Origin of the sequence: Massilia violaceinigra (assembly GCF_002752675.1) — a bacterium.
Taxonomy (GTDB): domain Bacteria; phylum Pseudomonadota; class Gammaproteobacteria; order Burkholderiales; family Burkholderiaceae_D; genus Telluria_A; species Telluria_A violaceinigra.
On the sequence record NZ_CP024608.1, the window covers coordinates 7,290,077 to 7,347,747 of the forward strand.

The window sequence follows — 57,671 nt, forward strand, 5'->3', positions numbered from 1 at the left end:
GCCGCGCGAAAAGGTCATCAGCACGCACACGGCGAACAGGATGGCCGAGACGAAAAAGATGCGCCGGATATGGCTCGGAATTTCTTCGCGGATCGAAAACAGGGTCAGTGCGTACAGCATGTTCAGCACCAGGCTGAGCTCGTTAGCGTGCATGTTCAGCTTGCCGAGGAAGGTGCGCGCCAGGGGCGAGGCCAGCTGGCGCAGCGACATGCCGCTGGTCACCAGCAGCCAGGACATGAGGGCGCACAGCACCCAGCCCGAGGCCAGCATCAGGTACATGAATTTTTCCGGATGCTTACTGTGGCGCACCGACAAGCCGACCATCAGGGAGAGCATGACCAGAAATTGCGGCTTGATGAAGACGTCGCGGATGTAGCTGGTGGCCGTGTTGAACTGAATCAGGCGCTCGGCCTGGAAACGCGGCGGAATCAGGTCGACATTGTTCATGCCGACCAGGCAGGCGACCAGGATCGGCAGGATGTACCAGCCGAGCAGGCGTCCGGGTGCGATCGGGTCTTTCCAGCGGCGCAGGCCGGCATGGACGACGTACGAGACGATGGTGGCGATCAGGATCAGGTTCAGCGGGTTCAGGCCGCGGATGCCGAACATTTCGCGCGGGAAGAAACTGAGCGGCGAAAGCGGCATGATGACCACGGCAAACGCCACCCCGACCCGGAAGTCGAGCATGACCCACAGGCCGACGCTGGCCAGGATCACGGCGATCGGCACCAGCGCGCCCAGGGTCGGCACGGCGGCGCCGAACAGGGCGGCGAGCATCATCAGCGCGATCACGCCGGCGATCGCGGTCAGCTTGCCGCTGCCGCCCGGCTTGTAGCGGCGCGACTGGGGAACCGGGTGATCGATCATGCCGTCCCCGTGTTAAACAATCCGCACCACATCACGCAGGCGCGCCGATCAGCTTGGCGCGCACCGGTGGTGCAAGGTGCTTCATCAGGTCGTTCACAAACGCATCCTGGGCGGCGAAGGCAGCCTTGTCGTCGGGCTCGATCGACGAGACGCGGAACAGGTAGCCGTCCGGAATGAAGTCCGACAGGGCATACTTGAGCTGCACCACCTGGCGGTCGAGGTAGCTGCGCACCACGCTGCTGCCCATGGTGAACCAGTAGGTGACCGGCTCGATGCGCGGGCCATTGCTGGCCACCATGCGCGTGACCGGTACCGGCAAGCCGTCGAACACCAGGTTTTCATTATGCAGGTCGCGGATCTGGAAACCCTGGGCCGAGTAGCACACTTCCTGGCGGTGGGCGCGCATCGACTGGGTCTGGTTGGATCCGTAGGCGATGGTCAGCATCACGCGCTGGCCGCGGCTGTTGATGTAGGTGCGCGACAGGGTCTGGCTGTAGATGGTCGCCACTTTTTCCTGCTGCACGGACGACGGCACCATGGCCACCGCATCGGGATCGATCTTCCAGTCGCCGAATGCCCCCGGCACGCTGGTTTCCAGGCTGATCGCCGGCATGCTTTCAGAGAGCATTTTCTGCGGCTTGATGGCCACCGTGGCCAGCAGGGCGCCGCCCATCAGCAGCGCGGCCAGCGCGGCCATGCGCAGCGTTCCGTAGTCGGCCGTCAGGGCCGGCGGGCCGCCCGCGCCGGCGAACAGCGGCAGCGCTTCCTTGTCGGAGGCGCCGAAGCGCAGCAGCGAATCGGTGGCGATAATGAGGAGCAGCGCCGAGACGAACAGCACCATGCCGGCGAAACCGTGCAGGAAGCCCTGCCCGGCCGCGTCGCCCAGGTGGTAAGTGATCAGGGTGAGCACCATGACCCGGATCACGTTGGAAAGGAAGGAGATCGGCACGATCAGGATGGCCAGGGTGATGTTGCGGAACAGCGAATTGTGGCGCACGATGTTCAGGTACAGCAGGCCCAGCGCTTCCAGCGTGAACAGGGTATGCAGGCCGGCGCAGGCATCGGCCACGAGCAGCTTGTACTGGCCGATCTGGAGAATGACGCCGCTGCGCGAGATCGGATAGCCGACCCAGTACAGCACGTTGCCGACGACCCAGGAGACGGCGGTTTTCATCGGCATGGTCAGCATGTCGACCAGGGAACCCGGCAGCGGCAGCATGAACAGCATGAAGAAGAACGGGAACCACTGGGCGCGCAGCGCGCGCGTGCCGCGCATGAGCAGGATCAGGGCCATCAGGGTGCCGAGGAAGGAGCCGATCTCGAAGATGGCGATGCCTTGCGAACGGCCGATGAAGTACACGAACACGGACAGCACCAGCAGCGGCCAGCCCAGCCAGCTGCCGCGCTGGCCTTCGCTGGCGGCCAGCATCTGGCCCCAGTTGCGGTACAGCAGCCACAGCGAAATGCCGAGGATGATGGGGCCGTGGGCCTGCTCTTCGGTCGACCACAGGCCGGTGAGGATATCGTAGAAGCTCGGCACATACATCAGCAGCAGGCCGAGTGCGATCGGCGCCCAGGACGGCAGCGGCCCGTTGCCGGACAGTCCGGCCGGCAGGGTCGATTTGGCCTGCGCGCTCATTTGAAGTCCACCAGGACCGAGCCGACCACCACGGCGCCGTTCTGGGCGACCTGTTCGGCCAGGGCGTTGACATCGCCCATATGGGTTTTATTCTTGCGCGCGACGATCAGCACGCCGCCGGTGCGGGCGGCCAGCACCAGGGCGTCGAGCCCGGTCTGGCTGGCGGCCACGTCGTACAGGGTGACGTCGTATTTCGATTCGAGCTGGGCGTTCAGGCCGGCGAAATTGCTGCGGCTGAGCAGTTCCTGGGGATTCGGCGGCAAGGTGCCGGCGCCCAGCACCGACAGGTCGACGAAGGAGCCGACATGGGCCACCACGTCGAGGTCGGCGCGGCCGGCCAGCACGTCGGACAAGCCCTGGCGGCCGGGAATATTGAAGATGGCGTGCTGGGCAGGTTTGCGCAAGTTGGCGTCGACCAGCAGGGTGTGTTCGCCCAGCTGGGAAAACACCACCGCCAGGTTGGCCGCGAACAGGCTGGCGCCATCGCCGCGGTCGATGCCGACCACGGTGAGCGACTTGCGCCCGCGCGCGAACCAGCGCAGCATCAGCTGGCTGCGCACGGCGCGCAGGGTTTCAACCTGCGGGCTGAACGGGTCGTAGGCCGCCACCAGGTGCGGCGAATAGCTGCCCTCGCCCGGCTGCAGGTAGGGATAGTCGAACTGGCGCGCCAGCACTTGCTGGATGTCGGCTTCGTTGATCAGGCCCAGGCGCTGGGCGGCCTCGCCGAAGCGGATCCCCAGTTCCTTCTGCATGCGCAGCACGCGCTCGGCGTTCTCGGGGGTGATCTTGCCCGACTCCAGCAGCAAGCCGCCGATGCTCGAATCGGCGCGTTTCAGTTTCTCGGAGGCGGCGAGGGAAAGCTCGGTCTGCGTCATGGTGTTTCCTATTGTTGGTTCAGGCGCGGGCTGCTAGCCCAGGCGCAGGCGGCGCGGCAGCAGCGAATTGATCGCGCTGTAGCGGCGGCGCTTCGGCGCGGTCCAGTCGATCACGCCGAGCACCGGCATCTGCAGCACTTCGGCCATATCGGTTTCGGAACGCACGCGGCGGTCGATCATTTCGGTCAGCAGGGCGAAGCCCAGGCCCAGCATGACGCCGAGGAAGGCCGACAGCATGGTGTTGAGCATCACGCGCGGACCGTTGGCGCCCAGCGGCGCGGTGGCCGGATTGAGCACGGCGATGTCGGACTGCTCGGAGGCGCCCTCGATGCGGGTCTGCGAGAAACGCTGCGAGGTGGCGTCGAATGCGCGCTGGGCGCTCTCGACATCCTTGACCAGCACGCCCAGCTCGTCGCGGCTGCGGTTCAGTTCCAGTACCTTGGCCTTCTGGGCCGCCAGCGCCGCGCGCACCGATGCTTCGCGCTGCTGCAGGATGGCGGCGTTGCTGCCGACATTGTTGGAAGCGGCGCGCAGCTGGGTCGACAGGTTGGCGTTGATCTTGTCGACTTCGGCCTTGACGCTCAGGTACTGGGGATGGTTCTGGCCCAGGCGCTGGCCCACTTCGGCCAGGCGCGATTCGGCGCCGGCCAGCTGCACCTTGAGGTTCTGCACCAGCGGATTGGCGGCCACGTCGGGCGAATCGGCGCCGCGCGCACCCTGCGCCATGCCCTGGCGCGAATTGGCTTCCATGGCCTGGCCCTGGGCCGAGACCAGCTGGGCCGACAGGTCGTTGAGGCGGTTCGATTCGACGTCGAGACGGTTGTCGACGCTGACGATGCCATTGTCCTGCTGGTACTTGGACAGGCGGCTCTGGGCCGCTTCCACGTTACCGCGCAGCATTTTGGTCTGCTCGTTGAAGTAGGCCGCGGCCTTTTTCATCGGCTCGACCTTCAGTTCGATGCTCAGCTTCTGGTATTCCTCGGCGAACGCATTCGCCACGGCCGCCACGAATTGCGGATCGGCGCCCTTGAAATTGATTTCCACCACGCTGCTTTCGCGCGAGGGCACCACGTCGAGCTTGTGCAGCAAGAGGCCGGCGAGCCAGTCGCGCACGGTCCCGTTGCCGCCGGTGGCTTTCTTGAACTGATCGACCACGGTCGGGTTTTCGGCCATCTTGAGCTGGTCGACCACCCGTCCGGCAACGTTCTTGCTGCTGATGATATCGATCTGGGTTGCCATATAACCCGGCAACAATTGGCTCGGCATCGCCATCCCGGTCAGCGGATCCACACCCTTGTAGTTGAGCAGCACGGACGCCGTGGCCTGGTAAGTCTTGGGCATCGACAGGCTGACCATCAGGGTCAGGGTGACGGTGACCAGCAAGGTCGCGAGGATGATGTACTTGCGCGCATACAAAATCAGCAGGAACTGGGATAAATTCATTTAGTAACTCTCGATATGGTGCGGCGGCCGAGGCCGCGGGCCGAGGCCGCAGGCCAGGGCCCCGGCCAAAAAATTAGAACCAGCTTTCCTTGACGAAGACGACGTCGTCAACTTGCAGCAGGTCGTCCTGCTTGGCGTCGATCAGGCGAATCTTGCCGTCCGCATCGCGGCGCTTGATGACCAGGCCGCGCTCGGTGCCGCGCATGGACAGGCCACCGCCGGCCGACAGGGCCTGCACCACGGTCATCGAACGCTCGAGGCGGAACGCGCCCGGACGCTGGACTTCGCCGTAGATATAGAATTTCGGGGCGCGCTCGACGTACACGACGTCGTTGCCGGACAAAGCGTAATCCTTGGCCAGCTGGCCGGCGCGGATCATTTCGATGACATCGATTTCCTCGCGCGTGGTCTTGCCGTCGCGGGTGCGGATCAGGCTGAGGCGGTCGCCGCCTTCGCCATTGATGCCGCCGGCCATGGCCAGCAAGTCCATCAGGCTGCGCTTGCCTTCGATCGGGTAGCGGCCCGGGCGGTTAACCTGGCCCAGCACCGATACCTGCTGGCTCTGCACCGCGGTGACGATCACGTTCACTTGCGGTTTCTTGACGTAATTGCCCGCTTCCAGCAGGGAAGCGATTTTCTTTTCCGCCGCCGCCGCCGACAGGCCCGCCACCGGCACCTGGCCGATCAGTGGGAAACTGATATTGCCGCCTTCGCTGACCCGGGTTTCCAGGGTCAGGTCGGGACTGCCGTAGACGGAGACCTTGAGCACGTCGCCCGGTCCGAGCGGCAGATCGGCGGCCATGGCAGCGCCCATCGTCATGGTCATCAGGAAAGCCATCAGGCCGTGTACCAGTTGTTTCATTATTTTCACCTCTAATCAGTTCAGTTTCAGTTTGTCGGGACGGTGGCCGGGGCCGCTTATTTCAGACCTGCCACGCCGCGCGCCGTGGCGGCGTCGTCGGCGGCCGGCGTGGCTGCCGGCTGGGCCGGCGCGGCGTCGGCCGGCGCCGGGGTGGCTGGCGCGGCGGCCGTCGCCGGAGCGGCGGGCGCGGCGGCCAGGGTCGGTGCTTTCAGGTAATCGATCTTGGCGGCCGTGCGCAGACGCTTGAGTTCGGCATCGGCGGCGTCCTTGGTGCGCTTGTTGAACAGGAATTTCTCGATCTGGGGCGAAGCCACTTCGAGCGAGGCCGGGTTGTCGCGCACGTCGACGATCGATACCAGCATGCTGCGCTCGCCTTCCTTGACGATGAACAGCTGGTTCTTCGGCATGCTCTTGAGCTTGGCGGACATTTCCGGCGCCAGGTCGGAGGTGGTGCGCGATGCCTGGGCGCGCATGTACTTGATCTTGTTGGCGTCGAACCAGACGGCCACGTCGTCGAGCGACTTGGCGTTCTCGGCCACGTTCTTGACTTCGTCGCTCAGGTCTTTCGACTGGATCACCAGCTGCTTCATGTCGAACTGCTTGCGGGCGGCGAAGAAGTCGGGATTCTTGGTGTAGTAATCGCTGATTTCGGCGGCGGTCGGACGGGCCAGGCCGCCGACTTTCTTCTGCATGTAGTATTGCGCGATGATCAGGGCCTTGGCCCGTTCGATCGCCTGCACCACCTTCGGATCGCGGTCGGTCTTGTCCTTGGCCGCTTCATTTTGCAGCAGCTGGCGGTCGATCAGGGCTTCGACCAGCTTCTTGCTGGCCTCGGCCTGCTGGGCCGGCGGCACATTGGCCAGCATCAGCTCTTCGCTCAGCTGCAGCTCGGTGATTTCTTCTCCATTGACGCTGACCAGCGCCTGGCCCACCTTGGGCTTGCTGTCTTTGTTGCCGCAGCCGGCAAGTCCGGCGAGCGCGACCATAAGGGCGGCGCACAGCAAACGTTTGTGGGATGGCGGCGACATGGCCAGGGTGGAGTTGTTCAATTTATTCCTCAATTTTGTTTATAAAGCTTGATTAATACACAACGAGATTGCCGGGATTATTACACACATCGGCAAATCGATGCGTTTAAATGGTGCTGCTATTCCGCCCTGCATGATGGCCGGCGGGCAGCGCAAGGGCGCCCGCGCCGTCCTTCATTTTAGCGCGTTGTTGATGACGACGAAACAACTTTTGCTGCACTGCGGTAGCGGATTAAGTCCGGCTTAATACGCCTTGTTGTATTAGTGCGCATTCTCGCGGCTGAACACGACCTTGACCGTCTTGACGATGATCCACAGGTCGAGCCAGAGCGACCAGCTGCGCAGATAATCGAGATCGTACTGGATGCGCGCTTCCATCTTGTCCAGCGTTTCGGTCTCGCCGCGCATGCCGTTGACCTGGGCCCAGCCGGTGATGCCGGGCTTGACCTTGTGGCGCAGCATGTAGCCCTTGATCAGCTTGCGGTACTGCTCGTTGTGCGCCACCGCGTGCGGACGCGGGCCGACGATGCTCATGCGTCCCTGCAGCACGTTGAAGAACTGGGGCAGCTCGTCGAGCGAACTCTTGCGCAAAAACGCGCCGACCCGGGTGATGCGCTGGTCGCCCTTGCGCGCCTGCACGACGGTGTCGCCATTTTCGGTCACCGTCATCGAGCGGAACTTGTAGACGATGATTTCCTCGCCGTACAGGCCGTAGCGGCGCTGGCGGAAGATCACCGGTCCGGGCGAGGTGAACTTCACGGCGGCGGCGATGACGAGCATGATCGGCAGCAGCATCAGCTGGATGATCAGGCCGAGCACGATGTCGCTGGTGCGCTTGACCATGCTGTTCAAGCCCATGAACGGGGTTTCGCAGATGGCGATCACGGGCATGCCGCCGACGTTGTCGAAGCGCGCCTGCATCAGATCGAACACATAGATATCGGGCAGGAAATAGACCGAGGCCGTGGTGTCCTGCAGTTCGTCGAGCAGCTTGCGGATGCGCGGCTGGGCCGAGATCGGCTGGCTGATGAAGATCATCTTGATGTTATGTTCGCGCACGTAGGCGGCGATATCGGCCATCTTGCCCAGCATCGGATGGCGCAGATTGGCCGGATGGCGGTCTTCGGTGCGGTCGTCGAAAAAGCCGTGCATCTGCATGAACAGGTTCTTGTGGCGCTCGCAGATGCCGGCGAACTTGATGCCGACGTCATTGGCGCCGATCACCACCACCGAGCGCATTTCGGTATTGTTGCCGGGGCCGACGGAGACGCGGCGCACCGCCAGGTGGCTCACCAGCATCACGATCGGGGTGGCGATGAACCAGGCCAGCACCACTTTGTTGTCGTAATAATACGACAGTCCGCTGGCCGAACCGAGGAACAGCAGCACGCACACGGTCAGGATCCAGCCGAACACGGTGTCGCGCATATAGGCGAGCATGCGCCCGCTGCGCCAGGTCCGGTACGGATCGACGTGCTGGTAGACGGCGGACGAGACGAAGAACGCGAGAATCATCAATACCAGCGAATACCCCGTGAACGGTTCATGGAAGAACATCGACGAGACGTACAGGGTCCCCATGATGATCAGGGGATCGAGCACGCGCTGGAAGAACGAAATTAAGGGGATGTCATTGACCGTCATGGGCACCTTTAAAACTGCGCATTGGCGTTCACTGAAACCGTGTTCGCCTTGAAGCTTCCATTACCGAGGAATTGCGCGCCGCTGCGCTCCTGGTGGATGAAAGAGGTAGAAAATTGCAAGGACTGCGCGGGAACCCAGGTGGCGCCGAAGGTGGCCGTGCGCAATGTGTCGCTCAGGTCGCCCGGCGAATTGGGCAGCAGGCGGCCTTCGTAGGAGCGCTGTTCCACGCTCAGCGAGCTGTCGAAGCGCACCTTGGCCATGGCATCCCAGCTGGCGCCGAGGCTCGCGCCGCGGTTCAGGCTGAAGGTATAGTAATAGTTATCGATGGCGGCAAACTCGCGCCACAGCGCGCCGTTGAGGCGCAACTTCTGGCGCGGACTGTAGTCCGCCGTGACGCGCCCGTTGAAGCCGCCGACATCGTGCGGGCCCGCCTGCGCATTCTTGCGCTTGGCGTAGCCGGCCAATCCTTGCACGGTGAGGATGGGCGTGGCGCGCCAGACCACGCGCGCCTTCAATTCATCCTGCTCGTAATCGTCGTCGCGCACCAGGCCGGCGATAATGCGCTTGTTCAGGTACTTGCCGGTCAGGCGGCGCGCCACCAGGCCGGCGCTGCTGCCGCTGCGCGGCAGGTAGTCGAAGCCGGCTTCGACCGCGTCCTGGGTGCGGTCGTTGTAGCGCTGCACCAGCAGCTCATACGTATATTTGTCGCGCGAAGCGGCGCCGCGTACGCGCCAGCTCGGATGCATGCGCCAGGCGCCATCGACGAACTGGCGGCGCTGCACGCGCAGGTTGCGCTCGCGGCTCTGGAAATCGGTGTACGGCGCCAGGCTCTGGGCGTACGTGGCGCCGAGGCTGCCTTCCAGATGGTTGCCGAGCTGCCAGTTCCAGGTACCCTGGAAATCCTTGCCGTCGTAGTCGAGCTGGCGGAAGTGCGAGTACGCCACTTTCGACAGCTTGCCCTGCAGCTGGATGCGCTGGCGGCTGTAGGTTTTGTCGACAATGACCCCGGCTACGCTCTGGCGCGCCGAATCGCTGCGCTGGTTGTCGTAACCAGGCGACTCGTCCTCCAGGCGAAACAGGTTGTCATCGTAGAAATAGCCGAGGCTGCCGTAAACGTGGAACGCATCGGACGGCCCGGCCCAGGCCGGAACGGCGGCAGCGACGCCCAGGGCAAGGGCCAGCGCGGCGGCGCCCGGCGCGGCGGCGCCCGGCGTGGGCAGGTCGGATAAGGTGGCAAGGAGGAAGGCATTTGTTAGTCTTTGTTCAAGTCATTTCGAATTGGCGAGATATTACCAGTATGTCCAATTTCCTGTTCGCACAATCCACAGCCCCAGGAGACCGTTGGTGACGGCGTGCGCGAGGATGGATGACCACAGGCTGCGATGTTTCATGTACAACAGGGAATAGGCGGCGCCGGCGACGATACCGGCCAGCCACAGGTTATGCTCAAATCCAAACAGGACGACGCCGATCACAAAACTTTTGAGGCTTATTTGTGCTGGATCAAGCGACTCGAAATGGTCGGAATCGATCCAGCGCATCAGGAAAGAGCGCCAGAACAGTTCTTCCATGACGGGCACGACCAGGGCGGCGCCGGCGATGCGCACGGCCACCATCAGCCAATCGATCTGGCCGCCGGTGGTGGGATTGAAGCCCTCGGGCGCGCCGATCACCATCCAGTCGGCGTTCAGGCTGACCCACAGCACCAGCACCACCACGCCGGTCACGACGGCCACGGCGCTGGCCAGGGCGCCCAGGCGCCAGGCATGCAGTTCGGTGTAATCGCGCCAGAACCAGGCCAGGGTAGCGAGGACGGCGCCGATCTTGAGGGCGTACATCCAGCGCAGCGCCTGGGCGTCGAAGCCCAGGCGGGTCAGGACATCGACCGCGATGATGAAGAAGATATAGACCAGGAACGGCAGGATGCGGGCCCAGGCCGAGCGACTGAACATCGGAACGTTGGCAGCGGCAGGCGCCGTCAGGTCGGGTTGTTCATTGCGTTCGGACATGGTTCTTCATCTGCCAGGCATCTGCCTGCTCCTGTTTAGTCTATGGTGATCATCCCTTTGAACGGGCTTCGATCAGTTCCCACTTTTCCAGCGCATCGCTCAGAAGCTGATCGATTTCGGCAAAGCGCGTGTTGAGGCGCTTGGCATCGGCCGGGTTGGTCCTGTAAAAGTCCGGTGCATTGAGTTGCTGCGTGATGGCCGATTGCTCGTCCTCCAGGCTGGCTATCAATAATGGCAGCTCTTCGAGCTCCCGCTGTTCCTTGTTACTCAATTTTACCTTTTTGGCAACAGGAACACCAGCAGATGTTGTAGGAGTTTTAACAACGGCCTTCGGCGCGGCGGCGCTGCTCTGGGCCTGGATCTGGCCTTTCACGCGTTCCCAATCGGTATAGCCACCGACGAATTCGCGCCAGCTGCCCTCGCCTTCGGCCACGATCACCTGGGTCACGACATTGTCGAGAAAGGTACGGTCGTGGCTGACCAGGAACACGGTACCGGTGTAGTCTTCCAACAACTCTTCGAGCAGTTCGAGGGTATCGATGTCCAGATCGTTGGTCGGCTCATCGAGCACCAGGCAGTTGGCCGGCTTGGCGAACAGGCGCGCCAGCAGCAGGCGGTTGCGCTCGCCGCCGGAGAGCGACTTGACCGGCGAACGGGCCCGTTCCGGCGCGAACAGGAAGTCGTTCAGATAGGTCATGACGTGCTTGCGCGCGCCATTGATCTCGACCCAGTCGCTGCCCGGGGCGATGGTTTCCATCAGATTGGCTTCTTCGTTGAGCTGGGCGCGCATCTGGTCGAAGTACGCGACCTGCAGCTTGGTGCCCAGACGCACGGTGCCGCTGTCGGCTTGCTCTTCGCCAAGGATCATTTTCAGCAAGGTGGTCTTGCCGGCACCGTTGGCGCCGATCAGGCCGACCTTGTCGCCGCGCAGGATGGTGCCGCTGAAGTTGCTGACGATGACCTTGTCGCCATACGCCTTGTTGACGTTTTCCAGGTCCGCCACGATCTTGCCCGAGCGCTCGCCCGACGACACTTCGAGCTTGACCTGGCCCTGCTGGTCGCGGCGCGCGGCGCGCAACAGGCGCAGCGCTTCCAGGCGGCGCACGCGGCCTTCGTCGCGCACGCGGCGCGCCTTGACGCCCTTGCGGATCCAGACTTCTTCCTGGGCCAGGAATTTATCGAACTTGGCCGCTTCGACTTCTTCGATTTCCAGCTGTTCGGCCTTGCGCGTCTGGTAGGCGCTGAAATTGCCCGGATAGGACAGCAGCTTGCCGCGGTCGAGTTCGATGATGCGGGTGGCGACGTTATCGAGGAAGCTACGATCGTGGGTGATGAACAGGACCGAGCCCTTGAAGTCGCGCAACAGGCTTTCCAGCCACAGGATCGAGCGGAAGTCGAGGTGGTTGGTCGGCTCGTCGAGCAGCAGCACGTCCGGCGCGGACACCAGCGCCACGGCCAGCGCGACGCGCTTTTGCATACCGCCCGACAGCGTGCCCATCAGCGCATCGCCGGACAGGCTGAGGCGGTCGAGGGTGGTGTCGACCTTGTTTTGCATGCTCCAGCCATCGGTGGCGTCGAGCTGGACTTGCAGGTCGTGCATGCGTTCCATCAGGGCATCGTCGTCGCCCTGGCCGAACTGGCCGGTCAGTTCTTCGTATTCGGCCAGCATGGCGGCCTGGCCACCCATGCCGGCGGCAACCGCGTCGAACACCGACATGCCCGGGTCGAAGGTCGGTTCCTGCTCGACATAGGCGATTTTGATGCCTTGTTGCATGACCAGCAAACCATCATCGAGCTTGAATTTGCCCGAAATGGTTTTCAGCAGCGAGGACTTGCCGGTACCGTTGCGCCCGATCAGACCGACGCGCTCCGTGGTTTCAAGGGAAAATTCCGCGTGATCGAGCAACGCGACGTGGCCGAACGCAAGTTGCGCCGACGAGAGAGAAATGACAGCCATAGAGGGTAAGTGCGCAGGCAGGAAAACCGGCCAGATGAATGAATGAAGCACGCATTGTACCGACTTGGGACAGAGGACACCCAATTTGCCGCCATTTAGGGCGCAATCCTCGGCTATAATTGCGTCGATTCACGACACCGGGCCGCCTCAGGCGGGGGCCGATCGCCGAATCATAGCGTCCTCTCCGTAGCACAATGGATAGTGCACATGCCTCCTAAGCGTGGGATACAAGTTCGATTCTTGTCGGAGGGACCAGAAAAAGCCTAAGAATCAATGACTTATGCTTCGCTTTTGACACGGTTGCGACAAAAAAACGATGCCACCCTTAGAGGTGGCTTTTTTGTGTTCGCTAAATCGTGTTCTGTCCGCCTGTCGTAGAGTTTCGGCAGGAGGATTCACCCATGTTTACGCCACGCGAAGACACGGAGACGTCGGCCCAGATCACAGAGGCGCCGGCATGCAGAACGCATTCGGCAAGGAGGCGGCGCTTAAACTGCTGCGCGCATGCCCGTTGTCAGACGAGCTCGCCATCGAGGCGCTGGCCGGGCGGTACGAGCGCCGAACCAGGCCAGACGCCGGGAACTTTGACGCGTCAGCCGAGTCAAATCGAAACACATCAAACAGGGCGCACGTCCCGCTATCATGATCTGCCTACCCGCCGACTTCGCGGCGGCCATAGGAGGCATCATGGATTGCACTACTGCAAAAGATATGCCAAACGTCGAAAATCGCCGGGAGCCGCGGGCGCCCGAGCAAGGGGAAAACATCAGTTCAATGGACATTGTAGGGCTGGGCGCGGCGCTTGGCGCTGGGTTTGGCGCCCATGTTGTTCGCCAGGCTGGGCCGGTGGCTGGCGGCGCGGCCATTGGGGTTTTTGGCGCCGCCGTAGGGGGTGTGGCCGCCTCTGGCGTGACAGGCTGGAAAATTGGCAGCCTGATCGGCGATATTCCGTCCGTAAGCAAGTACCTTGATCATGCGACAGGCATGATACTTAACGCGCCCAGCGAGCTCGGGCACCTTTACGTGGCGCCGAAATACCCTGATGAGTTCTGGAAATTTCATCCAGGGCCAGGATCAACGCCAAGCGACGTGTGGTGGTATGTGCCAGAGCTCGGTGACCGGATTGCAGGAACCGGTGATACGGTGTTCCGAGACCCTTATGCAGCCATCGGGAATGCGGGCATTGACTATGGTGGGCAAGATGAAGGTGGCGGCCGCAAGATCGCATTGCTCGCTATTGCAAAGGCATAATCACATGAAGACCGACAATCGCTTTTGGCGCGATGTGGCCGCCATTGTCGCAGTGGGGCTCGTTGTATGTGGCATTTTTTGGCTACTGCTGAATGCATACTACACCGACGAAATGCCGGCCGTGGTTAGGAACTGGATGCCTGTTATTGTATTTGTGATTAGCGTCGGGTATCTGATCGAGGACCGCATGAGCTACCCTGCTGAACAGCCGGGGCAAGATTCCGCCGCCCCTGCTGAGGACCAGCAGCCCAACAATTAAGTCGGGTCGGGCAAAGCGCTGGCTGCGCACCATGGCGCGTGTTGCTCAGCCAGCCGATTCGTCGTCATCGTCCCCCGGCTCGTAAATATCCGCCCAAGCTTTCCGCTTCCTCTCCCGCTCATCCACGACGCATGGTTCGCGGTCTAGAAGCCGCATTGCGCGCCAGCCTCCAACTTTGCGACGCGATGCCAGCGAGGGCGAGAAGGTGCTGGCCCTTGTACGCGACCTGCAACGATGGGGACAGCCCGCCGATATTGCCGAGTAGCTTCATCGCTCATCTGCTGACGCCGCTCATACCGCCCGGCCAGCGCCGCCTGAGCCAAGTCCACTTGCACATTGCGGCGACGCAAGATGTCCAGCGCAACGTCTTCACCGAATGCGATGTTCATATGCAATGCCTCGCCGATTTCCTCGGCTGTCTTGGGTCGTAGATGTTCGCCCAGAGATTCTCCGATTGAACAACCTTAATAGCAAAGCTGATACCGAACTGGCGCCAGATTGCCCGCCTGAATCTGCCCGTATATTTGTTGGCATGTCCCCTACCCCGTCACAACCAACTCTCTATTCATGCGGGTTGTGGCCCACTATTCCATTCTTGTCGGAGGGACCAGTCGGTTCGGGGCCATGACCATGGCCCGGACAGCGGGCGCGGCGGCCTGCCTGTGCGCCGCATGCCGACGGCATCTGCAAGCCGCTCGCGGCAAGCGACACGATGGCGGCTTTCCCTGCAGTCCTGCTCTGATATACCAGGCCGGCATCGTCTTCACGACGCCTGGTGCTCCCGGCGTGCTGCCGGGTCGAGCAAGCATGAGCCGGTATCGTCGTCGCATCGGATGCGTCGCAGGAAAGGGCGGATCGGCGATCATGGCTGAATTGCCATTGATCGTCTGCAATTACAACATTGTAAAAAGCAAGTTGTGCCCGAAGAGGCGGTTTGGCCCAGCCACCTTGCTTTTCAGCTTAGCTGTACGATGCCTTCATTCTCATCCGCAGCGATCTCTTATCCCGGCGTGCGCAAGGGTACAAAACGCTTCCACAGCTTGCGCAACTTGCCGTCTCCCTGGCGGCTGTGCGAGGCCAGGTAGCCGCGCAGGAAGCCGGTGCCGTCCTTCAACTCCTCGTCGCCTTCGCTTAACTGCCTGAGCAGGCCGTCGGCCACGCTGGCGTCGTTCATCAAGCCGAGTTCATCCTGCAAGCTGGCCAGCGCCTTGACGTAGGGCCGTACGGTTTTGCGCGGATACAGGGAAGCGAAAAATTCGGCGGCATAGCGCGTTTTCTTGGCGGCGATGCGCACCCGGTGGCGCGTCTCGGGATCGGCGCCTTTCAGTTTGCGGCCACGCTTGAGAAGACGCTGCTGGTCTTTTTCGAGAATGTCCCTGGCGAAGTCGCCAATGCGCATCTTGAGCTTCACCTTGTCGGCAGGCAGCTGCATCGCACGCCAGCCACGCTCGTCAAACCAGCGCTCGAGATTGCCGATCAGGTTCTGGTAGCGCTCCGATGCGATGGCCGCCCCGGCCGCCGCATGCAGGGCCATGGCTTTGTCGGCGGCGGCATGCTGCACCCGCACCAGCGGCGCGTCCGCATCGAGCGTATTGGTAATGCGCGGCAAGGTCGACCCGGCCAGCACATCCCAGTCGCGCGCCGGTCCCAGCTGGGAGACCAGCCAGTCGAGCTCCTGGCGCAGCGCCACGGGCAGGCTGAGCACCTCATCGAACATGCCGAGGGCCGAGCGCAGACGGCGCAGGCCGACCCGCATCTGGTGAAGGCTCTCGACATCGTGGTACTTGATCACGCCGGTTTCATTGGCCTCGATCTGGTCGAGGCAATTGCGCACGATGGCCTGGAAGGCTTTCTCGACGCTCATGCGGGCCGACAGCTCGAGCGCACGCGCCCGGATGGCCTTGGGCGTGGTGGGAAATTTGACTGCGGTATCCATATTGCACATTCCTCCTTGGAGACATTGTGCGCGGAAACGCCGACGCATGCCGTTTCGTTACCGCTGCACCACTCACATTCCAGCCGGTTGCTTGCGCGTGGACACGATATTGTGCAGCGCCGCGGCCGGCTTGACGGACGCCGCCGGTTTGGCGCTGGCGGCACGCGGGACGCGCTCGATCAGCAGATGGCGCGACGCGCCGACCGTGGACACGCCCAGTTGCTCGAACGCTTCCATCGCCGCCAGCAGGATGGTTTGCTGGATATCCATATAGCGTCCGTAGGAAGGATCGAGCACATGGAACACGACATCGAACTCGAGCGCTTCCTGGGTCACGCTTTTCAGGTGCACGCGGTCGTAGCGCACGCCCTCCTGCGCTTCGATGATGGCGCGCAGGGCCGCCGGCACCTGGGCCGCCTGGGCCGTGGTGGTGGCCGGATTGGCGCGCAGCGAAAACTGCACGCGCCGGGTCGACATGCGCTTGAAGTTGCGCAGCGTGTTCTTCAACAGTTCGGCGTTGGCGATGACGATCTGCTCGCCGCTGTCGGAGCGGATGCGGGTCGTCTTCAGGCCCACGTGTTCGACATTGCCCGAAAAGCCGGCGACGCTGATCGAGTCGCCCACCTCGAACGGCTTGTCGACGGCAATCGAGAGCGAGGCGAACAGGTCGCCGAGCACATTTTGCACCGCCAGCGCGACGGCTATGCCGCCAATGCCCAGGCTGGCCACCAGGGTCGATACATCGATGCCCACGTTCGACAGCACGGCCAGCAAAAACACCACCCACAGCACGGTTTTCAGCACCCAGACCATGAGCGTGTTGGCCACAGTGGCGGGCGCGTCCGGCGCGCTGGCGCGACTGCGGAAGTAGCGCTGCGCGCCAACGCTGAGCGCGCGGTCCAGATACAGCGCCAGCTGGGCCCCAAGGGCGATGAACCACAGATGGCGCACCCGGTCGTCCCACGGCGCACCGAGATCGAGCACCGTCAGCCCGAACAGCAGCGCGGTGACGATCAGCGCCAGCTTGCTGGTGCGCGCCAGGGTGGCCTTGAGCAGTTCGGCGGCGGGCCGGTCGGCCCGTCCCTGTTCGCTCAGTCTGGCGAGGTGGCGACGGAACAGCACGACGGCGCCGTGCATGATGACATAGCTGCCGATCGCCACGGCCAAGGCGAGCAGCCAGTTGGCCGGGGCGATCCCGGCCAGCGGGGAAGTGATGGCATGGATATCCAAATGTGGTCTCCTTCAAGTGCGGTGTACGGCTGGCGGCGGGCCGCCCGAAAGCCGCAGCCTACAAGCTCAGCCTGAAAGTTGTCGCACATTTCGGCTGAGAAACGTCCGCTCCAGCGCCTTGCGCGCCCCGCGCCGCTCAAGCGTGATAGCCCTCCCCCGCCCCGATCTTGCCCCTGAAAAGCCAGAACACCAGCGCCGTGTACGCCAGTATCATCGGCAGCAGGATGGCCGCGCCCACCAGATAGAAAAGCTGCGACGCCGGATGGGACGCGGCCTGCCATACCGTGAGCACGGGCGGCACCACGTAAGGCATGTTCGACAGCACCAGTCCCGCCATCGCCAGCAAGAACACGCCGACCGCCGCCGCGAACGCCAGCACGCTGCGCCCGTGGCGGATGCCGCGCCAGCACAGCCACGCGCAAAACGCGGTGGCCACCGGCACCAGGGAAAGGAACACGATGTTCGGCACGCTGAACCAGCGCTGCGCGATGCGGGGAATCTGCAGCGGCGTCCAGACGCTGACCAGCACGATGAACCCCAGCAGCCCGGCCAGCAAGGCGGGCACCATCCCGCGCACCTTGCGTTCGACCTCGCCCTCGGTCTTCATCAGCAGCCAGGTCGCGCCCAGCAGCGCATAGCCGCTGACCAGCCCCAGCCCGCACATGATCGCGAACGGGGTCAGCCAGTCGAAAGGGGCGCCCGCGAACTGGCCGTCGCGCACCCGGATCTCTTGCAGCAGGCCGCCCAGGATCACGCCTTGCGCGAACGCGGCCAGCGTCGAGCCGGCGGCGAAAGCGCCATCCCAGATGCGCTGATGATGCCTGGCCACCCAGCGGAATTCGAATGCCACCCCGCGGAAAATCAATGCCAGCAGCAGCACCAGCACCGGCAGGTACATGGCCGGCAGGATGATGGCGAAGGCCTTGGGAAACGCCGCCCATAGCGTGACGCCACCGAGCACCAGCCAGGTCTCGTTGCCGTCCCAGAAAGGCGCCACCGAATTCATCATCTGATCGCGCGCCGATTCGTCGCGAAAGAAAGGGAACAGGATGCCGATGCCCAGGTCGAAGCCGTCGAGCACGACGTACATCGACAAGGCCACGCCCAGCACCAGGGCCAGGATCACGGGCAGCAGGTACGCCGGGTCGCTCATGGCGTCACCTGCGGCCGCGCTGGCGGCGCCGGCCGGCCGCCCGCCAGCGGGCGGTTGGGCAAGGTTTCCGGCCCCGGCAGCGCCGGCTGCGGCCCGCTGCCGTTCATGCGCCCGATGTACCACACGCCAACCGAAAACACGACCACATACACGAGCACGAACAGCGCCAGCGACGTGGCAACCTGGGCGGCAGTGACGGGCGACGCCGCCTGCGCGGTACGCAGCACGCCGTACACGATCCAGGGCTGGCGCCCGATTTCGGTGACCATCCACCCGGCCAGGATGGCGATGAAGCCGAGCGGCCAGGCACGCGCCAGCGGGCGCAGGAACCAGCGCGCGTCCACCAGTCGCTTGCGCCACCACAACCAGGCGCCAACCCAGCCGATGGCAATCATCAGCAAGCCCAGAGCGACCATCAGCCGGAACATGAAAAACACGGGCAGCACGGGCGGGCGCTGGTCGGCGGGAAAGTCAAGCAGTCCGCGGAAGCGTCCGTTCCAGTCGTGCGTGATGATCAGGCTGCCCAGGTTCGGTATCGCGACTTCGGCCCGGTTGCGGCCGGCGGCACTGTCGGGCCAGGCGAACAGGACCAGCGGAGCCGGGCGCGAACCGTCCCAGTGCGCCTCGATCGCCGCCACCTTGGCCGGCTGGTATTGCAAGGTGTTCAGGCCATGCAGGTCGCCGACGACGGCCTGCAGCGGCGCCAGCACCGCCAGCATGCCCAGGCCCATATGCAGCATGGTGCGCGCCTCCGGCATGAAGCGCCCGGCCAGCGCATAGCGGGCGCCGGTCGCGCAGACCACCAGCGAGGCCGTCAGGTGGGCAGCGATCATCATGTGCGTGAAGCGGTACGGAAAGCTGGGATTGAAGATGATGTCGAACCAGCTGACTGGATAGGTGATGCCCTGCTCCATGGCGAAGCCTGACGGCGTGTGCATCCAGCTGTTGGCCGACAGGATCCAGAATCCGGACAACGCAGTGCCGAACGCGACCACAATGCAAGCGAGCGTGTGCAGCCATGGCGGAAAGCGATTCCAGCCGAACAGCATAATCCCGAGAAAGCTCGCTTCGAGAAAGAATGCGGTAAGCACCTCGTAACTGAACAAGGGCCCCAGAGTGTTGCCGATGATCTGGGCGAAGCGGCTCCAGTTGGTGCCCAGCTGGTATTCCATGACGATGCCCGATACCACGCCCATGGCGAACGATACCGCGAAAATCTTGGTCCAGAAGCGCGCCAGCGTGTGGTAATGCGTTTTCTTGGTGCGCAGCCACAGCACTTCGAGCGTGGCGATAAAGGCCGACAGCCCGATCGTAAAGGCTGGGAAAACAATATGAAACGCGATCGTGAACCCGAACTGGATTCGTGAGAACAGTAACGCGTCGATCCCTGCCACGGTGTCCATTGCCGCTCCGCTTTGTCGCTATATATCGCTCTGTATCGCTCTATGTCGCCATGCCGATCCGTCGATCCCGCGCGGTCATGCCCGCCCCACACCTGGCGCAGCGTGCTTGATGTTAGTGCGCCGGTGCTTCAAGCCGGACTTGCCGGCTGTCGAAATAACCGTGGAAACGGGTAATTTGTCCGGCATCGTCGAATTCGAGCAGGGTGACGCCGTCGTACTCGACCGGCTGGCCGTGCGGACCGGTCCCGGCCGAGCGCCAGAACAGGCCTGCGCAGGCCTCGTCGGCGGTGATGTGGGAGAACGTGGACCGCACCGTGCCGAAGCTGGCGCGGTAGGTACGCCAGAAGGCGGCGATCTGCTCGCGGCCCGCATGGTCGGCGATGGGATTGCGCAGACGCGCATCGTCGGCGAACAGCCTGGCCAGCGCATCGACCGCCGATGGATCGCCGTCTTCAAGACGGCGCAACTGGTCGATGAAACGTGCCGCCTGCTGTCTGGCTTGTTGCTGGTCCATTGCTTCCCCGCAGAATGATGGGCGATCTACCCGGATACTGGTCAGAGTGCGCGACGACGCAAAAGTTCGGCGCCATCGGCATGGTTGATGAAAAATCGGTGTCAGCGCTGTAGGGAGGGTGGGTGCGGCAATACCGGTGACGGTGTCCGTTCCGCAGCGCCAATCACGGGCTCCGCGCGAATGTCAGCTTGCTGGCAATGCCAATAACGCAGCCGGAGCATGCCCCGGCTCACACCGGGCCGCACGTGGCAACGCAATCGGTGCTGTTTAACCGGGCTCCGCTGCGGACCCCGGCTGGGCCGGCGCCTGAGGTAGCGCTCGGGTGGGTGATGCCGCCGGCCGGTCCGGTCCCGGCGCCACGGGAGAGGCTGGAGGCAGGCGCGCAGCGAGGTTATTGATCTGGGTTCCCAGATACAGACCTTGGCAGGCCATGCCGGCAAACAGCGTTAAGGCGATACCAGCGCACCATTTCACGGTGCTCATCAACGCAGCGTCTAAATCCGAACGCAATCTGTCCATTTTTTCGTTCAGGTCCAGACGCAACTTGTCCATTTTTTCGTTCAGGTCCAGACGCAGGCCAGCCAAGTCCGCCTTGGTAGCCAGGGTCGGCAAGATGGTGTCAAAGCGCGTTTCGAGCACGGTAAGGCGGCGGTCCATGTCGCCATCATACGGCGGTCCGCCGCCGCCGGCAACGGGCGCACCATTGTGGTCAGGTTCCGGCGGCCCGCTCGGCACGGCATTCATGCTCATCAACTTTCTCCGGTTGGCACGGCACGCGCCGCGCCATCAAGTGTAGGCTTGTGCGAGTGCCGTCATCGGGTATTCCACGAGCGCCTTGAGGTGAGTCAGACAACGTACGGACGAGGGGAACAAAGCGAAAGAATTTCAAAGGCTCAGCGCTGTGCCGGCGGCAAAGCATCATACGGCGGCCCGCCATCCCCGTAACGGGCGCACGTTTGGTATCCGTTCCGGCGCCCCGGCCGCCGCGCTACGCCGGCACGATGGCCGTCACCTCGATTTCCACGCGCGCCCTGTCCTCGACCAGACCAGCCACCTGCACCGCCGTCATCGCCGGAAAGTGCCGGCCGATCACATCGCGATACGCCGCGCCGACTTCCTTGTGCGCGCCCAAATACTCATGCTTGTCGAGCACATACCAGGTCATGCGCACGATATGCTCGGGCCGCGCACCGCCCTCGGCCAGCACATCGACCACATTCTGCAACGCCTGGCGCACCTGCCCGGCGAAGTCATCCGTATGAAACACGCCCTGCCCGTCCCAGCCGATCATGCCGCTCACGCACACCGTGCGCCCGCTGGCGGCCACCCCATTCGAATAGCCGCGTGCCCGCGCCCAGCCCGGCGGTTGTAGAAATTCCATGCTATGCCTTTCCTTCCACCGCTGGCGCGGCTTCGCGCAGCAGTTCGCGCGCGATGATCAATTGCTGCACCTCGGTGGCGCCTTCATAAATGCGCAGCGCGCGAATTTCGCGGTACAGCCGCTCCACCGGATGCTCGCTGACCACGCCCATCCCGCCGAACATCTGCAGCGCCGCGTCGATGACCTTCTGCGCCGTTTCGGTCGCCGTCATCTTGGCCATCGCCGCCTCTTTCGTGACCTTGCGGCCCTGGTCGCGCTGCCACGCCGCCCGGTACGTGAGCAGCGCCGCCGCGTCGATCCCGGTCGCCATCTCGGCCAGCTTGGCCTGCGTGAGCTGGAAGTCGGCCAGGGTCTGGCCGAACATCTTGCGCGTGCTGGCATGCGCGATCGCCTCGTCGAAGGCGCGCCGCGCGAAGCCCAGCGCCGCCGCCGCGACCGAGGTGCGGAACACGTCCAGGGTCGCCATCGCCACCTTGAAGCCCTGTCCTGCCTCACCGAGGCGCTGCGAGCCTGGGACGCGGCAGCCATCGAAACGCAGGCGCGCCAGCGGATGCGGCGCGATCACCTCGATCCGTTCGGCCACCGAAAACCCGGGCGTGTCCGCATCGACGATAAACGCGCTGATGCCGCGCGCCCCCGGAGCCTCGCCGGTGCGCGCGAACACCACGTAAAAGTCGGCGATGCCGCCGTTGGAAATCCAGGTCTTCTCGCCATCGAGCACGTAGGCATCGCCGTCGCGCACGGCCGCGCACTGCATCGCCGCCACGTCCGACCCGGCCTGCGGCTCGGACAGCGCAAACGCCGCAATCGCCTCGCCGCGCGCCACGCGCGGCAGGTAGCGCTCCTTGTTGGCGGCGCTGCCGAACAGCGAAATCGCGCCCGATCCCAGGCCCTGCATGGCGAACGCGAAATCGGCCAGGCCATCGTGGCGCGCCAGCGTTTCGCGGATCAGGCAAATGGCGCGCGTGTCGATGGCGCCGACAGCATGATCAAGCCAGCCGCCCTCACCCAGCCGGCGCACCAGCGCGCGGCAGGCGCCATCGACATCGCGCCCGTGCGTGGGCGCCAGATTGGCGCTCGCCCACGTGTCCAGTGCCTGTTCCAGCGCGGCGTGTCCGGCGTTAAAAAACGGCCACTCCAGATAAGTTTTGTCAGCCATGTCAGTCTCCTTCGAACACAGGCCGCTGCTTGGCCACGAACGCATGATAGGCGCGATGGAAGTCGTTGGTCGCCATGCAGATCGCCTGCGCCTGCGCTTCCGCCTCGATGGCTTCATCGACGCCCATGTTCCATTCCTGCTGCAGCATTTTCTTGGTCATGCCATGCGCAAAAGTGGGCCCGGCAGCGAGCGATGCGGCCAGCGCCCGGGCATCGGCCAGCAGGGTTTCCGGCTCGCTGATACTGTTAAAAAAGCCCCAGCGCTCCGCTTCGCTGCCCGACATCGACCGGCCCGTATACAGCAGTTCGGCGGCGCGTCCCTGCCCGATCACGCGCGGCAGCAGCGCGCACGCGCCCATGTCGCAACCGGCCAGGCCAACGCGGGTGAACAGAAATGCCGTCTTGCTGCGCGCGGTCCCCAGCCGCATGTCCGACGACAGCGCCAGGATCGCGCCGGCGCCCGCGCAGATGCCATCGACCGCGCTGATCACCGGCTGCGGGCAGGCACGCATCGCCTTGACCAGATCACCGGTCATGCGCGTAAAGGCCAGCAGGCCGGGCATGTCGAGCTGGGTCAAGGGACCGATGATGTCGTGCACATCGCCGCCCGAGCAAAAGTTCTCGCCCGCGCCGGTGATGACCACCGCCTTCACATCGTCGGCATAGGCCAGCGCGCGAAACAGGTCGCGCAGCTCGGCGTAGGACTCGAACGTGAGCGGGTTTTTGCGCTCCGGCCGGTTGAGGGTCAAGGTCGCGACGGCGCCCTCGACCTCGAAACGAAAGTGGCTGGCCTGGTACGACGCCAGCGCGCTGCGGTTGCCGGGCAGTTGCTGTGCCTGGCCTGGTAGGTAACGCATGGGATTCCTTATTGGAGATGCTGTTTCATTTGCGAGAGCAGCGCGATGAGCTGCCCTTTGTCGTCGGGCGAGATATCCTTGAGCAGGTCGGCGATCCACTCTTCGTGCACCACCGCCATTTTGGCGAATGCCATGTGGCCCTCGCGCGTCAGCTTGACGCTGTAGGCGCGCCGGTCCCTGGGGTCGGGCACGCGCACCACCAGCGCTTCCTGCTCCAGCTGGTCGGTGATGCCGGTGATATTTCCGCCGGTGACCATCATGCGCTTGGATAGCTCGCCCATGCGCAGCCCGTCCGGATGGCGCTCCAGCTGCGCCATCAGGTCGAAACGCGGCAAGGTGATGTCGAAAGTCGTGCGCAGGCGGCTGCGAATTTCGTTCTCGATGCGCACCGTGCACGAAAGCATGCGCAGCCACAGCTTGAGTGATTGATGATGATCCTGCGTCAGGCGGCTGGCCAGGTCCAGCGCCGTGCCGTCGTCCTGCGGCGTGAGCTCGTCCATCAGCCCTCCAGCAATCTGGCCGCTACCTGCTGCGGGCTCATACCTGCGCCGGCGGCGGCCAGCTGGCGTTCGCGTTCCAGGTTGCGCTCCAGCTGCAGCTTGGCCGGCCGGTACTGCTTCGGCCAGTCGATCGCCGAAAAGCCGATGCGCGCCGCTTCGGTCAGCGTCCACGCCGGATTGGCAAGGTGCGGCCGCCCCACCGCGCACAAATCGGCGCGGCCGGCCGCAATGATGCTGTTGGCGTGATCGGCCTCGAAAATCGAGCCGACCGCGATCGTCGGAATCTTCGCCTCGTTGCGCACGCGGTCGGCGAACGGGGTCTGGAACATGCGTCCATACACCGGCTTCTCGCGCTTGCTGACCTGCCCCGACGAGCAGTCGATCATGTCGGCGCCCGCCTCCTTGAACAGGCGCGCGATCCGCACCGCATCGTCGGGCGTGATGCCGCCGTCGACCCAGTCGTGCGCGGAAATGCGTACGCTGATCGGCCGGTCCACCGGCCAGGCGGCGCGCATCGCGCGAAACACCCGCAGCGGATAGCGGCAGCGGTTTTCCAGGCAGCCCCCGAATTCGTCGTCGCGCCGGTTGGTCAGCGGTGAAATGAACGACGACAGCAGATAGCCGTGCGCGCAGTGCAGCTCGATCCAGTCGAAGCCCGCTTCGGCGGCCGCGCGCGTGGCGCGCACGAAATCGGCTTCGATGCGGTCCATGTCATCCAGCGTGGCGGCGCGCGCGGTCTGCGAGACGCCCTCCAGATACTGCTCGCTCGACGCGGCCACCAGCGGCCAGTTGCCGCTCTCGAGCGGCTGGTCGATCCCGTCCCACATGGCCCTGGTCGACCCTTTCGGCCCTGCGTGGCCCAGTTGCAGCGCGATTTTGGCGTCCGAACTGGCATGCACGAAGTCGACGATGCGCTTCCACGCCGCCGTGTGTGCGGGCGCGTACATGCCCGGGCAGCATGGGGTGATGCGCGCATCGGCCGACACGCACGTCATCTCGGCAAACACCAGTCCCGCGCCACCCAGGGCGCGCGCGCCCAGGTGCACCAGATGATAGTCGCCCGCCACGCCGTCAATCGCCGAGTACTGCGCCATGGGCGAAACCACGATGCGGTTTTTCAGCGTGACGCCGCGCAGCTTGAAGGGCGTGAGCATGGGCAGCACGCGCGCGCCGGCCGGCGGCGCCAATCCGGCCTGTTCGCAGGCGCGCCGCGCAATCCAGGTTTCGAAGCCGGCCACGTAATCAGGGTCGCGCAGGCGCAGGTTTTCGTGCGACAGGCGCTGACTGCGCGTGAGCATCGAATACGCGAACTGCGGCGCCTCCATGGCGGTGTAGCGTTCCACGTTCTCGAACCATTCCATCGAATTGCGCGCCGCGCTTTGCAGCTTGAGCACCTCGACCGCGCGCACTTCCTGGTACGCCGCCAGCGCCTGCGCCGCATCCGCGTGCGTGCCGAAACAGCGCGCCAGCTCGATCGCGTCTTCCAGCGCCAGCTTGGTTCCCGAACCGATGGAATAATGCGCCGAGTGGGCCGCGTCCCCCATCAGCACCACTGGCACCGCCTCGTTCCAGTGCACCCACTGCGCGCACACCACGCGCGGGAAAGTGATCCACATGGCGGAGCCGCGCAGATGCGGCGAGTTCGACATCAGCGCATGCCCGTCCAGCTGGCCGGCGAACAGGCGCTCGCAGTACGCGATGCTCTCTTCCTGCGTCATCTGGTCAAGTCCGGCGCGGCGCCACACCTCTTCCGGCGTTTCGACGATGAAGGTCGAGGTATCGCCATCGTACTGATAAATATGCGCCTGGAACCAGCCGTGCTCCGTCTCCGTGAAGGCGAACGTGAACGCATCGAACTTCTTGCGCGTGCCAAGCCACACGAAGCGGCAGCGGCGCGCCTCGACCTCGGGTCGATAGGTCGCGGCGTAGCGCTTGCGGGTACGGCTGTTCAAGCCGTCGGAGGCGATCACCAGGCCGGCGCCGTACTTGCGCGCCAGCGCCTGGTCGTCCTCGACTTCGTTCTCGAACACCAGCTGCACACCCAGTTCCTCGCAGCGCTGCTGCAGGATATTGAGCAGGCGCTTGCGCCCGATGCCGCAAAAACCATGTCCGCCCGAAGTGACTTTCTCGCCCTTGAAAAAGATGTCGATGTCGTCCCAGTGATTGAACGACTGCAAAATGGCGCGCGCGCTCTGCTCGTCGGCGCCCACCAGGTTGCCCAGCGTCTGGTCGGAAAACACCACGCCCCAGCCGAAGGTATCGTAAGGGCGATTGCGTTCGACGACGGTGATCTGGTGGGACGGGTCCTGCTTTTTCATCAGCAGGCTGAAATACAGTCCGGCGGGGCCGCCGCCGATGCACACAATATTCATGAAGTTCGTCTTCGGTTTAGGTAGCGCGCAGCTTGAAGCGCTGCAGCTTGCCGGTTTCGGTACGCGGCAGTTTGTCGATGAACCTGAGCGAGCGGGGATACTTATAGGGAGCGATCTGCAGCTTGACGAAGTCCTGCAACTGGGCGGCCAGCGCCTCGGTCGGCTCGAAGCCGGGTTGCAGCACCACGTGCGCTTCCACCACCTGGCCGCGTTCCTCGCATGCTCGCCCGATCACGCCGCATTCGGCCACCGCTTCATGGCGCAGCAGCACCTCTTCGACTTCGGCGCCGGCGATGTTGTAGCCGGCCGAGATGATCATGTCATCGGTGCGCGAACGATAGTAGAAATAACCGTCGGCGTCCATTTCGTAGGCGTCGCCGGTGAGGTTCCAGCCATCGAGCACGTAATCCTTCTGGCGCTCGTCGGCCAGGTAGCGGCACCCGGTCGGCCCCTTCACCGCCAGGCGGCCGATCACGCCCGGCCCCACCTGCTGGCCGTTGGCATCGAGAATGCAGGCCTGGTAGCCCGGCACCGGCTTGCCGGTCGCACCTGGCCGGATCGCGTCGCCCGCCGCCGAAATGAAGATATGCAGCAGTTCGGTCGCGCCAATGCCGTCGATCATGCGCAGGCCGGTGGCCGCCTGCCAGGCTTCGCGCGTGGCCAGCGGCAGCGCTTCGCCGGCCGACACCGTGCGCGTCAGGCTCGATACATCGTAGTTCGCCGCCAGCGGCGCCATCTGGCGATAAAAGGTCGGCGCGGTAAAGCACACCGTGGCGCGGTATTTTTCGATGGCGGCCAGCAGCGTGTCGGGCGTGAGTTTTTCAAGCAGCACGCCGGCGGCGCCGGCCCGCATCGGAAACAGCAGCAGCCCGCCCAGCCCGAAGGTGAACGCCAGCGGCGGCGTGCCGATGAAGATGTCGGTATCGGCCGCGGCCAGCATATGGCGCGGAAAACAGTCGCAAATGGCCAGCACGTCGCGGTGAAAATGCATGGTCCCCTTGGGGATGCCGGTGGTGCCCGAGGTAAAACTGATCAGGCAGACGTCGTCGGCGGCGCAGGCGTGCGCCGCGAACGGCACCGGATGGCGCGCCATCATGGCTTCCAGCGAGGCGGGGTTGTCGGGATCGTTGAACGTCACCACATGGCGCGGCAACGCTGCGATGGCGTCGATCTCGCCGCGCAGGCTGGCCGCGCACAGCACCGCGTCCACGCTGGCCTTGTCGACGATGGCGGTCAGTTCGCGCGCGCGCAGCAGCGGCATGGTGGGCACGGCGATCAGGCCGGCCTTGAGCACGGCCAGCAGGCAGGCCGCCATCATCGGATTGTTCGCCCCGCGCAGCAGCACGCGGTTGCCGGTGACCAGCCCCAGGTCGGCGCGCAGCACGTGGGCGATGCGGTCGACCCGGCGCTGCAGTTCGGCGTAGGTCCAGCTTTCGTGCTCGCCGACGATGGCGATGCGCTCCCCCGCCCCACGCTCGACCGCAGCGTCGAGCAGTTCGGCGGCGCAGTTCAGGCGCTGCGGATAATCCAGCTCGGGCAGGTCAAATAAAAACTCGGGCCACTGGGCCGGCGGCGGCAGGTGTTCGCGCGCAAAACCGTCCTGGTAGGCCGAGGCGCTCAGTAGCGATGCGGTCAAGCGTGTCATGGTCGCCCCGAAAAAAGTGTCAGTCGTTCAGCCGACATAGGGGGTCTTGAAAAACCGTTGCGAGCGGCGCAGGGGAAAAATTGCACCGCGCAACGGCTTTGCCGAGGCCCCCCAATACTTTAGACTTAAACTATCATGACATCAAGCGCTTTCGTGCGTCGCCGTCAGGAAGCGCCTTCCTGGCGTTTGAGCGCTTCGGTCTGGTGCATCGCCGAGCGCACCACCTCGGCCAGCGCCAGCTTGACCTGGGCGCCATCGAGCGCCCCGGGGGGCAGCGTCTTGAGCGTGTCGGCCGCGCCGTTCAGCCCCAGCGTCATGCAGCCGGCATGCAGGCGGTCGATGCGCACATGGGCCGCGCCATGGTCGCCGCGTTCGAGCAGGTCGGCGATGTCGGTGCCGGCCGCCGCCACCTGCGACTGCAGGCCGCCCAGGTAAATCATCAGGCGTTCGGCGCCGATCCCGAGGCGCAGCAGCGTGGCCTGCACCTTTTCGGCGCGCGGCGCCACCGCGATCGGATCGCTGCCGGTCAGGCCGGCCATGTGCTCGCGCACCTGCTCGCCCTGGAAGGGCTTGACGATATAGCCCGACGCGCCCAGGCCGCTGGCCTGGTCGAACGTGTCGCGGTCGGTGGCCGAGGACACCAGCACGAAGGGCATCGCGCCCAGGGCGCCGTCGGCGCGCACGCGCTGCAGCAGGTCCATGCCGGACAGGCGCGGCATGCGCAGGTCGCAAAAACAGATCGCCGGGCGCAAGCCCTGTTCGAGCTGGTCCCAGGCGTCGGCGCCGTCTTCCGCTTCGAGGATCTCGAATTGGCCGCAGGAGTCGATCAGGTGCATCAGCACCATGCGCGATACGATGTCGTCATCCACCACCAGAACCTTCATTTGGCCACCTCCCGTACGCAGTAACGCCACAAAACACGCCTGTCCAACTCATACCTTCGGCTAATACCTCTAGCCTATACGCCAATATTACAGCATATGCATAGCGGGTCAGCGCTTGAGCGGTGCCGCGCTGTCGTAGGCGGACAGCAGTTCGCGCAGGCGCGGCATGGCCACGGCGATCAGGTCCCAGCGGCGCGCGTCGGCCGCTTCTTCCATCTCGCCCGACAGCTGGTGCAGTTCGGCCGCATCCAGGTACGAGGAGCTGCCCTTGAAGCCATGCAGCAGGCGCCCGGCCGTCTCGGCATCGTGCGTGACGAGGGCTTCTTCCAGGTCGGCGCGGCGGCCCGGCAAATCGCTGGCAAAGGCGGCCCGCATGCGCGCTTTGAGGTCGCTGGCGCGGCGCCCGGCGTTGTGGGCGGCCGGTCCCGCCAGCGGCGCCGGGCCGGTATCGACGCCGAACATGGCGTCCAGTTCGGCCGTGGTGGGCGGGCGTTCCACGCGCGCCTGCGGCATCGGCGCCAGGGCGATGCCGCGCTGGAGCTGGCGCTCGATGGCCCGGCTCAGGTGATGATGCAGGGCCGCTTCGTCGATCGGCTTGGTCAGGAAGTCGTCCATGCCGCAGGCCAGGTAGCGGCTGCGGTCTTCCTCGCTGGCGTTGGCGGTCAGCGCCACGATCATCAGCTCCTGGTCGCGCACGGGCGCTTCCGGCGGCCCGCCGGCGCGGATCAGGCGCGTGGCGCTGGCGCCGTCCATCTCGGGCATGCGTCCATCCATCAGGATCAGGTCGTAGCGCGTGCGCGCGCACGCCGCCACCGCCAGCAAGCCATTGTCGGCGATGTCGACCTTGTGCCCCAGGTCTTCGAGCATCATGCGGATGATGATCTGGTTGGTCGGGAAGTCTTCCGCGCACAGCACCTTCAGGCGGTGGCTGTGCGGTTCGCGCGGCACGTGCGGCACCATCGGCGGGGCCACGCCGTCGGCCAGCGGCAGCAGCACGCTGAAGGTGCTGCCCACGCCCTCAAGGCTGTCGACGCTGATGGAGCCGCCCATCAGGTCGACCAGCTGGCGGCAGATCGCCAGTCCCAGCCCGGTGCCGCCGTAGCGGCGCGTGGTGGTGCTGTCGGCCTGCTCGAACTTCTGGAACAGCCGTTCGACCGCATCCGGAGCGATGCCGATGCCGGTGTCGCTCACCGAAAAACGGATGGTATTGACGCCCGGCGCGCTGCCCTCAAGGGGGGCCGCGCGTTCGACCGACAGGCGCACCGCGCCGTTGTTGGTGAACTTGAAGGCATTGCCGACCAGGTTGACCAGCACCTGGCGCAGGCGGGTCGGGTCGCCCACCACGAAGCGCGGCAAGTCCTCGGCCAGCGCCACGTTGAAGCCCACGCTTTGCGCCGCGGCCTGCTCCTCGAACAGGCTGACCACGTTTTCGACGGCGGCGGTGAGCGCGAAATCGATGTTCTCGATGGTCAGCTTGCCCGCCTCGATCTTGGAAAAATCGAGCAGGTCGTTGATGATGGTCAGCAGCGACTGCGCGTTGGCCTGGCCGCGCAGGATCTGTTCGCGCGTGTTTTCCTGCAGCTGGCCGTCGCGCAGCGCGAACCCGAGCATGCCGATCACGCCCGCCAGCGGGGTGCGCATCTCGTGGCTCATATTGGCCAGGAATTCGGACTTCTGGCGCGTGGCGTCTTCCGCCTTCTGCTTGGCCAGGCGCAATCGCTCATCGTTTTCCTGGAGCGCGCGGTTGGCCAGCGCCAGTTCGTCGGTATTCAGGCGCACCTGGCGCTCCTGCTCCACCAGGCGCGCCTGGGTTTCTTCCAGTTCGCGGTAGGCGCGCGCATTGTCGAGCGCCACCGCCGCGTGCGCGGACAGCGTCTTGAGCATGTCCAGATGCACGCGGTGGTAGGCATTGACCTCCACGCTCTGCACGCACAGCACGCCCATCATGCGTTCCTTGACGATCAGCGGCACGTACATCATCGCCACCGGCAGCGAGCGCGGGCTGCCGTCCAGGCGCAGCGGCGGGATCGGCACCGCGCTCTGCTGCGCGTCCAGGTAGCGGTGATATTCGGCCTCCAGATCGTTGATGAACACTTCGCGCCGGTGCTTCAGGCACCACACCGCGAACTGGTGCGGATCGTCCAGCGGACGGGTGTAGACCTCGCTGCGCACGCCCTGGTCCATCGCGAACGGGAACTCGATCACGCCGATGTCTTCGCGATAAAAGCCGATGCCGAAGATACGCGCATCCATCAGGTGGTGCACGTGGCGGTACACGGTGCTCATGATGGTTTCCATGTCGAGCGTGGCGGTCAGCTCGCGACCGATCTCGGAAAGCACCGAGATATTCCGGTGCGCCAGTTCGACGTTCTCTTTCTGGCGCTCGACTTCTTCCTTCTGGCGTTCGGCATCGAAGCGGCGCTGCTCGGCCTCGGCGCGCTGGTTGTCGGCGTCGAGGCGCTGCGCTTCGAGCTCGCGTTTCTGACGTTCCAGCAAGCGGTTCTGCTGCTCGATTTCCTCGGTGCGCGCGGCCACCTGGGTTTCCAGCATCTCCTTCTGGCGCCGCAGTCCGGACAGGCGCGCGCGATAGGCCCAGTAAGCGCTGCCCAGCACCAGCAGCACCGACAGGGTGCGGAACCACCAGGTTTTCCAGACCGGCGGCAGGATCGTGATGGCCATCGTGGCGCCCTCGTCGCTCCACACGCCATCCTTGTTGGCGGCGCGCACGCGGAAGGTGTAGGTGCCCGGATCGAGGTTGGTGTAGGTGGCGAAGCGGCGGCTGGCGTCGGTGCTGACCCAGTTCTGGTCGAAGCCATCGAGCCGGTACGAAAACAGGTTGCGCTGGGGCGCCGCGTAATGCAGGGCCGCGAACTCCAGCGAGAACACCGAATCGGCCGCCGCCAATGTGACCGCGCGGGTCGATTCGATCGGCCCCTTGAACAGGCCCGGACGCGCCAGCGCGGCCGGCCGGTTGAATATCTGGAAGCCCGTGATGACCGCGCGCGGGGCGATCCGGTTGTCGCTGATGGCCTTCGGATTGAAGGCGGTCACGCCATTGAAGCCGCCGAAGTACATGGTGCCGTCCGGCGCGCGCATCGCCGAGCCGTCGAAGTAGGCGCCTTCGATGGTGCCGTCGCCGGCGCTGTAGTTGCGGAAGGTGCCGGTCAGGGGATCGAAGCGCGAAATGCCGGTGTTCGTGCTGATCCAGAGTTTGCCTTCCTCGTCCTCCAGGATGGCGGCTATGGCGTCGTCGGCCAGGCCGTCGGCCGCCGTGTAGCGGCGAAAGCTCACCGCGCCGCCGGCGCCGATGCTCATCTTGTTCAAGCCGGCCGCGGTGCCGACCCACAGGGTGCCCTTCCGGTCTTCGTGCAGATAGTGCACCTCGTCGTGACTGAGGCTGGCCGGGTTGGCCGGATCGTGGCGGAAATGACGGAACTTGCCGCTGGCGCGATCGAGCATGTCGAGGCCATCGAAGGTGCCGATCCACAGCTGGCCGCGGCGGTCTTCGAGCAGCGGGCGCACCACGTTGTCGGCCAGGCTGGAACTGTCGGCGGCGTCGTGGCGGTAGGTGACCACGGCGCGCGTGGCCGGGTCGAGCCGGTGCAGGCCGCCGCGCGAGGCGATCCACATCACGCCCGCGCGGTCCGAGAGCATGCCGCGGATATGGTTGCCGTCCGGGTCGCCCTCGGCGAAGGATTGGCGCGTGAAATTGCCGCTGGCCGGGTCGAACCGCGCCACGCCCGAATGGCTGCCGATCCACAGCATGCCGTCGCGGTCGTGCGCCAGCGCACTGGCCGGAATGCCGGCCAGGCTGTTGGGATTATCCGGGTCGTGCCGGTACAGGCGCGCCTGGCCGGTTTCCGGATCGAGCCGGTTCAAGCCGCTGTTGGCGCCGATCCACAGGTCGCCCCCGGGAGCGGCGGCAATCGCGCGCACCTTGTTGTCGGACAGGGTATCGGGTATTTCGGCGTGGCGCGCAATGCGCGCGAAGCCGCCGCTGTTCAGGTCGACCCGGCTCACGCCCGCATACCAGGTGCCGACCCAGAAGGTGCCGACGCGGTCGCGGTACATGGCCGAAATCTGGTTGTCGGCCACGCTGTGCTTGTCGCCCGGCAGATGGCGGTAGTTGGCGAAGCGGCGCGTGGCCGGCTGCCAGCGATACAGGCCGTCGGTATGGCTGCCGACCCAGACGTTGCGGTCCTGGTCCTGGTACAGGGTCGTGATGTAGCCCGAGCGCAGGCCGTCGGACACCCCCAGTCGGCGCCGCTGCGAGGCGGCGCCGCCGATCTTCCAGGTTTCCAGGCCGCCCAGGGTGCCGATCCACAGGGTCTGGTCGGTGTCGACCAGCAGCGCCTGCACCATATTGTGTTTGTGGTCGGTCCCGGGCGCCGGATGGTGCTCGAAAGCGCGCGCCCCGACCGCCAGGCTGTCCACGCCGGACGAGGTGCCGACCCACACGCGTCCGCCGGCGTCGACCGCCAGCGCGTTGACCTGGTCGTCGGCCAGGCTGCCCGGGTCGCCCGGCACATGGTGCCAGACCTTGAATTTGCCGCTGACCATGTCGAAGTGCTGCAAGCCGTCGCTGGTGCCCAGCCACAGGCCCTGGCGGCCGTCGCCGGCGATGGCGCGCACGTGCCGGTTGCCGTTGCCGCGCTTGACCGGTTCGTCCGGCGCGTAATGGGTGAAGGTCTGGGTGGCCGGATCGAAGCGGTCAAGGCCGCCGTCGGTGCCGATCCACAGGCGGCCCGCCTGGTCCACATGCAGCACGCGCACCCAGTTGTTGACCAGGCTGCGCGGGTTGCTGACCACGTTGCGGTAGGTGGTGACGCGGTAGCCGTCGAAGCGCGACAGGCCGCCCTGGCTGCCGAACCACATGAAGCCATCGGCATCCTGGGCCACCGCCAGCACCGATTCCTGGGCCAGGCCCTGCTCCACGCTCAGGTGCTCGAAGCGCAAGGTGCGCGCGGGCGCGGCCTGGCTGCCCGCGTAAGGCAGGCAGCACAGCAGGAGGAACAGCGTAATGAGTCGGATCGGGTTCAGGCAAGCGCTCCTTCGCCATCGGCCGCGCCGGCGCGCAGGCGGATCAGCTGGCGCCGCACCGATTCGCTCACCTCGGCCAGCACCATGGCCACATTGCGCGCGTCGGGCAGGCCGCGGCGCGCCGTATCGAGCTGGGACGCGACGTGCCACAGGCCGAGCGTCATGCAGCCGGTGTGCACCGAATCGATGCGCAGGCGCGCGTCGGCGCCCTCCCCGGCGTCGAGCAGCGCCACGATGTCGGCGCGTCCGGTGAGCAGCTGCTCGCCGAAAGCGGCCAGGTAAGCGCCCAGCCGGTCCGGCCCGATGTTCAGGCGTTTCATGGTGGTGGCCGGGTCTTCGGCCAGCTTGTCGAGCGTGATGCGGAAGATTTTCTCCAGATGCGCGCGCGCTTCGGCCGCGTGCAGCGGTTTCAGGATGTAGCCGACCGCGCCCAGCGTCACCGCCTGCAGCACCGTGTCGCGGTCGGACGCCGACGAGACCAGCACGAACGGCACGTCGGCCAGGGTCGGATCGCCCTTCATGCGCTCGAGCAGGGCGATGCCCGACATGCGCGGCATGCGCACGTCGCAAAAGCAGATCACCGGATGCAGGCCCTCTTGCATCAGGCTCCAGGCCGCGGCGCCGTCTTCCGCTTCGACCAGGTCGAAAATGCCGTACACGGACAGCAGGTCCATCAGCGCGATGCGCGAGACCACGTCGTCGTCAACAATCAGTGCTTTCATGAAGTTCTCCATGGCGGTTACGGCACGCGCGGCTCAGGAGCCAAAAAAAGTCAGGACATCGGCGCGGCGCGCGTGCGTGTCGCGCTGGCCGAGCTGGATCAGTTCACAGGTGTAGCTCGACTCGAACAGCAGATACGACGCCAGCGCCGATCCGCGCGCCTCGGTCGCGCCGATCCCCGAAAGCATGGTGCGGATCGGCGCCGGCAGACTGGCCGTGTGGCGGCTGGCGATGACGTCGAGCCGTTCGGACGGGGCGATCACCAGCAGCTCCACCGGTTTGAGCGGCATTTTATGACGGTATTCCTCCGGCAGCATCGACAGCGTCAAGTTGATGCGGTTCAGGCGCTCGATGTCGACCGCCAGGCTGTCGAGAAAAATCGAGGACATGGCGTGGCCGGCGATCTGCGCCAGGCTCGGATAGCGCGCCTGGCCGGGCGTGTCGCGGGTCGGCTCCGACAGGCGCCCGGCGCCCACCACCAGCACCTTGGAAGCGCCCAGGTGGATTGCCGGCGAAATGGGCGCCAGCTGGCGCATCGAGCCGTCGCCGCAAAATTCGCGGTGGCTGCCCAGGTACAGCGGCACGGCCGGGAAAATGAAGGGAATCGCCGACGACGCCAGCAGGTGCTCGACCCCGATCTGGTCCTGCAGCGCGATGCGCTGCATGCGCACCCAGGGCGCGATGTCGGCGGCGGTCTGGTAAAAAGTGATGTGATTGCCGGCCGTGTAGGACGAGGCGGTAACCGCCAGCGCATGCAGCAGGCCGTCCGACATGGCCGCGTCCAGGCGCGGCAGATCGAGCATGCGGTGCAACAGGCCCACCAGCGGAGTGTTGTCCAGCAGCGACGCCGGCGGCGCGGCGCGCCATTTGCGCAGCAGCCAGCCGAACGAGAGCAGCGAGAGCCAGCGCGCGCCCGAGCGCAGCACCCCCAGCGAATCGGCGCGGTAGACCTGTTCGACGGTGAAGTTTTCCCACACGTCGAGCAGCTTTTGCACGCCCTCGCCGAAGTTATCGGCGCGGCATGCCAGGGCCACAGCGTTGATCGCCCCGGCCGAGGTGCCGCAGATGATGTCGAACGGGTTGCGCGCGGGGCGCCAGCCGGCCTCCCACAAGATTTGCGAGATCGCCTGCAGTACCCCCACCTGGTAGGCGGCGCGCGCGCCACCGCCGGTGAGGATCAAGCCCGTTTTCTGTTCCGTTTCCATTCGCCAAGCGTATCAGGGTCTGCCCGCCTTGCGGGAGAAAACTGATGGCTTGTCCACTTTTTACAATAGCCTCAATCGCCCCTGGCCACGCCTTCGCGGCGCGGATCGGCCCCGCCGAACCACCACGGCTCGCCGTGGATCAGGATGCGCTGCACGCCATGCAGGCCGGATGTCATCTCGTAGCTGCGCAGGGCGTGGCCGCGCGCCTTCAGTTCATCCTGCACGGTCGGACTGAAACGGCCCTGTTCCAGTTCGGTCGGCCCGTTGCGGCTGCCGAAGTTGGGCAGGCTGATGGCCTGCTGCACATTCAGGCCCCAGTCGAGCGTGCCGACCAGGGTCTTGGCCACGTAGTTGATGATGGCCGGGCCGCCGGGCGAGCCGACCGCCAGCACCAGTTTGCCGCTCTGGCGGTCGAACACCACCGTCGGCGACATGGCGCTGCGCGGGCGCTTGCCGGGCTGGACCCGGTTGGCCACGGGGCCATTCGCGTCGGCCGACTCGAAGGAGAAATCGGTCAGCTGGTTGTTCAGGATGAAGCCGCCCACCATCTGGCGCGAGCCAAAAGCGTCTTCCACCGTCGTCGTCATCGACAGGCCGGCGCCCTTGCGGTCGACCACCACGAAGTGCGAGGTGGATGCCGTTTCGATGGCGTTGTCGAGGCCCCACGCCACTTCCATGCCGGGCGGCGTGCCGGCTGCGGCGGTGCCCATCGACTTGTCGCCGATCAGGGCGGCGCGCTGGCGCAGGTAGGTTTTATCGATCAGGCTCGGAATGCCGCGTCCCGGCAGCGGCACGAAGTCGGTGTCGGCCGCATAGCGGTTGCGGTCGGCGTAGGCCAGGCGCCCCGCTTCCGTGAACAGGTGCACCGCCTCAAGCCCGATCACGCCATTGACGGGAGCGTAGGCGCGCATGTCCTTCGTTTCGAGCATGCCCAGCATCTGCGCCACGGCGATGCCGCCCGACGATGGCGGCGGCATGCCGCACACGGTGTAGGCGCGGTAGTCGCTGCACACCGGCACGCGCACCTTGGGCTGGTAGCCGGCGATGTCGGCCGCCGTCAACAGGCCCGGGTTGCTCGGGTGGGCCGCCACCTTGGCCGCGATGTCCTTGGCGATACGGCCCTTGTAGAAGGCGTCGGCGCCGCCGGCGGCGATCTCGCGCAGGGTCGTGGCCAGCGCGGGATTGCGCAGCAAGTGGCCGATCGGCCACGGCTTGCCATCCTTGTCGTAGAAATAGGCGGCGGCGACCGGGTCCTTGCGCAGGTGCTGGTCGAACATCAGCATGCCGTTCAGGCGCTGGCTGACCGGAAAACCCTTGTCGGCCATGGCGATCGCCGGCGCGAACAGCGCCTTCCACGGCAGCTTGCCGTGCTGGCGGTGCGCCATTTCGAGCATGCGCAGCACGCCCGGCGCGCCCACCGAACGCCCGCCCATCACGCCGGCGCTGCGCGAGAGCGGCGTGCCATCCTTGTTCTGGAACAGGTGCTCGTCGGCCGCCGCGGGCGCGGTTTCGCGGCCATCGAAGGCTTGCACGTTCTTGCCGTCGTAGTGCATCAGGAAGGCGCCGCCGCCGATGCCGGACGATTGCGGCTCCACCAGCGTGAGCATCAGCTGGGTGGCAACGGCGGCGTCAATCGCGCTGCCGCCGCGGCGCAGGATCTGGTAGCCGGCATCGACCGCCAGCGGGTTGGCGGCGGCGACCATGAATTTTTTGGCGGCCCAGCCGGCCTTGTCGGCATAGCCGGTATGGATTTCGGGCGCGTCGGCCGGACGCACGGCGGCGTCCTGGGCGAACGCGGGGGCGCTGACGATGGCAGCGGCGGTCGCGATGTAAAGCGCGAAAGGAAGGTACTTCAACCTGAGCATGGATTCTCCAATGAGAAACGCGCGACCACAGCCGCGCGTCCGATCCCGCTATCGTACAGGAATTGAATTACTTCGGCTGCATGCGGATCGCGCCGTCAAGGCGGATGGTTTCGCCGTTGAGCATGGTGTTTTCGATGATCGCCTTGGCCAGGTGGGCGTATTCGGCGGGACGGCCGAGTCGCTGCGGGAACGGGACCATGTTGCCCAGCGCGCCGCGCACTTCTTCCGGCATGCCCATCAGCATGGGCGTTTCGAAAATGCCGGGTGCGATGGTCATCACGCGCACGCCGCTGCGGGCCAGGTCGCGCGCCATCGGCAGGGTCATGCCGGCCACCGCCGCCTTGGACGAGGCGTAGGCCGCCTGGCCGATCTGGCCGTCGAAGGCCGCCACCGACGCGGTATTGATGATGATGCCGCGCTCGCCGGAATCCATCGCCTCGGTCTTGCCCATGGCGTCAGCCGCCAGGCGCGCCATGTTGAAGGTGCCGACCAGGTTGATGTTTACGGTGCGCTGGAATACTTCCAGCGGATGCGGGCCATCCTTGCCCACGGTCTTGACCGCCGGCGCCACGCCGGCGCAGTTGACCAGGCCGCGCAGGGTGCCCAGCGCCAGCGCCGCGGCGACCACGGCCTGGCCATCGGCCTCGGAGGTCACGTCGCACTTCACGAACGTGCCCTTGAGTTCAGCGGCCAGCGCTTCGCCCGCCTCGACCTGCACGTCGGCCAGCACAACCTTGCCGCCCGCTTCGGTGATCATGCGCGCCGTCGCCGCGCCCAGGCCCGATGCGCCGCCCGTGATGATGAATACGTTGTCCTGAATTTGCATGGTGTCCTCTTCTCTTATAAGTTCTTTTTGACGTTTACGTAAACGTCAACTAACCGGATTGTAGCGAACTTTTCGTGGAAAACACCAATCGTGGTGCATTAAAAACACTGAATCGTGCCGCCATTGCTGGTGCAGGGGCGGCCCTGGGGGCTGATCACGGTATTGCCGGCCGCGCCGTTGTAGCGCGTGCCGTTGACGTCGGTGCAGCCGCCGGCGTCGCAGCGGCTGATCACGGCGGGCGGCGGCGCGACCACCGATGGCGACGATGGTGCCGGCGGCGCGCTCACCGGCACCGCCGGCGGCGGCGTGCTCAGGCGCGGTCCGTAGGCGGGCATGCCATCGACAATCTGCTGCACGGCGCGGCGCTTCGGCGGCGGCTTTGCGGGCTTCGTTGGCTTGGTTGGCTTGGCCTGGACGGCAGGCGGCGCGGGCGCGCTTTCCGTCTGTGCCAGGGCAGTGCCGCCAGCGACGCACGCCAGCAGGATCAGGGCGATTTTTGTGACGAGCATGATGCACCGCGCAGGAAGATGAATGAAGCGGCCAGCCTATCATTTTTGCCAGGATCGTGAGGGACCGGGCGCGTTCGGACGCTGGACAAACTGGAATCGACTATTTACATCGAGACAACTTTTATTGTTGACCAAAAGTGCAGGAAAGACGATACTTCCCGCACCCTGAAACAGCACGCCACCACCCATACCGCCCATGAATGCCATCCTTGAACCCATCAGCGCCAGCCGTCTCGACGCCTATCTCGACCAGACCGAAGCCGCCCTCGAACAGCAGGACGACGCCGAACTCGACCCCGAACTGATCCAGGCGGGCCTGAAGACATCGATGGACGGCCAGCGCTTCCGCGCCGACACCCTGGGCAGCGTGCGCCGCCTGTTCCGGCTATGGCTGCGCGCCGGCGACCCGGGCGCGGCATCGCGCGTAATCGACATCGACGGCCGTGAGGCGCTCGCCGCCCTGCCCGCGGCCGAACGTCCCGACTGGGAGCTGTCGCTGGCGTTCTGGCGCCTCGAACCGCTGGTCGCGCAGCGCGACGACGCCGCCCTGCACGCCGCGCTCGACGCCGCGTTCACGGTACTGACATCGCTGCCGGGCGCCCTGCAGTACGACAAGGCCTGGGAGTATCTGGAAGAGCAGGCCACGCAGGCCGGCGCGCATGCCCTGTCGCGCCGCTGCCTGGCCGCGCGCAACGCACTGCAGCACGCGGACCCCGAGCGCGCCGCCTATCGCGCCTGGGACGATGCGCTGATGGCCGCGCGCGCGGCGCAAAGCTTCGCGCTGGAGGGGCAGGATCAACAGGCAACGGACGCCGCCGCGCGCGCCATCGACAGCCTGGCCAAGGTGGGCGCGGACCAGGATATCGACCATAACGACTGGCTGCGCATCGGCCATGCCCTCTTCACCATCGTCCCCGCGTCGATTGCCCGCGTCGTGGGCCAGGTACGCGCGCTCACACCCGCCAGCACCGTGTTCTTTGCCCGGCGCGACATCGATGTGCGCATCGCGCGGCTCGAAGCGCTGACCCTGCACCATCAGGGCGTGCTCGACCAGGCGCTGGCGCGGCTCGGCCTGGGGCGCACCATCATCACCGGCGACGCCGACGACCGCTATAGCGCCGTCATGCTCGACTGGTTGCTGGAGGCGGGAAAACACGAAGACGCTGCCCGCCTGGCATTCGAGTCGGTCTTCCACGAACGCCAGGTCTCGGCCGAACATGGCGTACGCACCGCCACGCGCGCCGTGAGCGAGGGCCTGGCCGGCCAGCCTTACTGGCAACTGGCACTGGCGTATGCCGGCATGGCCGACGACACCATGGAGGTACGCGGGGACGAGAGCGAGGCCGCCCATGTGCGCCGCCATCTGGCACTGGCGCGCGGGCAGGCGCGCGCGCATCCGGCCATCGATGCCGTCGAAGGCCTGTTCCTGATCAAATCGGCGGGCGACTACCATCAGGCCCTGCCGCTGCTGGAAGCGGCGGCGCGCGACCTGTCGCTGGCCAATTCGGATGTGCTCTTCAAGCTGTGGGTGGCGCGCATCCGCGTGCACGGTGCGCAGGCCGCGCTGGAGATGCCGTTCGTGCCGGCGTCGAGCGCCGGTTCCTGCTACAACCTCGGCGTCACGCTCGACAACGACCTCGACGAGCAGCTGCCCGACGGCGTGACGGTACCGCAGGAGGCGCTGGAGGCGCTCGCCGCGCGCTATTACGAAACGGGCCTGGCGCGCTTTGAAGCGTTCGTCATGAGCGGCGAAGGCAATGCGCGCGACGGCCATGCCCACACTTACTCGATGCTGTGCAATAACCTGGCCATCCACTACCGTTGCGACAAGTCCGACCCCGGCGCCGCCCTGCCCCTGCATCACAAGGGCATCTCCGCCAGCCCGTTTTCGGAACATTACCAGGGCGTGATGAGCTGCCACCGCGACAGCGGCAACGACGCGGCCATGATCGACAGCGGCGACCAGCTGTGGCATTACTCGGCCGACCATGGCTACAGCCGGCACGATCCGACCGATTACGTCGACGATGTCGTCGCCGCCCTGCACCGTCTGGGGCGCAACACCGACATTGCCATCTGGCTGCAGCGGCTCGACGAATGGTGGGACAGCGTGGAGCAGGACGAGCGCGCCGGGTACGAGGAATCGTACGTACGGGCGCTGGCCTCGGTGCTGTACCACCTGGCGCATACCCAGCCCGACGACGCCATGCTGCGCCTGGACGCCGTGCTGCCCCGGCTACGCGCCGCCGCCAGTCCCTACACCACCCGCATGGCGGCGCACACGCTGCGCACCGCCGGCCAGTTCGAGCGCGCGCAGGCGATGTACGCGGAGGCGCTGGGCCATGTCAAACCGGGCGAGTCGTGGCACGAATCGCAGCGCCAGGCGATCATCGAAGGCGCGGCTGAATGCAAGCGCATGCAGCGCGCGGCCCAGCCCTGGTGGAAGGTCTGGTAGTGGCGGCGACGGGCCGGGCCAGTGCCTACGGCGCGCGCGACGTGGTCAACGCGCCGGCGCTGAAACAGGCCATCGCCAGGCGCAGCGCGCAGCGCGGCGACGCGCCCGACGTAGCCGCGTGGCTGGCCAATCACTTCTTCCGCTACGCGGTCGGCAATCTGAACGCGCCCGAACCGGCGCTGGCGCGCATCGCCTCCGGCGCGCAGGCGCGCTCCCTGTTCGCGCCCGGCGCCGTGCCCGATTGGGTGGCATCGCGCCTGCGCCAGGGGGAGGGCGACGCCATGTGGTGGGTGGCGCCCGATGGCGCCGAACTGCTCGCGATGGAAGCGAAACTGGTCGAATTCCTCGGTGCGCGCCAGGGCACCGCGCTCGAAGGCAAACTACAGCGCATCAACTGCCGCCAGGCGCTGGCGCTGTGGAACGCGGAACACGCCGCCTTTGAGGCCAAGAGCGCGGCCGGCTGGCGCGAGCATCAGCCCGAGGCGGTGGCGACGCGCTGGGAGGGCGAGGCCGGCAGCGTGGTCGAATTGCTCGGCGCAAGCCCGCTGCTGCGCGCGGAGATGGCGTTCGAGAGCCAGGTGATGCGCCATTGCCTGGGCCAGTTCAGCGACCGGAGTCAGCTCAGCGGCGGTTACGGCGAGCACTATGCGGCAGCCTGCGAAGCGGGCAAGATGCGGCTGTTCAGCTACCGCGGCCGCAACGGCCATGCGCACATCACCATCAGCGCCAACATCGTGGCCGACGGCCGCCTGCAGCTCGAACAGATCAAGGGCAAGCACAATCGCCCGCCGGTGGAGCGCTACCGCGGCGAGCTGCTGGCGTTTTTGCGCAGCGTGGACAGCGACGTGCACACGCCGCCGGACGCCCTGAGCATGGGCATGGTGCGCCTGCCCTCGGGCTGGGCGATGGTGGAGGACGCGCGCGACGAGGCCGACCAGCTGTTCGTCGCGCACCACTTCCCCGCCCTGTTCCGGCGCCTGCCGGCGCCGTCGGTGCTGGCCCAGTGGATCGCCGCCGCGCGCGCGCCCGAGCAGTTGCAGGGCATGGCGCTGCACCCGGCGGTGGCGCACGCGGTGAGGAGCGCGGCATGAACTGGATCATTCTTTTGCTGTTCCTGTGGGCGATGCGGCGCGTGTATGTGCTGATCCGCGACAGCATCCTGTCGCGCAAGGGCCGCACCGTGCGGGTGCGCTACAAGTTCGACGCCCGCCAGAACCGGGCGCTGGCCCTGGCGCACCCGATCGCCAGCGCGCGCGCGCTCGGCGCCTACGCCAATCCGAAAGCGCCGGCGCCGACGGCGGAGCAGGCGCAGGCACTGCGCGCCAGCCTGCTGCATATCATCGGCCTGCGCGCCAGCATGCAGGACGACGCCATCAAGGCCGCGCTGCCGGAGCTGCTGCGGCGCCACTGGTTCCGCATCGACCTGGACCGCCTGCGGCCGGAAGACGATCCGCGCGCGGCGATGGCGTTCGCCTCGGCGCGGGTGGCCTTCGCGGTGCGCACGGCGAGCTTGCTCGGCTGGCTCGATCCGGCGCTGCAATGGGAGGTGCTGTTCCAGAACGCCCAGCGCGCCAACGACTGTTTCGCCAGCTGGGAGGAGTTCGGCGCGGCGCTGGCGCGCGGGCGCCAGCAATGGATCGCCGGCGCGCGCGCCGACAGCCTTGGTGCCGCCTTCGACGAGGCGACGTTGGCGCAGTGGCTGGCCAGCCGCAGCCACCCGTGGCGCAGCATCCCGTGGCGCGGCCAGGTGCTGTTCGAGCCGCCGGCCACGTCATGAACATTCCCTACCATCCGCTCAAATGCAGCGGCTGCGCGCAGGAGTTTGCGTTTCCTTCGATCGCACGCGCCTACACCGATTTACCGCAAGCGGGGGGACGCTCCGGCGCCCATTTCAGCGAGATGCTCCTGCTGTCGGTCTGGTGCCATCAATGCGAGGGCGCTTCCTGGGTCGAACGCATTCCCACCGCGCGCGAATTTGCGCTGGCCGCCGGCTTGCGGCGCATGCCCAAGCGCGCGAGGCAGGAGGGCATCGACGATGATTTGCTCGATCTCGATGACGCCGATTTCGCCTGGCTGTACCAGCACCTCGCCGAGCGCAACGCGCCGCCCTTCTGCCTTGCGTGCGGCAGCACCCGCGTGGTGCCGATCGACACCACGCAACGCGACACGGGCGTGCTGCACGAGGCGTGCTGGGACAGCCCGATTCTGTTTCATGGCTTCCCGATCGGAAGCAGCGGCCTTCGCATCGGCAGAGCGTCGTACGCGCGCCAGTTTCATGACGTCACGGGCCAGATCGTCTGGACCAGAATGCTTGCCCGGGAGTCTTTTTACCAGCTCTGTAGCGTCCTCGAGGTGCGCCGTGACGATCCCTTTCATGCCGTCCTGGCGTCAACCATCCGGCTGATCGCCAACGGGTCCGCTGAACGCGCCCTCGCCGCGCTTGCGCCGCTGGTGGACGCACAGGTTCCCGCCGCACTCGGACTGCTTGGTGCGCTGCACGTACTGGGAGAAGGCGTTCCCCATAGCGGATCGATGGCGGTACCGTTGCTGGAAAACGCCAAGGCCCTGGGGGACGCCTGCGCGGCGCACAATCTGGCGTCGCTGTACGCCACGGGCGCGCCTGGCGTTCCCCAGGACGTGCCGCGCGCGCGCCAGCTATTTGGCGATGCGTTGTCGATGGGCGGGCAGTATGAGCGCGACGACTTCTATGCGCAGGACGATTACGCGTCCATGACCGGTCACTTTTACCGCCCGGCCTGACGTCCGCCCCATTGCGGCGCTTGCAGTAAGCGTTCGGTCAGTTTCCCAGGGTACTATTTACCCATAAAAAAGGAGACAGCCATGCAAACCCCGCACCAGCTTTACCAGCAAAAACTGACCACGCCCGCCGAGGCCCTGCGCCTGGTGCGCGACGGCGACATGATCGTGGTGCCGACCGGCGTGGGCGAGCCGCCCGCGCTGCTCACCGCCCTGTCAAGCCAGCGCCAGCAGTTCCACGACGTGAAAGTGGCGCAGATCCTGGCCATGCGCAAGTTCGGCTACTTCGACCAGGATAGCGCGCACCACGTGCGCCACGCCTCGCTGTTTTTCGGCGGCGCCTCGCGCGCATCCGGCCAGGGCGGCTGGTGCGACTTCATCCCCAATTATTTTTCCGAACTGCCCGGCCTGATCGAACAGGGCCTGATGCCGGCCGACGTGGTCTTCGCCATGGCCTCGCCCATGAACGAGCAGGGTTTCTTCTCACTGAGCCTGGCGGTCGACTACACCATGGCCGCCATCGGCAAGGCGCGCGCGGTGGTCCTCGAGGTCAATCCGCACGTGCCGTTCGCGCACGGCCAATGCCATGTGCATGTGTCGCAGGTGACGGCGCTGGTCGAAAGCGGCGAAGCGATCCTGGAAGTGGGTCTGCCGAAAATCGGCACGGTGCAGGAAGCCATCGGCAAATACGTGGCCGACATGATCGACGACGGCTCGACCCTGCAGATCGGCTACGGCGGCATTCCGGACGCGGTGGTGATGCAGCTGACTTCCAAGCACGACCTGGGCATCCACACCGAAATGATCGGCGACGGCATCCTGACCCTGATCGAAGCGGGCGCGGTCACCAACCGCAAGAAGACGTTCATGCCGGGGAAGATGGTGGCGACCTTCGCGCTCGGTTCGCAAAAACTGTACAAATTCTTGCACCACAATCCGATGATCGAGATGCATCCGTCGAACTTTACCAACGACCCGTACCTGGCCGCGCAAAACGACAATCTGATGACGATCAACGCAACCCTGCAGATCGATCTGCTGGGCCAGTGCGGCTCGGAGAGCATCGCGCACCTGCCCTATTCCGGCACCGGCGGCCAGGTCGATTTCGTCAGGGCGGGCAACCGTTCGCGCGGCGGCAAGTCGTTCATCGTGCTGCCGTCGACGGCCAAGGACAATACGATCTCGCGCATCGTGCCCACGCTTACGCCTGGCACGCACGCAACGACCAGCAAGAACGACATCAATTATGTGGTGACCGAGTATGGCGTGGCGCAGTTGCGCGGCAAGTCGGCCAAGCAGCGCGCGCAGGCGCTGATCGCGATCGCCCATCCGGACTTTCGCGCCTCGCTACGCGCGGAAGCGAACCGGATGTGCGTGCTGTAATCCGGGTTCAGGCAGGCCGGCGGCGACGGCGCACCAGGCCGATGACCGCTATGCCGGCCAGCAGCATGCCGTAGGTTTCCGGCTCCGGCACGGCCATGGTGTAGATCGTAAACACCGGGTTGACGACCCGCAGGCTGGCAAAGGAATCGATGCCGGACGGATACTGCGACGTGACGGTCGGGTAGGCCGAGACCAGGATCAGGCCTTGCAGCGACAGATTGAAATCGGTGGTCAGGGACAACTGCCCGCTCGACATCGTGAACGGCAGCGCGCCGTCGAGCATGTCGACACGCTGGGTATGCTCGCCATAAAACACGCCGTGCGGGCGCGAGCCGGCGCTGAACTCGATATTGCCGGAGTTGAAAGCGAATCCGTTGCCGGGCGTGCCGTTGGGATTGGGCGCCACATCGAGCACGCCCGCGAAGGTGCCGGAAAACGAAAATCCGGTCACCCGGTAGCCGGCATGTACGGTCACCTCGAACAGGCCGGCGTAGAAGTTGCCTTCCTGGTAGCGCGAGGTGAAGGCGTCGAGGCTGTCGGCGGCGGAAGTGAGGCCGATCCGGGTCACGCCGTTGCCGTTCGAGAGCAGCACGTCGGGAGAATCGCCCCACTGGTTGACGATCGAAAAGGCGGCGGTATCAATGCGCGCGGTGGCGTGGGCGGTGCTGACAGAGGCCAAAGCAAGCGCTGCCGTAACGAGCAGCCGTGTCATCGTATTCATCAGTCATCCTTCTGGTCACGGTGGGAAGCGGCCGGGGATCCGGCCGGGACGCGTCGTCTTGCCGAAAAGTGAAGTGAAGGAGCGTCAAGAACGACGAACAGAAATACTACGTTGCTATTGCAAAAAAAATATCACCCCAACGATGATTTTTTGCAAGCGTGGCGGCAATACGTCAGCTTCGCGCCGTAACAATAGAATGGCCGTCCAGTCGGGCGACTGGACGGCCTGGAAAAGCGCAATGCGGTCCGGTTTACGGCAGGACCAGCTTGAGCACGCGGCCGTTGCCGCTGACGTACAGCGCGCCGGCGGCGTCGAACGCGATACCGGCCGGGTTGGCGATCCAGTCAGCCGACTTGAAGCGTGCATCGCTGCCGTTCGGATCGACCACGACCGCCACCGAGCGGTCCGCCGCGATCTTGCCGATGGCGCCGGCGGGCCAGGTGCTCGGGATGCCGCTGAACGGCTCGGTCGCAAAGTACACGTTGCCGCCGGCATCGAGCGCGATGGCCTTGATGAAGGCCAGGTTGTTGGGCACCAGCGTGACGGGGACGCCGGCGGCATCGAGCGTACGGATACCCCGGTCGTCCAGCACGTACACCTTGCCGTTCTTGTCGACCGCCACGTCGGTGATGGTGGCGCTGGCGGAGTGCGGGCCCAGGTTTTCGAACACGGTCGTCAGCGTGCCATCGGCGGCGACTTTACGCACGATGGCGCGTTTGAAGCAGGAACTGCACTCAGGCTCGCCGGGGCGCGTAACTTCGCTCGCGACGTACAGATTGCCGCCAGCGTCGGTGGCAATCGCGGTAAACACCGGCGGCGCGATGCCGGTCCCGGCCGGATCGCCTTGCGTGGAGCCCAGCTCGATGGTGCTGACCGCGCCGTCGGCGCCGATCTTGCGCACGAACGTCGACGGCGAACCGTCGGCGCCGTCGATGACATACCTGATGCCGTTCGCGCCGGCGGCGACATCGCGCAGGATACGCAGTGCCGGTGCGGGCGTGCCGCCAACGATGGCGGTGCTTACCACGCCGGCGGGCGTGATCTTGCGCACCGACTTGAGGCCGGTATCGGCCAGCAACAGGTTGCCGGCGCCATCGTTCGCAAGCGCTCCGGCGTTCAGAAAACGCGCCATCTTGCCGACGCCATCGACCTGGGCGCGGGTCGGTTCGACCGCGCCGCCGGCCAGGACGCGCACGCCGACACCTTCCACCTGCAGGGCGACAGCGTCGCTGGTGCTGGTGCCGGCATCGTTACGCACGACCACGCTGAGCACATCGCCGCTGTCGGCCAGGGTGGCCGCCAGGGTGGTATAGATGGCGCTGGTGGCGCCCGGGATCGCCACGCCGTTGCGCCACCATTGGTAGCTCAGCGTGCCGGAGCCGGTGGCCACCGCCGAAAACGTGGCTGGCTGACCGGCTTGCACGGCTTGCGTCTTGGGCTGGGTCGTGATGCTGGCCGCCGTGACCGGTTGTGGCGAGACCACCGGGTCGGGCTGTTTCACGGGCGTCGTGCTGTCGTCGTCGCTGCCGCAGGCGGTAATGCCAGCGAGGCAGATCAAGCCGCTGGCAAGGGCGCCGCTGCGGAAAAACCGGTTTTTCACATCACTCATGCTGGCATTCCTTCAAAAAGAAATATTAATAAAGAAGGAACATTACGCCAATTATAAGTTTTTTACTAGAAATATCTCACCCGGCCGGGATGCCGGGTGAGATCCGCTAGACTGCTCAGGGCGCGGGCGCGGCGGCCAGGGTGGCTGGCACGGGCGCCGGCGTGGCGTGCGCAACCGGGCCCGGCACCACGGTGTTTACCGGCGGGTGTGCCGGCGGCACCGTCACCGCGATCCAGCCGGTTACCGGCAGCAGCGGCACCAGCAGCAAGGCCACGATGTTGATGATCTTGATGAGCGGATTGACGGCCGGGCCGGCGGTGTCCTTGTACGGGTCGCCCACGGTATCGCCGGTCACAGCGGCCTTGTGCGCTTCCGAGCCCTTGCCGCCGAAGTGGCCATCCTCGATGTATTTCTTGGCGTTGTCCCAGGCGCCGCCGCCGGTGGTCATGGAAATGGCGACGAACAGGCCGGTGACGATGGTCCCCATCAGCAGCCCGCCCAGCGCGGCCGGTCCGAGCAGCATGCCGACCACCACCGGCACCACCACCGGCAGCAAGGATGGCAGGATCATTTCGCGGATGGCCGAGGCGGTCAGCATGTCGACCGCCTTGTCGTATTCGGGCTTGCCGGTGCCGTCCATGATGCCCTTGATGTCGCGGAACTGGCGCCGCACCTCGACCACCACGGCGCCGGCGGCGCGCCCCACCGCTTCCATCGCCATGGCGCCGAACAGGTAGGGAATCAGGCCGCCGATGAACAGGCCCACGATCACCATCGGATTCGACAGGTCGAACGAAACATGTTTGCCGACCGATTCCAGGGCGTGGGTGTAGTCGGCGAACAGCACCAGCGCGGCCAGCCCGGCCGAACCGATGGCGTACCCCTTGGTGACGGCCTTGGTGGTGTTGCCGACCGCATCCAACGGGTCGGTAATGGCGCGCACCGATTCGGGCATGCCCGACATTTCGGCGATGCCGCCGGCGTTATCGGTGATCGGTCCGTAGGCGTCGAGCGCGACGACGATGCCGGCCATCGACAGCATGGACGTGGCGGCAATGGCGATGCCGTACAGCTGCGCCATCTGGTAAGACGCCAGAATGGCCGCGCACACGGCCAGCACCGGATACGCGGTCGACTTCATCGACACGCCCAGCCCGGCGATGATGTTGGTGCCGTGGCCGGTGGTGGAGGCTTCGGCGATATGCTTGACCGGCTTGAAGTCGGTGCCGGTGTAGTACTCGGTGATGTAGACCATCAGCCCGGTGAGGACGATGCCGACCAGCGCGCAGCCCATCATCTTCATGCGCATGGCATCGTCGCCCCAGACCAGCCAGGTGACGCCGGCAAAGCCGATCAGCGACAGGCCGGCGGCCCACCACAGGCCCGTGTACAGGGCCGACATGATCTTCTTGCCCGGCTTGGCCTTGACCAGCGAGCAGCCGACGATCGATCCGATGATCGACACCGCCCCCAGCAGCAGCGGATAGATCACCGCTTCGCCGCCCGGCGTGGCCATCATCAGCGCGCCCAGCAGCATGGTGGCGATCAGGGTGACGACATAGGTCTCGAACAGGTCGGCGGCCATGCCGGCGCAGTCGCCCACGTTGTCGCCCACGTTATCGGCGATCACGGCCGGGTTGCGCGGATCGTCCTCGGGGATGCCGGCTTCGACCTTGCCGACCAGGTCGGCGCCGACGTCGGCGCCCTTGGTGAAGATGCCGCCGCCAAGACGGGCGAAAATCGAAATGAGCGAGGCGCCGAAGGCCAGCCCGATCAGGGGTTTGATGACGTCATGCTGGGTGGCGCTGCCGCCGGCGGCCTGGGCGGTGAGCATCCAGTAGAACAGCGTCACGCCGAGCAGGCCCAGGCCGACCACCAGCATGCCGGTGATGGCCCCGCCCTTGAAGGCGACGTCGAGCGCTTCGTTCATGCCGCGCGTGGCAGCCTGGGCAGTGCGCACATTGGCGCGCACCGACACGTTCATGCCGATGAAGCCGCAGGCCCCCGAGAGCACCGCGCCGATCAGGAAACCGATCGCGGTATTGAGGTCGAGCAGCACGCCGATGGCGATGAGCAGTACCAGGCCGACCATGCCGATGGTGCGGTACTGGCGCCCGAGGTAGGCGGCGGCGCCTTCCTGGATGGCCTGGGCGATGGCCTGCATGCGGGCGTTGCCCGGGTCCTGGCGCAGAATCCAGCTGCGCGTGACCAATCCATAAATCACGGCAATGACGCCGCACACAACTGCAAAGACAAGAAATCTTGCTGCCATATCGTCCCCTCGCTTTTTTATCAAGTAACACAACAACACATTTGAAAGACCGCTCCAACCACATGTGAAAGAGATGGGCCAACCTCACTGCGTACTGCAAAACTTTGAATCCAAAAAAACCGGGAACGCCGGCCGCGCAACGGCGGCCAGGGCAAGACTATCCATTCGTGCTGTGACTACCGCAGGGCGCGGCCATCAAAAAAGCGGACCGAAGTCCGCTCTTGTGCTTTTCTTACTTTTATTCCGACAGCGCCGCGAAAGCCGCCTCGCGGATGTGATCCACAGGGCCGATGCCGGAGATGCGGCGGTATTTCGGCGCGCCGGGCAGGCCCGATTGCGCCCACTGGTTGTAGTAGCCCAGCAGCACTTCGGTCTGGTTGTGGTAGACCGACAGGCGCTGCTTGACGATTTCTTCCTTGTCGTCGTCGCGCTGGATCAGCGGTTCGCCGGTGATATCGTCCACGTTATCCACTTTTGGCGGATTGTTCGTGATGTGGTACACGCGGCCCGAACCCGGATGGGAACGGCGTCCGCTCATGCGCTCGACGATGAATTCGTCGGGCACGTTAATTTCGAGTACATAATCGACGTCGATGCCGGCTTCTTTCATGGCGTCGGCCTGCGCGATCGTGCGCGGGAAGCCGTCGAACAGATAACCGTTCTGGCAGTCCGATTCCTTGAGACGATTCTTGACCAGGCCGATCATGATGTCATCGGACACCAAACCGCCTGCATCCATCACTTTTTTAGCCGCCATGCCCAGCTCGGTGCCGGCCTTGATCGCGGCGCGCAGCATGTCGCCGGTCGAGATTTGCGGAATATTGTATTTTTCCTTGATGAAGTTAGCTTGGGTGCCTTTGCCGGCTCCAGGAGCTCCTAACAGAATCAGACGCATGAAAATTCCTAAAACAGATTTTAAAATTGGAGGCGATGCATACTTGACTACCTTGGTACGAAACTTACCACAAAAGTCACGGAGAACGCCAATCCGAGGGCGTATTCGCCATTTTTTTGCTTGATCTGGCGCAAGCTATGCGTCGGTTACTGATGAGAACCGCGCACATGCTGCGCTGTAACAAAGCTAAGCCGGGTAATGCTGGCGCACCCGTTCAAGATCCTCGGGGGTGTCGACGCCGGCCGCCGGCGCGCTGTCGGTCACATGCACGGCGATCGGATAGCCATGCCACAGCACGCGCAACTGCTCCAGCGCTTCGACCGCTTCGAGCGGCGCCGGCTCCAGCGTGGGATAGGTTTGCAGGAAGGCGTTGGTGTACGCGTACAGGCCGATATGGCGCAGCGCGACGTACGCCGCCGGCAAGGCGTCGCGCGATTGCGCGAAGCCGTCGCGGTGCCAGGGAATCGTGGCGCGCGAAAAATACAGGGCGCGCCCGGCCTTGTCGAGCACCACCTTGACCACGTTCGGATTGAAGGCGTCGGCGGCGTCGTGCAGCGGGTGGGCGCAGGTGGCCATCGGCACGTCCACGCCAACGCGGGCCGCGGTGGCGGCCAGCAGCGCCGGGTCGATCAGCGGCTCGTCGCCCTGCAGGTTGACGACAACGGCATCAGGCGCCAGGTTCAGCGCGCGCGCCACTTCGGCGATGCGGTCGGTGCCGGACGGATGGTCGGCGCGCGTCATGCACACTTCCACCCCGTGTTCACGGCAGGCGGCGGCGATGGTCTCATGGTCGGTGGCGACGATGATGCGAGCGGCGCCCGAGGCCCCCGCGCGTTCGGCCACGCGCACCACCATCGGTTTGCCGCCCAGGTCGGCCAGCGGCTTGTTCGGCAGCCGGGTCGAGGCCAGGCGGGCCGGAATGATGACGATGAAACCCATCGCCTACAGCGCTTCGATCTTGCGCGCCTGGTCGGCCCACATGATGGGAATGCCGTCGCGGATCGGAAACGCCAGGCGGTCGCCGCGGCAGATCAGTTCCTGGGCCTTTTTGTCCAGTTCTAGCGGGCCCTTGCATACAGGGCAGACCAGGATATCAAGCAGTCGAGCATCCACGACATTTCTCCACAATTTGTTCGGCCAGCGCCGCATCGAGCTGCGCCGTCACCGGTACGACCCACAGTCTCGGGTCGTTTTTGAGATTTTCAATTTGCGCACATTTTACTGCATCCTTCTCGGTGATCAGGATGCAGTCCGCTTCAATGGCGGCAAATGGCTGGTCGAGGAAATCGTGATGGTCCGGCAGCGGCAGTTCGGCGAACGCCAGGCCGGCGCCGCGCAGCAGGGTAAAGAAGCGCTGCGGATTGCCGATGCCGCAGGCGGCCACGATGCGGCGGCCAGCCAGGCTGGCCAGCGCCACGCGCTCGCCCGGTCGCGCCAAGGGCTCGGCGAACTCGCCCGCCAGCTGCATGCGGAACGGCATGCCGCCAACCGCCTGGCGCAAGGCCGGCGTCAGTTCGGGCGCATTGACGATGGTGAAGTCGCGCCGGCGCGATGGCGCCTCGCGCAAGGGTCCGGCCGGCAGCAGCCAGCCATTGCCGGTGCCGCGTCCGTCGAACAGCATGATTTCGATATCGCGCCGCAGGGCGTAGTGCTGCAGGCCGTCGTCGGTGAGGATCACGTCAACGTCGGGATGGGCGGCCAGCAAGGCGCGTCCGGCGGCGCCACGGTCGCGCCCCACCACCACCGGGCAGCCGGTGCGGCGCGCGATCAGGAGCGGCTCGTCGCCGACATCGCGCGCGCTGGAGTCCGATGTGACCGCGCGCGGCGCACTACTCGACGCGCCATCGCCACCGCCATGGCCGCGCGAGATGATGCCGGGTGTGAAGCCGGCGGCGCGCAAGGCGTCGGCCAGCCAGATCGTCAGCGGGGTCTTGCCGGTGCCGCCGATAAAAATATTGCCGACCACGATGACCGGCACCGGCAACCGCGTCGAGCCCAGCAGGCCGAAGCGAAACAGCAGCGCGCGCACGCCGGCCACGAAGCGAAACAGCAGGGAGAGCGGCCACAGCGCGCAAGCCAGCGCGCCGCGCCGCTGCCAGGCACGCTGAAGCGTCGATTCGAGGGAGGAAGATGAGGAGGAAGTGGAAGACATGAGGCGGCAGGCGAATCGCTTCGCCTGCGCTTGTTACTTCTTCTCGCCGGTCTGGGCGGCGAAGGTCAGCTTGTCGTAGCCTGCCATGCGCGCCGCTTCCAGCACGTTGATGACCATCTGGTGCATGGCGAACTGGTCGGCGTTGACGACCACGACCGGGCCCTTCTCGCCGGTGGGCGCCGGCTGGCCGTTGTTGCCGGTGCGGGCCGCGGTTTTCAGATCTTCCGCCAGGCCAGCCACGTTGCTGAACGAGACCGGCTCGTTGTTGATCGTGTAGTTACCCTTGGCGTCGACCGTGACGTTCAGTTCGAACGGCTTTTCGAGCGCCTTTTCGGCGTCGGCCGTCGGCAGGGTAATTTTCAACTCGGTAAACTTGCTGTAGGTGGTCGTGACCATCAGGAAAATCAGCACCACCAGCAGCACGTCGATGAAGGGGATCAGATTGATCTCTGGATCTTCACGTTTCTGGCCGCGGCGAAAGTTCATCATTTGCGGGCACCGTGCACGACGTCGACGAATTTAACTGCCTGCAATTCCATGTCGATGATGAAGCTGTCGACCAGGGCGCGGAAATGGCGGTAGGCAATCAGGGCCGGCATGGCGATGGCGATACCGAAGGCGGTGTTGTAGAGCGCTACCGAAATACCGTGGGCCAGCTGGGCCGGGTTGACGCCGGTCGCGTTGGTGGAGCCAAAAATCTCGATCATGCCGACCACCGTGCCGAACAGGCCCATCAGCGGGGCGAGCGAGGCGATGGTACCGATCGTGGTCAGGAAGCGTTCGAGCACGTGAGCCACGCCGCGTCCTGCTTCTTCGATCGATTCCTTCATCACGTCGCGCGGGGCGTCGACGTTGCGCAGGGCAGCGGCGAGCACGGCGCCGAGCGGGGAATTCTTTTCCAGCGACTCGACCACATCCTTGGTGATCTTACCGTTGTGATACACGCGCACCACTTCCTCGAGCAACTGCGGTGGCAGGATCTTGGCGCGGCGCAGATAAATAATGCGCTCGACGATCAAGGCTAAAGCGACGAGAGAGGCGATCAGCAACGGCCAGACTGGCCAACCTGCAGCTTGAAGAATAGGCAGCAAAACAAACTCCTGAGTGAATGGTAATTCTTGATAAGAACGAACCCCGGCAATGTAACGTGTTGCCCGTCACTCGGCAAGTCCACTTCTGCACACCTTCTGTGGATAAGATTGTGCGCAAGCGGCCCAAAGAGACACGATGTGCTTGATTTTAAAGGGAAAGTTTGCCATGCGTAAAAACAAGGCATGTCGAAAATTAAAAATTGAGTCGATGTTCTGAACAAAAACTGTGGATAAGATTGTTAGCAATACCGGGGGTGGGCAGTCAAGTCCCTGATTAAAAAGGGAAAATGATTCAAGCGCAAAAATAAGGCAGGCTGGCGCGCAAATCTTCTGCACATCTTTTGTGGATAAGATTGTGCGCAATGACGCGGAAGTCATTCCAAGTCATTGATTACATTAATTAATACGGTCGTGCACATATTTGCGGCAAACAGGGATAACTTGCCGTCCGGGCGCCCAAAAGGCCTCCATGGGCGCCCATTTCCAGTGTTTTGGACGGCGCTGGACAAGTCCGTGCGTTCTGCACACCTTTTGTGGACAAGATTGTGAGCAAGCCAGTCAACACTGTATCAAGCCATTGATTTGAAAGGAATAAGTTGCCGTGCTTAAATGAATGGCAGGGGTGGCAGGGCGGCCGGGCGGTGGATAAGTCCGGCACTTCTGCACAGCTTCTGTGGACAAGATTGTGCGCAAGCCGGTCCGAAACCGCGTAAGCGCTTGATTACAAAGAGATAGCACCCCGGTGCGCAAGCAGCAGGCAGGTGCCCGAGCGTATGTACAGCAAAACTTCTACACAATTTCTGTGGATAACTTTGTGAGCAACTCCGGCCCGGAGTGCCAAAGTGCTTGATTTAGAAGGGATTTCAGCCAGTGCGATGTAAACCAGCACCTAGGCTTTTTCGTTTAAAATCATCGACTTAGAAAAAAGTCTTGTTGTTTTAGGCGATATGTGACATAAGCATGACCGTTTCAAAATTTTGTGGACAGTTATTCCGGAACTCATCCCATGCAAACCGATTTCGACCTAGATCCCCTGCCCGCAGGACCGCCGGTACTGACCGTCACCGCGCTCAATGCCCAGGTGGCGCGCCTGCTGGAGCGCTCCTTTCCGCTGACCTGGATCAGCGGTGAAATATCGAACTTCACGCGTGCCAGTTCGGGCCACTGGTATTTCACGCTCAAGGACGACGCGGCCCAGGTGCGCGCCGTGATGTTCCGCGGCCGCGCCCAGTACGCCGGCTTCATTCCGCGCGAAGGCGACAAGGTCGAGGTACGCGCCCTGGTGACCCTGTACGGCGCGCGCGGCGATTACCAGATCAACGTCGAGGCGATCCGCCGCGCCGGCGTGGGGGCGCTGTACGAAGCCTTCCTGCGCCTGAAGGAGAAGCTGGGCGCGCAGGGCCTGTTCGACCAGGAGCGCAAGCGTCCCCTGCCCCTGTTCACGCGCAGCATCGGCATTGTCACCAGCCCGCAGGCGGCGGCGCTGCGCGACATCCTCAGCGCGCTCAAGCGGCGCGCGCCGCACGTGCGCATCGTGCTCTACCCGGCCCCGGTGCAGGGCCAGGGCGCGGCCGAACGGATTGCCGGCGCGATTCAAACGGCCTCGCGCCGGGCGGAAGTGGACGTGCTGCTGGTGTGCCGCGGCGGCGGCTCGATCGAAGACTTGTGGAGCTTTAACGAAGAAGTGGTCGCCCATGCGATCGCCAACTGCGCCATGCCGGTCATTTCCGGGGTCGGCCACGAGACCGATTTCACCATCGCCGATTTTGCCGCCGACCTGCGCGCGGCCACCCCCACCGCCGCCGCCGAACTGGCCGCCACGCCGCACGCGGACTGGGTCGCCTCGCTGTCGGCCGATGCCGGCGACCTGCGGCGCGCGATGCGCCACACCCTCAACGATGCGCACCAGAGCCTGGACAACTGGCAGCGCCGGCTGCTCAGTCCATCGGCCCGCATCGGCCACCAGCGCCTGGAACTGGTGGCGCTGTCGACCGCGATGACGCACGCAATGCGCGCGCCGGTGCAGCGCCAGGGCTATTCTCTGGCGCAATTGCGCGCGCGCTGGGCCAGCCACCGGCCGGACGTACGCGCTCTGCGCAGCGAAATCGCCTCGCAGCAGCGCCGCTGCACCAGCAGCATGGCCAGCCAGCTGTCACAGAAGCGCGATGCGCTCGGCGCGCTGGCGGCCCAGCTCGAACTGCTCAATCCCCAGCGCACCCTCGAACGCGGCTACGCCATCGTGCGCGATGCCAAGGGGATGGTTTTACGCTCGCCCTTGCAGATCAAGCCGAACGAGGTGCTCACGGTGCGCTTGGCCGAGGGGAGCGCCGAGGTGGGCGTAGCGAGCGTCCAGACCCGGCTCGAGTAGCGCCGGCTGGTCCGCGGGCAAGCGTGCTTTCCGGCGCGAAGCAAATAAGCAACGAACGCCCATCCGAATTACAATAAGCACCGGTTCAGAATCATTGACGCTTTTCCAAACAAAAAGGACACAACATGGAACACACACTGCCGCCTCTGCCGTATGAAATGGACGCCCTGGCTCCCCACATTTCGAAAGAAACGCTGGAATACCACTACGGCAAGCATCACCAGACCTATGTGACCAACCTGAACAACCTGATCAAGGGCACCGAGTTCGAGAACCTGCCGCTCGAAGAGATCATCAAGAAATCCTCCGGCGGCGTGTTCAACAACGCAGCCCAGGTGTGGAACCACACCTTCTACTGGAACGGCATGAAGCCGAACGGTGGCGGCGCGCCAAGCGGCAAGGTCGCTGACGCGATCAACGCCAAGTGGGGCTCGTTCGACAAATTCAAGGAAGAATTCACCAAGTCGTGCCTGGGCAACTTCGGTTCCGGCTGGACCTGGCTGGTGCAAAAAGCCGACGGCGGCGTTGACATCGTCAACACCTCGAACGCCGGCTGCCCGCTGACCACCGGCGACAAGCCACTGCTGACCTGCGACGTCTGGGAGCACGCTTACTACATCGACTACCGCAACGCACGCGCCAAGTATGTCGAAACCTTCTGGGGCCTGGTCAACTGGGACTTCGTCGCGCAAAACGCGGCCTGATCGAACGGCAAGCGTGGCTGTGCCACGCTTGCCGGCGTTCCAAAAAAAAGAAGCCTGCGCGTTCCGCGCAGGCTTCTTTTTTATTGCCGCTTCAGCTACACGATAAGGATTTCCCATGCAGGCTCCGGATTTACTCCCCATCGAAGAACAGCTGTTCGCCCTGTCGATGGAATCGATCCGGCTGTTCGCCGAGGCCCACCAGGACGAAAGCTTCTATGGCTTCGGCATCGAC

Annotated in this window: 48 protein-coding genes and 1 tRNA gene (2 of these 49 running past the window's edge); 11 read left to right on the top strand and 38 right to left on the bottom strand. The window is 65.0% G+C overall.

The features are described from left to right. The 10 genes from CR152_RS31485 to CR152_RS31535 all read right to left on the bottom strand — a co-directional run. Window positions 1–867: the 5' portion of an O-antigen ligase family protein gene (locus CR152_RS31485; RefSeq protein ID WP_099881612.1), read on the bottom strand. It extends 663 nt beyond the left edge of the window; the window shows 867 of its 1,530 coding nt (coding positions 1–867); it begins with the start codon at window positions 865–867; the stop codon falls past the left edge of the window. 31 nt (window positions 868–898) lie between these two features. Next, the gene (gene xrtB, locus CR152_RS31490) at window positions 899–2,506 is read right to left on the bottom strand and encodes an exosortase B (RefSeq protein ID WP_099881614.1); all 1,608 of its coding nucleotides are present in this window, start codon (window positions 2,504–2,506) and stop codon (window positions 899–901) included. Next, on the bottom strand, window positions 2,503–3,381 hold the full coding sequence (epsG, locus tag CR152_RS31495) for a chain length determinant protein tyrosine kinase EpsG (protein ID WP_099881616.1): 879 nt from the start codon (window positions 3,379–3,381) through the stop codon (window positions 2,503–2,505). Before epsG ends, xrtB begins: the two co-directional genes overlap by 4 nt. 33 nt (window positions 3,382–3,414) lie before the next feature. Next, window positions 3,415–4,824, bottom strand: a complete 1,410-nt coding sequence (gene epsF / locus CR152_RS31500) for a chain length determinant protein EpsF (protein WP_099881618.1) — start codon at window positions 4,822–4,824, stop codon at window positions 3,415–3,417. A 73-nt stretch (window positions 4,825–4,897) separates the two neighbouring features. Continuing rightward, entirely contained in the window at window positions 4,898–5,686 is a 789-nt protein-coding gene (gene epsE / locus CR152_RS31505) for a polysaccharide export protein EpsE (RefSeq protein WP_099881620.1), read from the bottom strand. A gap of 56 nt (window positions 5,687–5,742) precedes the next feature. Beyond that, the gene (locus CR152_RS31510) at window positions 5,743–6,735 is read right to left on the bottom strand and encodes an EpsD family peptidyl-prolyl cis-trans isomerase (protein ID WP_229413741.1); all 993 of its coding nucleotides are present in this window, start codon (window positions 6,733–6,735) and stop codon (window positions 5,743–5,745) included. A gap of 240 nt (window positions 6,736–6,975) precedes the next feature. Continuing rightward, window positions 6,976–8,358 carry an undecaprenyl-phosphate glucose phosphotransferase gene (locus tag CR152_RS31515; RefSeq protein WP_099881622.1) on the bottom strand — a complete coding sequence of 461 codons (1,383 nt, stop codon included), beginning with the start codon at window positions 8,356–8,358 and terminating at the stop codon, window positions 6,976–6,978. Window positions 8,359–8,366: 8 nt separating this feature from the next. Beyond that, complete coding sequence (gene epsL, locus CR152_RS31520) at window positions 8,367–9,578, bottom strand: XrtB/PEP-CTERM-associated polysaccharide biosynthesis outer membrane protein EpsL (RefSeq protein WP_370663871.1); 1,212 nt, start codon at window positions 9,576–9,578, stop codon at window positions 8,367–8,369. Window positions 9,579–9,647: 69 nt separating this feature from the next. After that, entirely contained in the window at window positions 9,648–10,367 is a 720-nt protein-coding gene (locus tag CR152_RS31530) for a CAAX prenyl protease-related protein (protein ID WP_229413742.1), read from the bottom strand. 49 nt (window positions 10,368–10,416) lie between these two features. Then, window positions 10,417–12,324: an ATP-binding cassette domain-containing protein gene (locus tag CR152_RS31535; RefSeq protein ID WP_099881628.1), complete on the bottom strand. Its 1,908-nt coding sequence runs from the start codon at window positions 12,322–12,324 to the stop codon at window positions 10,417–10,419. Window positions 12,325–12,504: 180 nt separating this feature from the next. Between CR152_RS31535 and CR152_RS31540 the strand changes: the two genes are divergently transcribed. The 3 genes from CR152_RS31540 (at window position 12,505) to CR152_RS31555 (ending at window position 13,834) form a co-directional block, all read left to right on the top strand. Further along, window positions 12,505–12,579 (top strand) — tRNA-Arg (locus tag CR152_RS31540). A 432-nt stretch (window positions 12,580–13,011) separates the two neighbouring features. Continuing rightward, window positions 13,012–13,575, top strand: a complete 564-nt coding sequence (locus CR152_RS31550) for a hypothetical protein (protein WP_157778861.1) — start codon at window positions 13,012–13,014, stop codon at window positions 13,573–13,575. Between the two features lie 4 nt (window positions 13,576–13,579). Further along, window positions 13,580–13,834, top strand: coding sequence for a hypothetical protein (locus CR152_RS31555; RefSeq protein WP_099881633.1), 255 nt, complete (start codon window positions 13,580–13,582; stop codon window positions 13,832–13,834). 1,000 nt (window positions 13,835–14,834) lie between these two features. On the opposite strand, the gene CR152_RS31565 is transcribed toward CR152_RS31555, so the two are convergent. From CR152_RS31565 to CR152_RS31655, 19 genes are all read right to left on the bottom strand, one after another. Continuing rightward, window positions 14,835–15,770: a CHAD domain-containing protein gene (locus CR152_RS31565; protein WP_157778862.1), complete on the bottom strand. Its 936-nt coding sequence runs from the start codon at window positions 15,768–15,770 to the stop codon at window positions 14,835–14,837. A gap of 72 nt (window positions 15,771–15,842) precedes the next feature. Continuing rightward, a complete protein-coding gene (locus tag CR152_RS31570; RefSeq protein WP_099881639.1) occupies window positions 15,843–17,000 on the bottom strand; it encodes a mechanosensitive ion channel family protein in 1,158 nt (385 codons plus the stop codon). A gap of 136 nt (window positions 17,001–17,136) precedes the next feature. Further along, window positions 17,137–18,153 carry a cytochrome d ubiquinol oxidase subunit II gene (cydB, locus tag CR152_RS31575; RefSeq protein WP_099881641.1) on the bottom strand — a complete coding sequence of 339 codons (1,017 nt, stop codon included), beginning with the start codon at window positions 18,151–18,153 and terminating at the stop codon, window positions 17,137–17,139. After that, the gene (locus CR152_RS31580) at window positions 18,150–19,556 is read right to left on the bottom strand and encodes a cytochrome ubiquinol oxidase subunit I (RefSeq protein ID WP_099881643.1); all 1,407 of its coding nucleotides are present in this window, start codon (window positions 19,554–19,556) and stop codon (window positions 18,150–18,152) included. The genes cydB and CR152_RS31580 overlap by 4 nt, the downstream gene beginning before the upstream one ends. Window positions 19,557–19,668: 112 nt before the next feature. Then, entirely contained in the window at window positions 19,669–20,070 is a 402-nt protein-coding gene (locus CR152_RS31585) for a nuclear transport factor 2 family protein (protein ID WP_099881645.1), read from the bottom strand. A 267-nt stretch (window positions 20,071–20,337) separates the two neighbouring features. Further along, on the bottom strand, window positions 20,338–20,820 hold the full coding sequence (locus tag CR152_RS31590; protein ID WP_099881647.1) for a hypothetical protein: 483 nt from the start codon (window positions 20,818–20,820) through the stop codon (window positions 20,338–20,340). A gap of 238 nt (window positions 20,821–21,058) precedes the next feature. Beyond that, window positions 21,059–21,451, bottom strand: coding sequence for a RidA family protein (locus CR152_RS31595; RefSeq protein ID WP_099881649.1), 393 nt, complete (start codon window positions 21,449–21,451; stop codon window positions 21,059–21,061). A gap of 1 nt (window position 21,452) precedes the next feature. After that, a complete protein-coding gene (locus CR152_RS31600; RefSeq protein ID WP_099881651.1) occupies window positions 21,453–22,610 on the bottom strand; it encodes an acyl-CoA dehydrogenase family protein in 1,158 nt (385 codons plus the stop codon). Window position 22,611: 1 nt separating this feature from the next. Further along, window positions 22,612–23,466: an enoyl-CoA hydratase family protein gene (locus tag CR152_RS31605; RefSeq protein ID WP_099881653.1), complete on the bottom strand. Its 855-nt coding sequence runs from the start codon at window positions 23,464–23,466 to the stop codon at window positions 22,612–22,614. Between the two features lie 8 nt (window positions 23,467–23,474). Then, window positions 23,475–23,966 (bottom strand): MarR family winged helix-turn-helix transcriptional regulator, encoded by a 492-nt coding sequence (locus tag CR152_RS31610; protein ID WP_099881655.1) that lies wholly within the window; start codon window positions 23,964–23,966, stop codon window positions 23,475–23,477. Continuing rightward, on the bottom strand, window positions 23,966–26,338 hold the full coding sequence (locus CR152_RS31615) for a bifunctional salicylyl-CoA 5-hydroxylase/oxidoreductase (RefSeq protein WP_099881657.1): 2,373 nt from the start codon (window positions 26,336–26,338) through the stop codon (window positions 23,966–23,968). Before CR152_RS31615 ends, CR152_RS31610 begins: the two co-directional genes overlap by 1 nt. Before the next feature lie 16 nt (window positions 26,339–26,354). Then, a complete protein-coding gene (locus tag CR152_RS31620; protein WP_099881659.1) occupies window positions 26,355–27,983 on the bottom strand; it encodes an AMP-binding protein in 1,629 nt (542 codons plus the stop codon). Window positions 27,984–28,147: 164 nt separating this feature from the next. Continuing rightward, window positions 28,148–28,867: a response regulator gene (locus CR152_RS31625; protein ID WP_099881661.1), complete on the bottom strand. Its 720-nt coding sequence runs from the start codon at window positions 28,865–28,867 to the stop codon at window positions 28,148–28,150. Window positions 28,868–28,975: 108 nt separating this feature from the next. Next, window positions 28,976–33,823, bottom strand: a complete 4,848-nt coding sequence (locus CR152_RS31630; protein ID WP_229413743.1) for a two-component regulator propeller domain-containing protein — start codon at window positions 33,821–33,823, stop codon at window positions 28,976–28,978. Between the two features lie 80 nt (window positions 33,824–33,903). After that, window positions 33,904–34,629 carry a response regulator gene (locus tag CR152_RS31635; protein ID WP_157778863.1) on the bottom strand — a complete coding sequence of 242 codons (726 nt, stop codon included), beginning with the start codon at window positions 34,627–34,629 and terminating at the stop codon, window positions 33,904–33,906. Window positions 34,630–34,662: 33 nt separating this feature from the next. Beyond that, window positions 34,663–35,832 carry a patatin-like phospholipase family protein gene (locus CR152_RS31640; protein WP_099881663.1) on the bottom strand — a complete coding sequence of 390 codons (1,170 nt, stop codon included), beginning with the start codon at window positions 35,830–35,832 and terminating at the stop codon, window positions 34,663–34,665. A gap of 71 nt (window positions 35,833–35,903) precedes the next feature. Next, on the bottom strand, window positions 35,904–37,697 hold the full coding sequence (ggt, locus tag CR152_RS31645; RefSeq protein ID WP_099881665.1) for a gamma-glutamyltransferase: 1,794 nt from the start codon (window positions 37,695–37,697) through the stop codon (window positions 35,904–35,906). 67 nt (window positions 37,698–37,764) lie between these two features. Next, window positions 37,765–38,523, bottom strand: coding sequence for a 3-hydroxyacyl-CoA dehydrogenase (locus tag CR152_RS31650; RefSeq protein ID WP_099881667.1), 759 nt, complete (start codon window positions 38,521–38,523; stop codon window positions 37,765–37,767). A 98-nt stretch (window positions 38,524–38,621) separates the two neighbouring features. Then, entirely contained in the window at window positions 38,622–39,032 is a 411-nt protein-coding gene (locus CR152_RS31655; RefSeq protein ID WP_099881669.1) for a hypothetical protein, read from the bottom strand. Window positions 39,033–39,228: 196 nt separating this feature from the next. Here CR152_RS31655 and CR152_RS31660 point away from each other — a divergent pair, with 196 nt between their 5' ends. The 5 genes from CR152_RS31660 (at window position 39,229) to CR152_RS31680 (ending at window position 45,627) form a co-directional block, all read left to right on the top strand. Next, window positions 39,229–41,487 (top strand): hypothetical protein, encoded by a 2,259-nt coding sequence (locus CR152_RS31660; RefSeq protein WP_099881671.1) that lies wholly within the window; start codon window positions 39,229–39,231, stop codon window positions 41,485–41,487. Then, window positions 41,439–42,578 carry a hypothetical protein gene (locus tag CR152_RS31665; RefSeq protein ID WP_229413745.1) on the top strand — a complete coding sequence of 380 codons (1,140 nt, stop codon included), beginning with the start codon at window positions 41,439–41,441 and terminating at the stop codon, window positions 42,576–42,578. Before CR152_RS31660 ends, CR152_RS31665 begins: the two co-directional genes overlap by 49 nt. Beyond that, a complete protein-coding gene (locus CR152_RS31670; protein ID WP_099881673.1) occupies window positions 42,575–43,264 on the top strand; it encodes a DUF1266 domain-containing protein in 690 nt (229 codons plus the stop codon). Before CR152_RS31665 ends, CR152_RS31670 begins: the two co-directional genes overlap by 4 nt. Next, the gene (locus tag CR152_RS31675) at window positions 43,261–44,247 is read left to right on the top strand and encodes an SEL1-like repeat protein (protein WP_099881675.1); all 987 of its coding nucleotides are present in this window, start codon (window positions 43,261–43,263) and stop codon (window positions 44,245–44,247) included. The genes CR152_RS31670 and CR152_RS31675 overlap by 4 nt, the downstream gene beginning before the upstream one ends. Window positions 44,248–44,328: 81 nt before the next feature. Beyond that, window positions 44,329–45,627 carry an acetyl-CoA hydrolase/transferase family protein gene (locus CR152_RS31680; RefSeq protein ID WP_099881677.1) on the top strand — a complete coding sequence of 433 codons (1,299 nt, stop codon included), beginning with the start codon at window positions 44,329–44,331 and terminating at the stop codon, window positions 45,625–45,627. Window positions 45,628–45,634: 7 nt separating this feature from the next. Here the strand turns inward: CR152_RS31680 and CR152_RS34585 are convergent, their stop codons facing one another. From CR152_RS34585 to CR152_RS31725, 9 genes are all read right to left on the bottom strand, one after another. Continuing rightward, window positions 45,635–46,348: a PEP-CTERM sorting domain-containing protein gene (locus tag CR152_RS34585; protein WP_229413747.1), complete on the bottom strand. Its 714-nt coding sequence runs from the start codon at window positions 46,346–46,348 to the stop codon at window positions 45,635–45,637. 250 nt (window positions 46,349–46,598) lie between these two features. Then, window positions 46,599–47,957, bottom strand: coding sequence for a hypothetical protein (locus tag CR152_RS31690; protein ID WP_099881679.1), 1,359 nt, complete (start codon window positions 47,955–47,957; stop codon window positions 46,599–46,601). A gap of 115 nt (window positions 47,958–48,072) precedes the next feature. Beyond that, on the bottom strand, window positions 48,073–50,229 hold the full coding sequence (locus CR152_RS31695; protein WP_099881681.1) for a sodium-translocating pyrophosphatase: 2,157 nt from the start codon (window positions 50,227–50,229) through the stop codon (window positions 48,073–48,075). Window positions 50,230–50,467: 238 nt separating this feature from the next. Further along, complete coding sequence (adk, locus tag CR152_RS31700; RefSeq protein WP_099881683.1) at window positions 50,468–51,124, bottom strand: adenylate kinase; 657 nt, start codon at window positions 51,122–51,124, stop codon at window positions 50,468–50,470. Window positions 51,125–51,310: 186 nt separating this feature from the next. Further along, window positions 51,311–52,063: a 3-deoxy-manno-octulosonate cytidylyltransferase gene (kdsB, locus tag CR152_RS31705; RefSeq protein ID WP_099881685.1), complete on the bottom strand. Its 753-nt coding sequence runs from the start codon at window positions 52,061–52,063 to the stop codon at window positions 51,311–51,313. A 3-nt stretch (window positions 52,064–52,066) separates the two neighbouring features. Further along, window positions 52,067–52,237, bottom strand: a complete 171-nt coding sequence (locus CR152_RS31710) for a Trm112 family protein (protein ID WP_099881687.1) — start codon at window positions 52,235–52,237, stop codon at window positions 52,067–52,069. Next, window positions 52,218–53,276: a tetraacyldisaccharide 4'-kinase gene (lpxK, locus tag CR152_RS31715; RefSeq protein WP_099881689.1), complete on the bottom strand. Its 1,059-nt coding sequence runs from the start codon at window positions 53,274–53,276 to the stop codon at window positions 52,218–52,220. Before lpxK ends, CR152_RS31710 begins: the two co-directional genes overlap by 20 nt. Before the next feature lie 33 nt (window positions 53,277–53,309). Continuing rightward, the gene (locus CR152_RS31720) at window positions 53,310–53,762 is read right to left on the bottom strand and encodes an ExbD/TolR family protein (protein ID WP_099882979.1); all 453 of its coding nucleotides are present in this window, start codon (window positions 53,760–53,762) and stop codon (window positions 53,310–53,312) included. Next, entirely contained in the window at window positions 53,762–54,367 is a 606-nt protein-coding gene (locus CR152_RS31725) for a MotA/TolQ/ExbB proton channel family protein (protein WP_099881691.1), read from the bottom strand. Before CR152_RS31725 ends, CR152_RS31720 begins: the two co-directional genes overlap by 1 nt. A 1,006-nt stretch (window positions 54,368–55,373) precedes the next feature. On the opposite strand from CR152_RS31725, the gene xseA reads away from it, so the two are divergent. From xseA to CR152_RS31740, 3 genes are all read left to right on the top strand, one after another. Beyond that, window positions 55,374–56,735 carry an exodeoxyribonuclease VII large subunit gene (gene xseA, locus CR152_RS31730; protein ID WP_099881693.1) on the top strand — a complete coding sequence of 454 codons (1,362 nt, stop codon included), beginning with the start codon at window positions 55,374–55,376 and terminating at the stop codon, window positions 56,733–56,735. 125 nt (window positions 56,736–56,860) lie between these two features. Continuing rightward, entirely contained in the window at window positions 56,861–57,439 is a 579-nt protein-coding gene (gene sodB, locus CR152_RS31735; protein WP_099881695.1) for a superoxide dismutase [Fe], read from the top strand. Between the two features lie 115 nt (window positions 57,440–57,554). Further along, window positions 57,555–57,671: the 5' end (the start) of a DUF4303 domain-containing protein gene (locus CR152_RS31740; protein ID WP_099881697.1), read on the top strand. 426 nt of this gene lie beyond the right edge of the window; only the first 117 of its 543 coding nucleotides appear in the window; it begins with the start codon at window positions 57,555–57,557; the stop codon falls past the right edge of the window.

Coding starts and splice junctions, on each gene's coding strand:
- CR152_RS31640 (WP_099881663.1), bottom strand. CDS start 35,832: ATGGAAACGGAACAGAAAACGGGCTTGATCCTCACCGGCGGTGGCGCG.
- CR152_RS31690 (WP_099881679.1), bottom strand. CDS start 47,957: ATGAGTGATGTGAAAAACCGGTTTTTCCGCAGCGGCGCCCTTGCCAGC.
- CR152_RS31595 (WP_099881649.1), bottom strand. CDS start 21,451: ATGGAATTTCTACAACCGCCGGGCTGGGCGCGGGCACGCGGCTATTCG.
- CR152_RS31670 (WP_099881673.1), top strand. CDS start 42,575: ATGAACTGGATCATTCTTTTGCTGTTCCTGTGGGCGATGCGGCGCGTG.
- sodB (WP_099881695.1), top strand. CDS start 56,861: ATGGAACACACACTGCCGCCTCTGCCGTATGAAATGGACGCCCTGGCT.
- CR152_RS31550 (WP_157778861.1), top strand. CDS start 13,012: ATGGATTGCACTACTGCAAAAGATATGCCAAACGTCGAAAATCGCCGG.
- CR152_RS31615 (WP_099881657.1), bottom strand. CDS start 26,338: ATGAATATTGTGTGCATCGGCGGCGGCCCCGCCGGACTGTATTTCAGC.
- CR152_RS31530 (WP_229413742.1), bottom strand. CDS start 10,367: ATGTCCGAACGCAATGAACAACCCGACCTGACGGCGCCTGCCGCTGCC.
- epsG (WP_099881616.1), bottom strand. CDS start 3,381: ATGACGCAGACCGAGCTTTCCCTCGCCGCCTCCGAGAAACTGAAACGC.
- lpxK (WP_099881689.1), bottom strand. CDS start 53,276: ATGTCTTCCACTTCCTCCTCATCTTCCTCCCTCGAATCGACGCTTCAG.
- kdsB (WP_099881685.1), bottom strand. CDS start 52,063: ATGGGTTTCATCGTCATCATTCCGGCCCGCCTGGCCTCGACCCGGCTG.
- CR152_RS31515 (WP_099881622.1), bottom strand. CDS start 8,358: ATGACGGTCAATGACATCCCCTTAATTTCGTTCTTCCAGCGCGTGCTC.
- CR152_RS31535 (WP_099881628.1), bottom strand. CDS start 12,324: ATGGCTGTCATTTCTCTCTCGTCGGCGCAACTTGCGTTCGGCCACGTC.
- CR152_RS31620 (WP_099881659.1), bottom strand. CDS start 27,983: ATGACACGCTTGACCGCATCGCTACTGAGCGCCTCGGCCTACCAGGAC.
- CR152_RS31720 (WP_099882979.1), bottom strand. CDS start 53,762: ATGAACTTTCGCCGCGGCCAGAAACGTGAAGATCCAGAGATCAATCTG.
- xrtB (WP_099881614.1), bottom strand. CDS start 2,506: ATGAGCGCGCAGGCCAAATCGACCCTGCCGGCCGGACTGTCCGGCAAC.
- CR152_RS31600 (WP_099881651.1), bottom strand. CDS start 22,610: ATGGCTGACAAAACTTATCTGGAGTGGCCGTTTTTTAACGCCGGACAC.
- CR152_RS31590 (WP_099881647.1), bottom strand. CDS start 20,820: ATGAGCATGAATGCCGTGCCGAGCGGGCCGCCGGAACCTGACCACAAT.
- CR152_RS31665 (WP_229413745.1), top strand. CDS start 41,439: ATGCAAGCGCATGCAGCGCGCGGCCCAGCCCTGGTGGAAGGTCTGGTA.
- adk (WP_099881683.1), bottom strand. CDS start 51,124: ATGCGTCTGATTCTGTTAGGAGCTCCTGGAGCCGGCAAAGGCACCCAA.
- CR152_RS31635 (WP_157778863.1), bottom strand. CDS start 34,629: ATGAAAGCACTGATTGTTGACGACGACGTGGTCTCGCGCATCGCGCTG.
- CR152_RS31610 (WP_099881655.1), bottom strand. CDS start 23,966: ATGGACGAGCTCACGCCGCAGGACGACGGCACGGCGCTGGACCTGGCC.
- CR152_RS31655 (WP_099881669.1), bottom strand. CDS start 39,032: ATGCTCGTCACAAAAATCGCCCTGATCCTGCTGGCGTGCGTCGCTGGC.
- CR152_RS31675 (WP_099881675.1), top strand. CDS start 43,261: ATGAACATTCCCTACCATCCGCTCAAATGCAGCGGCTGCGCGCAGGAG.
- CR152_RS31625 (WP_099881661.1), bottom strand. CDS start 28,867: ATGAAGGTTCTGGTGGTGGATGACGACATCGTATCGCGCATGGTGCTG.
- epsF (WP_099881618.1), bottom strand. CDS start 4,824: ATGAATTTATCCCAGTTCCTGCTGATTTTGTATGCGCGCAAGTACATC.
- CR152_RS31585 (WP_099881645.1), bottom strand. CDS start 20,070: ATGGACCAGCAACAAGCCAGACAGCAGGCGGCACGTTTCATCGACCAG.
- CR152_RS31680 (WP_099881677.1), top strand. CDS start 44,329: ATGCAAACCCCGCACCAGCTTTACCAGCAAAAACTGACCACGCCCGCC.
- ggt (WP_099881665.1), bottom strand. CDS start 37,697: ATGCTCAGGTTGAAGTACCTTCCTTTCGCGCTTTACATCGCGACCGCC.
- CR152_RS31650 (WP_099881667.1), bottom strand. CDS start 38,523: ATGCAAATTCAGGACAACGTATTCATCATCACGGGCGGCGCATCGGGC.
- CR152_RS31555 (WP_099881633.1), top strand. CDS start 13,580: ATGAAGACCGACAATCGCTTTTGGCGCGATGTGGCCGCCATTGTCGCA.
- cydB (WP_099881641.1), bottom strand. CDS start 18,153: ATGAGCGACCCGGCGTACCTGCTGCCCGTGATCCTGGCCCTGGTGCTG.
- CR152_RS34585 (WP_229413747.1), bottom strand. CDS start 46,348: ATGAATACGATGACACGGCTGCTCGTTACGGCAGCGCTTGCTTTGGCC.
- CR152_RS31565 (WP_157778862.1), bottom strand. CDS start 15,770: ATGGATACCGCAGTCAAATTTCCCACCACGCCCAAGGCCATCCGGGCG.
- CR152_RS31605 (WP_099881653.1), bottom strand. CDS start 23,466: ATGCGTTACCTACCAGGCCAGGCACAGCAACTGCCCGGCAACCGCAGC.
- CR152_RS31695 (WP_099881681.1), bottom strand. CDS start 50,229: ATGGCAGCAAGATTTCTTGTCTTTGCAGTTGTGTGCGGCGTCATTGCC.
- CR152_RS31580 (WP_099881643.1), bottom strand. CDS start 19,556: ATGGACACCGTGGCAGGGATCGACGCGTTACTGTTCTCACGAATCCAG.
- epsE (WP_099881620.1), bottom strand. CDS start 5,686: ATGAAACAACTGGTACACGGCCTGATGGCTTTCCTGATGACCATGACG.
- xseA (WP_099881693.1), top strand. CDS start 55,374: ATGCAAACCGATTTCGACCTAGATCCCCTGCCCGCAGGACCGCCGGTA.
- CR152_RS31660 (WP_099881671.1), top strand. CDS start 39,229: ATGAATGCCATCCTTGAACCCATCAGCGCCAGCCGTCTCGACGCCTAT.